This is a genomic window from Duganella sp. GW822-FHT06D06, from assembly GCF_058799615.1.
Genome location: NZ_JBXALQ010000008.1, coordinates 56,354 through 112,733 on the forward strand (window position 1 = coordinate 56,354; position 56,380 = coordinate 112,733).

The window sequence follows — 56,380 nt, forward strand, 5'->3', positions numbered from 1 at the left end:
CAGGCGGGCGCCGGAATACAGGCCGTCGTCGAAACCGTACCAGCGGTCCTTGAAGAAAATGTGGCCGCTCATTTCGCCGCCCAGCGGGGCGCCGGTTTCGCGCAGCTTGGCCTTGACCAGCGAGTGGCCGGTCTTGTACATCAGCGGCACGCCGCCGTGCTTGCTGATCCACGGCGCCAGGTGGCGGGTGCACTTGACGTCGTACAGAATCTGCTCGCCCGGATGGCGGCTCAGCACGTCGGCCGCGAACAACATCATCTGGCGGTCCGGGTAGATGATCTGGCCATCCTTGGTGACCACGCCCAGGCGGTCGCCGTCGCCGTCGAAGGCGATGCCCAGCTCGGCGTCGGTCTGCTGCAGGCAGCGGATCAGGTCTTGCAGGTTTTCCGGATGCGCAGGATCGGGATGGTGGTTGGGGAAATTGCCGTCCACTTCGCAGAACAGTTCGACCACTTCGCAGCCCATGCCGCGGAACAGGTCGCCCGCGAACGCGCCGGCCACGCCGTTGCCGCAGTCCACCGCGATCTTGATCGGACGCGCCAGCTTGACGTCGCCGATGATGCGCTCCAGGTACTGGGCGCGGATGTCGTGGGTGCTGTAGCCGCCCTGCGCGGCCGCCGACGAACCGTCGTGGTCGACGATGCGCTGGTACAGCGCGGTGATGGCGTCGCCGTGGATCGCTTCGCCGGCCAGCACCATCTTGAAGCCGTTGTAGTCCGGCGGATTGTGGCTGCCGGTGACCATGATGCCGGACGCGGCGCCCAGCACGTTGGTGCCGAAGTACACCATCGGCGTGGCCACCACGCCCAGGTCGATCACATCCACACCGGCCGCTTGCAGGCCTTCGGCCAGCGCCGCCGTCAACACCGGACCGGACAGGCGACCGTCACGGCCGATCACGACTTTCTTTTCACCCTTGGCCAGCGCAGCCTGGCCGAAGGCCTGGCCGATCTGGCGCGCGACGCCCGCATCCAGCGTTTTATCGATAATGCCGCGGATGTCGTAAGCCTTGAAGATCGTTTTAGATAAAGAAACCATAGTGTGGGATGTATTCGAAAAAAGTGAAAGCGGCTGGCTTCGCCAGCCGCAGGTTATCGGAGTGCCAGCAGTTTAAACCTTTAAGCCGGCGATGTCTTTACCGGCGTCCAGCCAATCCTTGACCCATTTCGGCTGGCGGCCGCGGCCGGTCCAGAGTTGCGAGGCGTCGGCCGGATTGCGGTAGCGTGGCGCCACGCTGCCGGTCTTGGCGCGCACGGCGCCGCCGACCAGGTCTTTCACCGGCAGGCCCACGCTGTGGGCGATGGCCAGTATCTGTTCGCGCGCCTTGGCCAGGTCCTGGCTTTCGCGCTGTTTTAATTCGCGCTTAACCTGCTCTTGCAGATTACGCAATTCGGCGGAGGACATATTCGACAGATCCATGGGGTATTCCTTTTAAGTGAGGTGATATAAAGCCCGGCGGGAATATATTACATCAACATAAAAAAGTCAGGTTTTCTTATGACGTATCATCCAGCGCGGGGCTTTAAAGCGGACGATGCGGACATATATCCAGATGTAACTGATGATAAACAAAATACAGAAAACCATTAATGCCCAGGTATGGCGCCACAATACCGTGGCCGGTATCACCGCCATCAGCGAAAACAGCCATAAATACGGCGACGTCATCGAATTGCGGCGTATCAGCGCGCGCGCCTCTTTGCGGCCGACCGCCCATTGCACCACGCGGCGGAAGATCAGGCTATGCAAATGTATGCCGTCCGGCATGGCCGGAGATTTTCCACGGACAAACATGCGGCGATAAACGGAGAATAAGGTTTCAAAGGTCGGATAGATGAGCAGCAGCGCCGCGTACCAGGTAGAAACCTGCGGGTTGCGCATCACCAGCAGCAAGGCCAGCTCGCCCAGCATGAAGCCGATAAAATACGCGCCGCCGTCGCCCAGGAAGATCATGCCGACCGGGTAGTTCCAGATCAGGAAGCCGGCCGTGGCGCCCGCCACCATCAGCGCCGCGATCAGGACGAACATATCGTTGACCTGCAAGGCCACATAACCGAGCGACAGCAACATGCAAATGCACACCACGCTGGCCAGGCCGTTGAAACCGTCGATGATATTAACCGCGTTGGCGATGCCGGCCACGGCCAGCACCGTCAGCGGCAGGGTCAGCCACATATATTGCAGCGGCCAGGCGGAAAACGCCCAGTCGATGCGGTCGACGCGGGCGTCGAGCAGGAAATAGCCGAGCGCGGCGGCGGCCATGGTCAGCACCAGGCGGCGGGTGGCGCTGACGCGGCCGGTGTAATCCTCGACGATGCCGCCGACAAAGGCCACCGAGGAACAGGCCAATAGCGACATCAGCCAATGCGTCATGGCCGGCACCCGCCAAATGGAAATAAAAGAACTCAGCGCCACCGATAAGAATATCGATAAGCCGCCAATCCGGGCGACATGGTGGGCATGCACTTTTTGCACGCCCATGAAATCGGAATCGAGCGCAGGACCGTGCAATCTCGCTTCTTTAATCACCAGCAGGGTTAGCAGCGCGGAAGCGACAAAGCTCAGTAAAAAGGAAAACATATTTTTCTATACAAAATTACCGGATGCGCTAACCGATAAGGATGGACTACACGCTAAGCCGCGATTGTACCGGATTAAGCGGGCAGGTCCTGAATTGACGGCCGGTAATAGCCGTCCGGCGTCAAACATTGGACAGTTTTGCAACGTCAGGCGCAAGAAAACATGCCGGCGCGCGGTCTGGGCGCGTCGGCATGATAGCAGCAGCGTCGGGTGGAGGCGAAAAAGCTTACCAAACGATACAACTCGCGATACCACTCAACGCATGCACAAATACAAGGCTTCTTTCCAATCCGGCAAGTGGCAGAAGCGCGCCATCAGGCGTTCGGACGACAGCACCGAATACTGCGGGCGCTTGGCCGGCACCGGATATTCGGCGCTGGTGATCGGCAACACACGACATTCCAGCCCCGCCGCCTCGACGATGGCCCGGGTGAAGTCGAACCAGGTGGTCTGGCCCTGGGCGCTCAGGTGATACACGCCGCTGTTCTGCACCCACCACTCGCGCCCGCCCGCGTGGGCTTGCGACAGCACCAGCGCGGTGCTGTCGGCGATGGTGCGGCTCCAGGTCGGCGCGCCGTGCTGGTCGGCCACCACGCGCAGTTCGTCGCGCTCGCTGGCCAGGCGCAGCATGGTCAGCAGGAAGTTCTTGCCGCGCATGCCGTACACCCAGCTGGTGCGGAAGATCAGGTGCGGAATGCCGGCCGCGGCGATGGCCTGCTCGCCGGCCAGCTTGCTGGCGCCGTAGACGTTGAGCGGGCCGGTGGCGTCGTCCTCCACCCGCGCCGCCGGCTCGCTGCCGTCGAACACGTAGTCGGTCGAGTAGTGCACCATGGCCGCGCCCAGCAGCCCGGCTTCCCGCGCCATCAGGCCCGGCGCTTCGGCGTTGATGCGGTGCGCCAGTTCCGGCTCGCTCTCGGCCTTGTCGACCGCCGTGTAGGCGGCCGGATTGACGATCAGGCCCGGCTTTTCGCGGCGGATCACGTCGCGCACCTGGTCCAGGTCGGACAGGTCCATCACCTTGCGGTCGACCGCCACCACCTCGCCTATGCCTTGCAGGCTGCGCGCCAGTTCATAGCCCACCTGGCCGCTGCTGCCGGTCAGCAGGATTTTCATGCGAACACCTCGGCGTCGGCCAGCAGCACGGCGGCCTGGTCTTTACCGGACAGCAGCGGCGCCGCGTCCAGCGCCGGCCACTCGATGCCGATGGCCGGATCGTTCCACAGCACCGAGCGCTCGTGCTCGGGCGCCCAGTAGTCGGTGGTCTTGTAGAGGAATTCGGCGGCGTCGCTGGTGACCACGAAGCCGTGCGCGAAACCGGGCGGTATCCACATCTGCTTCTTGTTCTCGGCCGACAGTTCGATGCCGTACCACTGGCCGAAGGTGGCCGAGCTCTTGCGCATGTCGACGGCGACGTCGAACACGCTGCCGGCGGTGGCGCGCACCAGCTTGCCCTGCGCCTGCTGGATCTGGTAGTGCAGGCCGCGCAGCACGCCCTTGGCCGAGCGCGAATGGTTGTCCTGCACGAAAGGCAGGCTGACGCCGGTCAGTTCGGCGAAACGGCGGGCGTTGAAACTCTCGAAGAAAAAGCCGCGGTCGTCGCCGAACACGCGCGGCTCCAGCACCAGCAAGCCCTCCAGCGGTGTAGCGATCACATTCATCGTGGCACGACCTTGTCTTCAAGAATCTGCAGCAGATATTGGCCGTAGTTGTTTTTCTTCAGCGGCTCGGCCAGCTTGCGCAGCTGGGCGGCGTCGATGTAGCCCTTGCGGTAAGCGATCTCTTCCGGGCAAGCCACTTTCAAGCCCTGGCGCTTTTCGATGGTGGCGATGAACTGCGAGGCATCGAGCAGCGACTCGTGGGTGCCGGTGTCGAGCCAGGCCATGCCGCGCCCCATCACCTCGACGTTGAGCTGCTGCTTTTCCAGGTAGATGCGGTTGACGTCGGTAATTTCCAGCTCGCCGCGCGCGGACGGCTTGATGCTGGCGGCGATGTCGCACACCTGCTTGTCGTAGAAATACAGGCCGGTGACGGCGTAGTTCGATTTCGGCTTGAGCGGTTTTTCCTCGATCGACACCGCCGTGCGGTCGGCGTCGAACTCGACCACGCCGTAGCGTTCCGGGTCCTGCACGTGGTAGGCGAACACGGTGGCGCCGTCGGTCTGCTCGGTGGCGTGGCGCAGCAAGGCGTCGAGGTCGTTGCCGTAGTAGATGTTATCGCCCAGGATCAGCGCCGACGGCGAATCGCCGACGAAGTCCTTGCCGATGATGAAGGCTTGCGCCAGGCCATCCGGCGAAGGCTGGACCGCGTAGCTGATGTGGATGCCCCACTGGCTGCCGTCGCCCAGCAGGTCCTGGAAGCGCGGCGTGTCCTGCGGCGTCGAGATCAGCAGGATCTCGGTCATGCCGGCCAACATCAGCACCGTCAGCGGATGGTAGATCATCGGCTTGTCGTAGATCGGCAGCAGCTGCTTGGAGACGCTCATCGTCACCGGATACAGGCGGGTGCCGGAGCCGCCTGCCAGGATGATGCCTTTGCGGCTATTGGTAGGAGTGCTCATGGCTGGCCTTCGCGATTAAAGTAATTGGTTTCCACCCACTTGGCATAGCTGCCCGACTGCACGTCGGCGACCCAGTCCTGGTGGTCCAGGTACCACTGCACGGTCTTGGCGATGCCGGTCTCGAAGGTCTCGGCCGGTTTCCAGCCCAGTTCGCGCTCCAGCTTGCGGGCGTCGATGGCGTAGCGGCGGTCGTGGCCGGGGCGGTCCTTGACGTAGGTGATTTGCGCGCGGTAGCTGGCGCCGTCCGCTTTCGGCTTGAGCCGGTCCAGCATGTCGCACAGCGTGTGCACCACGTCCAGGTTGGCCATCTCGTTCCAGCCGCCGACGTTGTAGGTCTCGCCCAGGCGGCCCGCCGCCAGCACGCGGCGGATCGCCGCGCAGTGGTCGCTGACGTACAGCCAGTCGCGCACCTGCTGGCCGTCGCCGTAGATCGGCAGCGGCTTGCCGGCCTGGGCGTTGGCGATGATCAGCGGGATCAGCTTCTCGGGGAAGTGATACGGGCCGTAGTTGTTGGAGCAGTTGGTGGTCACCGTCGGCAGGCCGTAGGTGTGGTGGTAGGAACGCACCAGGTGGTCGGAGGCGGCCTTGGACGCCGAGTACGGGCTGTTGGGCGCGAACGCGGTGGTCTCGCTGAACGGCGCATCGTCCGGGCCCAGCGTGCCGTAGACCTCGTCGGTGGACACGTGCAGGAAGCGGAACGCCGCCTTCTCCTCGTCCGGCAGCGCCGACCAGTAGGCGCGCGCCGCTTCGAGCAGGCTGAAGGTGCCGTTGATGTTGGTGTTGATGAACTCGCCCGGTCCGAGGATGGAGCGGTCCACATGGCTTTCGGCGGCGAAGTGCACCACCGCGCGCGGCCGGTGCCGCTGGAACAGGGCCAGCACTTGCGCCTGGTCGCAGATGTCGCCGCGCACAAAGGTGTGGCGCGCGTCCTGCTTCAGCGACGCCAGGTTGTTCAGATTGCCTGCGTAGGTCAGCTTATCGTAGTTGATAACAGACTCGTCCGACTGAGCCAACCAGTCGAGTACAAAATTCGAGCCGATGAAACCCGCACCACCCGTCACAAAAATCATTTAGTATCCCGCTGCAAGAGTCAAAGTAGTCGCAAGCATGATTTTATGTGAAACTGCCCTGCTACCGGGCAAAAATCGACACCCCGCGCTCTGAATTCAGGGTATTTCAGATTCCAAAGCAACGAACCACAGAGCATCCACATGAAAACCTATGTAATCGGGGATTTGCAGGGCTGCCACGAGCAGACCTTGTTGCTGCTGGAGCGCATCCGCGAACATGCCGGTGAAGAAGAGCCCGTCATACTGTTTGCTGGCGACCTGATCAATCGCGGCCCGGATTCGCTGGCCACGCTGCGCCATGTGCGGGCGCTGGCGATGGGCAGCGGCGGCCGCATCGACAGCGTGCTCGGCAATCACGACCTGCACTTGCTGGCGGTGGCCTACGGCATCCGGCCCGAGCACAAGTCCGACACGCTGGCCGAGATCCTGCACGCGCCCGACAGGGACGAGCTGATCGATTGGCTGCGGCGCCGTCCGCTGGCCATCCACACCCAGGGCCATCTGCTGGTGCACGCCGGCCTGCTGCCGCAATGGACGGCGGCGCAGGCGATGGCCTTGGCCGGCGAAGTGCAGCAGATGTTGCGCGGCGCCGGCATCGAAGAGTTCCTGGCCGGGATGTACGGCAACCTGCCGGACCGCTGGAGCGACGCGCTGCACGGCGCGGACCGGCTGCGCTGCATCATCAACGCGATGACGCGGCTGCGCTTTTGCGACGCCGACGGCGTGATGGATTTCAAGATGAAGGAAAGCGGCACGGCGGAACAAGGCTCGGGCCTGATGCCGTGGTTCGAGGTGCCGGGCCGGCGCAGCCGCAAGGAGACGGTGGTGTTCGGCCACTGGTCGGCGCTGGGGCTGGTGCTGAAGCCGCACTTGATCGGACTCGACAGTGGCTGCGTGTGGGGCGGCCAGTTGAGCGCCGTGTGCCTGGAAGACCGCAGCCTGCTGCAGGTGCAGTGCCCGGAGTTCCAGCAACACGGCGGCAAGAAGAACTAGTGAGCAGCGGCCGCCACGCCCAGCGCGGCGGCGACGGCCTGGTGCGTGGCCTCGGCCAGCTCGCGGCGGTGGGCGCCGATGCTGTCGATGGCCGGCAAGATCGTCAACCTGGCCTTGACCGGCGGCCCATCGAGGATCAGCATGATGCTCTCGGCGAAGCTGGTGTCGCCGATGAAATCCACCGACGGATGCGAAACGCCCGACGGATCGCGGTACGACAGCGCGATCGCCTGCACCGGCACCTTGGCGTCGATCGCCGCCTCGAACAGATTGGCGTGGAACGGCAGCAAGCCGCCCTGCGCCGCCGTGGTCCCCTCCGGGAAGAAGGCCACCCGCTCGCCGCGCTCCAGGCTGTGCACCAGGCCCTTGAAGATGTGCCGCAGGTCGCGCCGGTTGCCGCGCGCGATGAAGATCGTGCCGGCCTTCTCCGCCAGCCAGCCGGCCAGCGGCCACGCGCGGATCTCGGACTTGGCCACGAAGTGGCTGGGATGCATGCTGTGGATGACGAAGATGTCCAGCCACGAGACGTGATTGGCCACCACCATCGCCCGCTCCAGCAAGGGCACGCCGGCGTCCTGCTCCACCGTCACATTGCACATCGCCAGCAGCCGGGTCGACCAGCGGCGGATGTGGCCGTTACGCTTTTGCTGCCCGATCCAGGGGAACACCGTCGCACAGATCGCCATGCCCACCAGCACGTGCACAAACACCCGCGCCAGGCGGAAGATCATCATAAGCTTCATGCAAACCGATCAGCTGCGTTGGTAGGCGACGTGACCTGCCACGATGGTGGTGCGGACCTGCCCGGCCAGGTTGTAGCCGATGAAGGGCGTGTGCTTGCCCTGGCTGGCCAGCGCCGACGCTTCCACGGTCCAGCGCGCTTCGGGATCGAACAGGCAGACGTCGGCCGAGGCGCCGACCGACAAGGTGCCGGCGTCCAGCCCGGCCACGCGGGCGGCGTCGGAGGTGATGCGCGCCAGCGCGCGCGCCAGCGGACGCACCGCGCCCGTGTCCTGGGTGGCGGCGTAGTCGTCGGCCCATTTCAGCGCCAGCGACAGCAGCAGCTCCAGCCCGGTCGCGCCGGGCGAGGCTTCGCCGAACGGCAGCAGTTTCTCGTCGTCGTCGACCGGCGTGTGGTCCGAGCACAGCGCGTCGACCGTGCCGTCCAGCAGGCCGAGGCGGATGGCGTCGCGGTCGCGCTGGCTGCGGAACGGCGGCGTCACGCGCGCGTTCGAATCGAAGAAGCCGATGTCGGCGTCGGTCATGTGGATGTGGTGGGCGCCGACGTCGCAGGTGACCGGCAAGCCTTCCTTCTTGGCGCCGCGCACCAGCTCCAGGCCGGCCGCCGACGACATGCGGCACAGGTGCACGCGGGCGCCGGTCGAACGCATCAGCTCGAAGATCGTGTGCAGCGCGATGGTCTCCGACATCACCGGCACGCCGGACAGGCCCAGGCGCGAAGCCAGCGGGCCGCTGGCGGCGATGCCGCCGCGGCCGATGTGCGCGTCCTGCGGACGCAGCCACACGGTGTAGTTGAAGGTCTTGGCGTACTGCATGGCGCGCAGCAGCACGTTGGTGTCTTCGATCGGCTCTTCCGCCTGGGCGAAGCCGATGCAGCCCGCTTCGGTCAGCTCGGCCATCTCGGTCAGCGCCTTGCCCTTGAGGCCGACGGTCAGCGCGCCCAGCGGGTGCACATGGGCCTGGTTCAAGGTCTTGGCGCGGTGCTTGAGCATCTCGACCAGGCCCGGCTCGTCGAGCACCGGATCGGTGTCCGGCGGGCAGACCAGGCTGGTCACGCCGCCTTGCATGGCGGCCTGCATTTCCGATTCCAAGGTGGCCTTGTATTCGTAGCCCGGCTCGCGCAGCCGCGCCGACAGGTCGACGAAACCGGGCGAGACGATCAGGCCGGTGGCGTCGATGGTCTGGTCGGCGGTGAAGCCGACGGGCGCGCTGCCGACCGCCAGCACTTTGCCGTCGGCGATGTAGAGGTCGTTCTTGCCGTCGATGCCGTTGGCCGGATCGATCAGGTGACCGTTTTTAATGTGTAGTTTCATGCCTGCGTTCATCCCTGCGTCCCCGCCACTATGCTCATTACCGCCATCCGTACTGCGATCCCGAAAGTCACCTGCGGCAGTATCACCGCCTGCGGACCGTCCGCCACCGCCGAGTCGATCTCGACGCCGCGGTTCATCGGCCCCGGGTGCATGACGATCGCGTCCGGCTTGGCCAGCGCCAGGCGTTCCGGCGTCAGGCCGTAGCTCTTGAAGTATTCCTGCGCCGACGGCAGCAGCGCGCCGCTCATGCGCTCGTTCTGCAGGCGCAGCATGATGATCACGTCGACGCCCTTCAAGCCCGCTTCCATATTGGTGAAGGTGCGCACGCCCATCTGCTCGAGGCCGCCCGGCAGCAGGGTGTGCGGGCCGATCGCGCGCACTTCCGGCACGCCCAGGGTGGTCAGCGCGTGGATGTCGGAACGGGCCACGCGGCTGTGCAGGATGTCGCCGACGATCGCCACCGTCAGGTTGGTGAAGTCCTTCTTGTAGTGGCGGATGGTGTACATGTCCAGCAGGCCCTGGGTCGGGTGCGCGTGGCGGCCGTCGCCGGCGTTGACCACGTGGACGTGCGACTGTTTGGTGTCGTGCAGGTGCTTGGCGATCAGGTAGGGCGCGCCCGACTGCGCGTGGCGCACCACGAACATGTCGGCGTGCATGGCCGACAGATTGTCGATGGTGTCGAGCAGCGACTCGCCCTTGCTGGCGGACGAGGCCTGGATGTTCAGGTTGATCACGTCGGCCGACAAGCGCTTCGAGGCGATCTCGAAGGTGGTGCGGGTGCGGGTGGAGTTCTCGAAGAACAGGTTGAACACCGACTTGCCGCGCATCAGCGGGACCTTCTTGACGTCGCGGTCGGAGATGCCGACGAACGACGAGGCGGTGTCGAGGATGTGGTTGACGATGGACTTCGGCAGTCCCTCGATCGACAGCAAGTGCTGGAGCTCGCCGTGTTTATTCAGTTGCGGATTAAGCATGGTTTTATTCTATGGTTAGCGTAAATTTTCCATCGTCGGCGCGCTTGAGCACCAGCGCCTGTCCTTGCGGCACCTGCACGTGGGCGGCGACGAAATCGGCCGCCACCGGCAACTGGCGTTCGCCGCGGTCGACCAGCGCGGCCAGCATGATGCGCGCCGGGCGGCCGTAGTCGAACAGCTCGTTGATCGCGGCGCGGGTGGTGCGGCCGGTGTACAGCACGTCGTCCACCAGCAGCAGGTTGGCGGCCGCCACTTCGAAGCCGATGTGGGTCGGCTTGACGTCGGCCGGCAAGCCCTTCCTGGCGTAATCGTCGCGGTAGAAGGACACGTCCAGCACGCCGCAGCGGGCGGACAGGCCGAGGTCGGCCGCCAGGCGTTCGGCGATCCAGGCGCCGCCGGAGTGGATGCCGACGATGGCGACGTCGGCCACGCCGGCCAGGCCGGCTTTGACGTCGGCCAGCAGGGTCGCGTACAGCGCTTCGGCGTCGAGTTGGTTGGGGTTCAGTGTGGACATGGGATTTAGTGGGTGTCGAAATATTGTTGCAGGATGATGGCGGCGGCGCGGTCGTCGATGACTTCGCCGCGCTTGGCGGCAATCACGGCCGACGAATAGCGCTCGTCGACCAGCTCCACCGGCAGGCTGAAGCGGCCGTGCAACTGGTTGGCGAACTTGCGCGCGCGCGCGGTCATGTCGTGCTCGGCGCCGTCGGGGTGCATGGGCAGGCCGACCACCAGCCGCGCCGGCTTCCACTCGGCCAGCAGCGCGGCGATGTCGGCAAAGCGGGTGGCGTTGTCGATGGCGGCGATGACTTTGACGGGCTCGGCCTGGCGGATCATGGTATTGCCCATGGCCACGCCGATGCGTTTGACGCCGAAATCGAATGCGAAGATGGTCTCGATGTTCACGGCATGCACATCTTATGCATGGCCGGCCTCCGAGGTCAGCATCAGCGGATCGATGCCCAGCAGGCGCATCGCGGCCGTGTAGCGCTCTTCAATTGGCAGGTTGAACAGGATCTCCGGATCGGCGCCCACGGTCAGCCAGCCGTTGCGGCTGATCTCGTCTTCCAGCTGCCCCGGGCTCCAGCCCGAATAGCCGATCGACACCAGCATGCGCGGCGGACCGTCGCCGGCGGCCACCGCCTCCAGCACGTCGATCGAGGTGGTGAAGGCGACGTCCGCGGTCACCGTCAGCGACGACGAATAGCGGGTGCCCGGCGTGTGCAGCACGAAGCCGCGGTCGTCCTGCACCGGGCCGCCGAACATGATGGGGGCGTCGACGTCGACGCCGGACTCCAGCTTGAGGTCGATGCGCTCGAACAGCACCTCCATCGTCATGTCGGTGGGTTTGTTGATGACCACGCCCAGCACGCCGTTTTCATTGTGCTCGCACACGTACACGACGGTGCCGCCAAAGACCGGATCTTGCATGGAAGGCATTGCAATCAGGAAATGATTTGCCAGGTTCAGCGTCGCCGCCGCACCCTCTCCAGCGGATTCCAGGGGATCGCCGGCTTCCTGCAGCAGGCCGGGTACAGGGAGAGTTTTGCCGATTTTGCTTTTCTTCATATGCGTGTTCTTTCTGTGCTGCTGACAATTACTGTAGTATTCGCGCGGCTAGCAACTCTGTCTAAACGATAGTTTACACTGAATTGCGGATGCGGCCATGTTTGAGTTCCCCCACCCGATTGACACAGACTCAATGAAACTGAATTCTTCCCTGGTCTGGCTGCGCCGCGATCTGCGGGTTTTCGACCATGTCGCCCTGCACCAGGCCCTGCAAGACAGCGCCCGCGTGTATTGTGTTTTTGTCTACGACACCACCATCCTGGACGGGCTGCCGCGCCGCGACCGGCGGGTCGACTTCATCCATGCCAGCATCGCCGAAGTGGCGGCCGAGCTGCAACAGCTGGGCGGCCAGCTGATCGTGCGCCACGCCGATCCGGCCGCCGCGATCCCGGCCCTGGCCGCCGAACTGGGCGTGGATGCCGTGTATTGCAACCACGACTACGAGCCGCAAGCCATCGCCCGCGACGCCGCTGTGGCGCAGGCGCTGCGCGCCGACGGCCGCCGGTTCTGCAGCTACAAAGACCAGGTGGTGTTTGAAAAAAGCGAAGTGCTGTCGCAGACCGGCGGCGTGTTCTCGGTGTTTACGCCCTACAAGAACGCCTGGCTGAAAAAGCTGGAGGCGGACCCGTCGGTGCTGGCGCCCTACCACATCGAAGCGCACGTCGCGCGGCTGGCGCCGCCGCCCGACCCGGCGCCGGCGTTGCCGACGCTGGCCGAGCTCGGCTTCGAGCCCAGCAACCTGGCCGACATGAAGATCCCGACCGGCATGTCGGGCGCGGCGCAGCTGTGGCAAGACTTCCTGCCCCGCATCGCCAACTACAAGGACGCGCGCGACTACCCGGCCGTGAAGGGACCGTCGTACCTGTCCATCCACTTCCGCTTCGGCACGCTGTCGGTGCGGCACCTGGTGCGCACCGTGGCCGACCTGATGGCGCGCGGCGGCGGCGGCGAAGGCGCGCCGGTGTGGCTGGCGGAATTGATCTGGCGCGAGTTCTACGCCATGATCCTGTTCCACAACCCGCACGTGGTGGGCGGCGCCTACAAGCCGGCCTACGACGCCATCGAGTGGGAAACCGGCCCGCAGGCCGACCAGCTGTTCGCCGCCTGGTGCCAAGGCCGCACCGGCTACCCGCTGGTGGACGCGGCGATGGCCCAGCTGAACCAGACCGGCTACATGCACAACCGCCTGCGCATGGTGACGGCCTGCTTCCTGATCAAGGACCTGGGCATAGACTGGCGCCGCGGCGAGGCCTATTTCGCGCAGCACCTGAACGACTACGACCTGGCCTCCAACAACGGCGGCTGGCAATGGGCATCCTCGTCCGGCTGCGACGCCCAGCCCTACTTCCGCATCTTCAACCCGATCACGCAATCGGAAAAGTTCGACGGCACGGGCAAGTTCATCCGCCGCTACCTGCCGCAGCTCAAGGATCTGAGCGACAAGGAAATCCACGCGCCATGGCTGACGCCGCGCATGCTGCCGCTGGACTACCCCGCTCCCATCGTCATGCACGAGCAAGCGCGCAGGCGCACGCTGGAGCGCTACGCGGTGGTGAAGAAAGCCGACTGACGCATATGTGAGCGATTTGTGGGGTGCTCCGCACGACACTGGGAACACCAGGACTGCCGTCAACAGGCCTGATGTCATCATTCCCACTGTCCACAGGAGTTCCCATGTTGCAAGCACCAACCGCCCCAACCCCGCTGCTTGGTTCCGTCGTCTGCACGCCCGCCGTCGCCGCCATCGGCGACAGCGTCTGCGTCGAAGTCAAGGCGCCGAACGGCCAGTCCTACGATAACAACGAAAACGGCAACATCTGCATCAACGGCGTGCCCGGTTCCAAGCAGTACCTGGTGTGGAACCGCGCCGGCAAGAAGACCATCAACGTCACCGCCGGCAAGCGCGGCGCCATCGAGAAGTTGAAGGCCGAAGTCCAGATCAACGCCCCCGCCGACGGCAGGCAGCCGCCGATGCTGACGGTGCGCAGCGCGCCGCACAACCCGACCGCGATGATACTGACGGTGCAGAACGCGCCCGAGCGCCGCACCCAGGGCACGCCGCGTCCGCGCATCGAGATCAAGCCGCGCCACCCGGCCACGCCCGCCGTTCCAAGCGGCCCCATCGTGCCGCGCAAAACGGCGATGAGCGCGCGCACCATCCCAGCCCGCGACGCCGCCAGCCATCCGATCCTGTTGCCGACTACGCAACCGCGCCTGGCCATCAACGCCGGCGGCGGCGCCACCGCCGCCGTCTACAACTGGCAGCTGGGCGCGACCGCCCTGGGCAGCACCCATCCGACGGTGCAGCACGATTTCTCCGCCCAGCTCAATCCCAACCGGCCGCACACGGTGTTCCATGTGCAGGTGACGGTGCAGCAGGCGGGCGCCGCGCCGCGCGTGATCCGGCGCAGCGTCAGCGTGGCCAATCCCTACTTCCTGGCGCGCCAGCGCGGCGTGCTGCAACCGCCGGTGGACAGCAGCGACTTCAGCGCCCAATTCGTCGACGGCAGCTTCCGCGCCAGCTTCGTGGTGCGCAATCCCGAAGCCGGCAACCTGACGCTGAGCAGCATGCAGCTGGAACTGGCCTATGAAGACGGCCCGCGCGAGTTCGAACTGCGGCCGCCGGTCGCCAGCGCCATCGTGCTCAAAGCCCATGCCAGCACCCGCATCAACGTCGCGATTCCGAAGGCGCAGCTGCCGCAGCAGGCCATCGCCTTCAGCGTGCATTACAAGGGTACGGCGCCGAACGGCCTGCCGGTGCGCGTCAGCGCCCACTTCGACGTGCCCCAGCACATGAGCAAGAAGCTGCTGGTCAACGCCAACGCGCAGGCACTGCTGAACGACCTGGCCAGCCGCCAGCTGGTCGCCGATCCGGGCACCATCACGCTGGAGGAAGTGGCGCGCCTGGGCCACTACGGCATGCTGTCGGCCGCCACCTCGTCGGCGCTGCAACCGGTGCGCACGCTGGCGGCGATGGAGATGCACATGGCGCCGCCGTTCCCGGTCGAGGGCCAGGAATGCGATCCATGGAATATGCCGGACCACATCCCCGACGGCATGTTCTGCATGCCGACCCAGGAAAAACGCTGGATGCAGATGCCGCCGCGCTTCATGAACGCCAAGAAGGGCGACTTGATCCTCAACCCCAGCAACGGCAGCCTGATCTCCGCCGTGCTGCAGACGGTGTCGCCGCCGCAGCGCTATTCGCACTCCGGCATCATGACCCGCAACCGCGACGAGATCACCCACTCCACCGCCTCGGAAGACCGGCTGATCGAATTCATCGACGGCGACGGCGCCCGTCCCGACGTGCTCAAATACCTGTGGCCGGGCGTGGTCACGCAGACCGTCGAACACGCGGTCGACGGCGAGGACATGGTCGATCCCGAGACCGGCAAGAAGTATCCGATCGCCGGCTTCGCCACCATCGAATCGAAGATGGACCTGGGCGGCGTGGCGCCGGAGATCGTGCCGGCCATGGTGGTCAAGCCCGATCCGCTGAAGGAAACGCTGGAGATCCGCCAGACGCTGCACGGCATCGCCGATTTCGCCGCCCAGCAGGCCGGCAAGAGCCACTACCGCTTCTACTGCTACACCAAGCCCGCCATCGGCCTGACCGACAAGGCGCCGGCCAGCGCCAAGTGGGCCGCCAACACCTTCCCGACCGTGTGCTCGTCGCTGCTGTGGATGTCGATCAAGCAGTCCGGCGTGCCGATGGAAGGCGGCACGCTGGAACAGAGCGATCTGACCGGCGGCGCGCAAATCGTGCAGTCGACGCCGGACGGCCTGTACGTCTACCAGTCCGACGAGCGCATCGCCGCCGGCGAGGTCCTGTACACGAAGATCCACGAGATGGTGCTGGAGAGCGCCGGCTGGCTGGGCAACGCGCTGACCGACGCCGCCGACGACACCGCCAACCAGATGCTCAACGCCTTCGCCTCCGACTGGTGCGAGACCGACGCCAAGGACTCCGACGCCTGGCGCCAGACCGGCGACGCCAACGCCGTCAGCCCCGCCAACCTGTGCTTCTTCGACGCGCCGCTGTACGGCTATGCCGAGCCGCTGATCTACCGGCCGGCGCGCTGGGAGGAAGTGACCGTCTACAAATGGAAGAAGGTGGCGCAGACCGGCACCTTGCACGGCGTGGTGCACTACGGCGACAAGGCGGCGGCCGGCGTCAGCGTGCAGCTGTCGCAGAACCAGTTCACCCACAGCGCCGCCGACGGCAGCTTCACGCTGACCGGGGTGCCGGTGGGCAGCGTGCAAGTCACCGCCGACAAGCAGGAGCTGCACGGCGCCGCAACGGTGACGGTGAAGGCCAACCAGACCGCCAACGTGACGGTGGACCTGAAGGATCCGCCGCACTGGTTCCGCCGCATGACCATCGACGGCTGGATGGCGACCACCGACTATGAATTCGCCGCCGCGGCCTATCCGCACAGCGTCGGCGATTTCTACAACATCGCCCAGCTGGGACCGTCGTCCGACACCCACATCGTGAAGGTGTTCGACCAGGTGGCCGACGACGCGATGGGCCGCCTGATCCTGACGCTGGACCTGCTGGCCAACGACGTCATCCAGGTCAAGGCCACGCTGCGCTGCTACGGCGAGGGCTATGCCGACGGCGACAACTACCAGGAGGGCCACCTGGCGCCGTTCACCGTCGGGCCGGGCAAGAGCGGCACCTGGTGGATGTTCGTCGACGGCGACAACTACGCCGAGGCGCACTTCACGCTGACCAACAAGGTCGATCCGGTGTAAGCCGCAAGGCCAGGGGGCGGCCCGGCCGCCCCTTGCAGCACGATAGTTGTCGAAATTAAAGATTTGTTCTTTTCATAATCAGAATTAAACTGGTGGTTCCCGCGCAGTCCGCTTCCAGGAACCGCCATCATGGCTTCACTTGCCAAGACCTCCCGTCCCGTCGCCCGTCTGATCGGCCGCCACAGCGCCGTGCAGGCCATGCTCGATTCGCCCGCCACGCTGACCTGGATCGCCGCGCCGGCCGGCTCCGGCAAGACCAGCCTGGGGCTGGAATTCTGCCAGGCCGCCGGCCCCACTGTTGCGTGGTTGCGACTGGACGAGGCGGACATCGACCCGGCCAGCTTCCTGCTCTACTTCGAACAGGCGATCGCCAACGGCGGCGTGGCGCCCGGCTGGCAACCGCCGCCGCTGTTGCGCGAACACCTGCCGGCGCTGCACGGCTACCTGCGGCTGTACGTGCGCGCATTGGGCGCGGCGCTGGCGCCGGCCAGCTGCATCGTGCTCGACGACGCCCACCGCTGCCAGGACGCGCCCTTCTTCCGCCAGTTCCTCGACACGCTGGCCGCCGAGCTGCCGCCGGCCAGCAAGGTCGTGGTGCTGAGCCGAGCGCTGCCGCCGGCCGCCTGCGCGCGCCTGCTGGCGCACGGCGACATGCATGAAGTGGACGGCGCGGCGCTGGCCTTCAGCCGCGACGAAACCGAAATCCTGCTCAACGTGCTGGGCATCGTCCATGCCGGCAGCGTGGCCGACAGCGTCTACAACTTCACGCGCGGCTGGGCCGCCGGCATCGCGCTGGTGGCCTCGTGGCTCAAGCGCCGCCCCGGCGCCGCGCTGGCCGCCGAGGATGTGCTGTCGGAAGCGATGGTGGGCTACCTGGCCGAGGAAGTGTTCAGCGCCTACAGCGACGAGGAACGCGCCACGCTGCTGGCCGTGTGCTGGCTGCCGCACTTCAGCGGCGCCTGGGCGGAGGCGCTGTCCGGCGCGCCGCACGCGGCCGACATCGTGGCCCGCCTGGCCGCGCAGGGGGCGCTGATCTACGAATACCCGGGCCGCCAATATGCGCTGCATCCGCTGTTCCAGGGCTTCCTGCGCAAGTGGGCCGCCACCCGCATCGACGACGCGCAGCGCCGCGCCTGGATCGCCGGCTGCATCGACACCCTGCTGGCCGACGGCAGCGGCGACACCGCCATCAAGCTGGCACTGGAACACGGCATGCCCGAACGCGCGGCCGGCCTGATCGAATCGCGCGCCGAAGCGATGCTGGCCAGCGCCCGCCACACCACGCTGGCGCGCTGGATCGACGCCCTGCCCGAAGCGCAGCGCAGCCCATGGCACTACTACTGGCTGGGCCTGGCCGTGTTCATGAGCGACACCGCGCGCGCCCGCGCCGCGCTGCTCAAGGCGCTGCAAGCGTTCACGGAACAGCACCGGCCGATGCACCGCTTCCTGGCGCTGAGCGCCATCATCAGCTCCTACTTCTTCGACGGCGCCGCCGAACAACCGCTGCGCGCCTTCCTGCAGCAGCACGTGGACCCGTCGGAGGACTACGACCAGCTGCCCGATCCCGACCTGAAAGCCCACCTGACCCACAGCATGTGGAGCGGCTTGTTCATGACCGATCCCGGCCACCAGGACATGGACCTGTGGGAGCAGCGCGCGCTGGACGTACTGCGCCAGCCGGCCGATCCGACGCTGAAGGTGCGGCTGGGCGCGATGCTGGGCCAGCACTACTACCAGTCCGGCCGCTACGCCGCCGTGCGCTCGGTGCGCGTGCTGCTGGACGCGCTGCCGGAGGCGGCCACGCTGCCGCCATACGCGCGCTACCTGTCGCACCTGGTGCGGCTGTACGACGCGCTGGCCGCCATGGACCACACGCGCTTCGACACCGCCTTCGCCGCCTGCCGCGCCAGCTCGGAGAGCAGCGGCATCCGCATCATGGACGCGCACTATGTGCTGCTGTACGCGGCCGCCTGCCTGCTGCGCGGAGAGCTCGACAAGGCCGCCGCCGCCATCGCCGACGTGGCGGCGCAAACGCCGCCGCAGCACCACAACCTGGTGGCCCATCTGCAGCTGACGCAAACCTGGCTGGCCAGCTGCCGCGGCGACGGCCAGGGCGCGCTGGCGTACGCCCGCCTGGCGCATGAAGCGGCGCTGCGCTTCGGCAGCGTGCCGTACGAAATCTACGCGCAGGCCGCCAGCTGCGTCGCTTACACGCTGCTGGACCGCGACCGTTGCGCCGCCGAAACCGTCGTGCTGCGCCAGCATGGCCGCGACTACAGCTCGCCGCTGGCGGCGACCCTGGCCGACCTGCTGGAGGCGTGGCTGTTCATCACCGGCGCCGACGGCAAGGCGCAGGCGCTGCCGCAACTGCAACGGGCGCACCCGGCGCAGCTGCTGCTGGCGCACGACAAGCTGCGCCGCGCGCTGAACCACATCGCCTCGCAGGGCGGCGGCTACCTGACCTTCGCCACGCCGCACATCCTGCAACCGCTGTGCGCGCACGCGCTGGCGGCCGGCATCATCCCCGGCGCGGCCAATATGCTGGTGCGCGCCTGGCGCCTGGCGCCGCCGGAAGACGCCGGCGACAACTGGCCCTGGCCGGTGCAGGTGCGAAGCTTCGGCGGCTTCGAGCTGCGCATCGCCGGCGAGCCCTTGCGCTCGCAAGGAAAATCCAAGCACCGCCAGCTCGACATCCTGAAACTGATCGCGGCCCACGCGCCGTCCAGCATCTCGCTGGAGCGCGCCGCAGAATTGCTATGGCCGGACGCCGACGGCGACACCGCGCGCCACGCGCTGGAAACCACGCTGTCCCGCTTGAGGGCGACGGTGGGCGCGGGCTGCATCCTGCTGGTACAGGGAACGCTGTCGCTGGCGCCGCGGCAGTGCTGGAGCGATACCGCGTCGCTGGAACGGCTGCTGCCACGCCTGCAAACGCTGACGCAGGAATGGGCCGCCGCCGGCGACGCCGCCCCGGCGACGCACGAAGCCGCGCTGCTGGCGACCGCCACGCAGGTGCTGTCGCTGTATCGGGGGGAATTGCTGCTCGGGGAAAGCGCGCCGTGGTTGTTGGCGCGGCGCGAACTATGGCGCGGCAAACTGGCGCGCGCACTGGGCGACGCCGGACGCCAGCTGGCCCATGCCGGCAATACGGCCGCCGCCACGCAGTTGCTGGAGCGCGCGCTGGAGGCCGACCAGTACTGCAAGGCGCTGAGCGCGGACCTGATGCGCATCCATCTGGACGACGCCGCGTTCGAAGCGGGATTGTCGGTCTACCGCCGCTATCAACGCATGGCATTGAGCGCGCTGGGCGCGCCGGTGGCGCCTGAGATCGAAGCGCTGGCGCAGCAGCTGCTGGCCGGCGCCGCGCAATCGGGCCCCGCCCACTTTGCGGGCAAGGCCGGACCGACGCGAACTACATGATGTGCTTCAGATGCTGGGCCGGGATGCCCATCGCCTTGGCCAGTTCGGGATTGTCGCGTATCTGCCGCTCCACGCCTTCCATCGCAGGCACCTCGTGTACATCCAGCCGCTCGGCGTGCGCTTCCGCCGCGCCGCCTTCGGTGCGGCGCGTAACCTTCTGCATGTCCGGCGACACCCGCAACACCACGCCGCCCCGATCACGGGTAGCGTTGAGCAGCGTGCCGTGATGGTCGGTATGCACGGTCAGGGCGGTGTAGCCCGCTTCGCGCAGCAGCGCGGAGATGTCATTGACCAGTTTTTGATCCTTATCCATTTTCATTTTCCTTTTTAAGCTGGGAGCAAGCCAAGCGACGTATCGACGCTGGCGTTTTGTACGACGGTGCCGGCGGCCTTGGTGCCATTGCCGGGCAAGTAGTAAGACTTGGAGAACTTGACGTTGGCGACGGCCGACATCAGTTGCGGCAGCAGGTTCTGCACCTGCTTGCGCACCGCCGGCATGGCGGCTTTCAACGCATCGGAAGCGGGGCCGGCGCAGAAAGGCCCGCCGCCCTCGAACGAAAACCAGGTGCCGTCGACCGTCACGTGCAGGTGCTTCTTGCTATCGAGGAAGACGAACAGGAACACCGAGATGGTGCCGTCGATATCGCTGCAAGCCCACGGGGTCTCGATATGAAAATCGAAATTGACCTTGGTCAGCATATCGAAAGGCTTGTGCGCGGCCGGCGACTGGATAAAGTAGGGAACGCTGATCCACGGCGTGCCCTGCACCCGCAGGCCGCTGGTGAGCGAGGCGCCGGCGGCGATCAGCTGATTGGCGACCATGCCGACGTTGGCGTTGGTGTTAATCAGCTTGCCGAGATCGACCACGATTTCGTTGCTGGGACGGTGGACGACGGACACGACGCTGCCCGGAGGCGATTCGGTGAACGGTTGATCCGCTCCGCTCACGGTGTTCTGGCAGATAAAGATACCGTTAAAGTACCCCTGTATGAATGTGTATGTGCTGGTGACTGACATGATGCATTCTTCCCGTAGATAAAGCGCCGCCGATGGAATATCGGTGACCGCTGGAAGAACGTTAATCTTGTCCGACCCACAAATGACTTGCAAATGCCCGCTAGCCCTACGGCAAGCTAGCGCCGCCCCGTAAGAAAGCGGAGGTAGACTATGTCGGCCAACCATTTTGAGGAGGAAGACGATGAACAAGAACACGCTTTGCCTTTGGTACGACCATGACGCCGAAGAAGCCGCCCACTTCTACGCCCGCACCTTCCCCGACAGCAAGGTCGGCGCGGTGCACCGCGCGCCGTCCGACTTCCCGGGTGGGAAGGCGGATAGCGTTTTGACAGTCGAGTTCACGGTCTGCGGCATCCCGTGCATCGGCCTGATTGGCGGGAAAGCCTTCACGCACAGCGAAGCGTTCTCGTTCCAGATCGCCACCGACGACCAGGCCGAAACCGACCGCTACTGGAACGCCATCGTCAACAACGGCGGCGCGGAGAGCGCCTGCGGCTGGTGCAAGGACAAATGGGGCCTGTCGTGGCAGATCACGCCGCGCGTGCTGACCGACGCCATGGCCAAGGGCGGCGATGTGGCCAAGCGCGCGTTCGCGGCGATGATGGAGATGCGCAAAATCGATGTGGCCAAGATCGAGGCTGCGGTGCGCGCAGCGTCCTGACCCCGGCAGGCCAGTTCAGGCCGCCGTTTCCCGCGCTGGATTGAGCAGGGAAGTCAGCACATGGTCAGCCCACTGGCCGTTGATTTTCAAATATTCCTTCGCCAATCCTTCGCGCTTGAATCCCAGTCGGGACAACAGTTTCTCGCTGCGCTGGTTGTTCGGCTGAAAATTGGCCATGATGCGATGCAGGCCGTGAGTCTCGAAGGCATGGGGAATAGCCGCTTCCAGGGCTTCACGCATGTAGCCGCGCCCCTGATGGCCGCTGCCGAGGGAAAATCCCAAATGGCACGCCTGAAAAGGGCCCTGGATAATATTCGTGAAACTGCATTCACCGATCACTTCAGCGCCGCCCGCCGCCAGTACCAGCCAGTAAAGCGCCGATCTTTCTGCGACCTCGTCTTCCATCGTGCGCAGCCGGCTTTCGACTGCCTGCAAGGTATAGAACTGCTCCGACCGCTCAGGCTCCCACGCATGCAGATGGACGCGGTTGGACACGCGATAAGCGAGAACGCCGGCGCTGTCTTCGATCGTGGGAACTCGGAGTACCAGGCGTTCCGTGACGAGGCGATCTAATTTGTGATTAATCATGAGCGGAGATCAAATCAGTGTTTTCTTGGGACTCTTCATGCAAATTCCCATGGGGGTCAAGTCTGACATTCGGACACAAGCTCTACTGTACGTCACTCAAAAGCTGACCTCGTGTCCGAATGTCAGACTTGACCCCGGTGTTACTGTTTCAATAGTCCCTCGATCGCGTCCAGCAGCACCGGCTCCTGGAACGGTTTGCCGAAGTAGGCGTTCACGCCCAGTTGCAGCGCGTAGTTGCGGTGCTTGTCGGCGCTGCGGGAGGTGATCATGATGATGGGGATGTCCCTGGTGCGCTCGTCGCCGCGTACGTTGCGGGTCAGGTCGAAGCCGTCCATGCGCGGCATTTCGATATCGACCAGCATCAGGTCCGGCGTGGCGCCTTGCAGTTGTTCCAGCGCGTCGACACCGTCCTTGGCCAGGACCACGCTGTAGCCTTCGCGCTCCAGCAGGCGCTGGGTTACGCGGCGCACCGTCATCGAATCGTCAACCACCATGATCGAGCGGCCCGCGGCGCGCGGCGCGGGGCTGTCGCCGGCCGCTTGCGCATAGTGCTGCCTCATCTCGGGATGATGCGCCAGGTGCTGCGCCAGCGCCACCGGGTTCAGGATCAGGACGATGTCGCCCGAACCCAGCACCGTGGCGCCGGCGATGCCGACCATGCGCGCCAGCTGCGGGCCGATGTTCTTGATGACGACCTCGCGGTTGCCCAGCACTTCATCGACGCGCACCGCCAGCCGCTCGTTGCCGTTCTTGAGCATCATCACCGGCGCGGAGCGCTGCACCGGCGGGTGCGCCGCCGCGTCGCCCAGCAAGGCGGGCAGGTAGTGCAGCACGGCGTGCTGGCCTTGAATCGGTACATATCCGTTGTGATGCGCTTCAACCAGCGCCGCGTCCTTCATCTGTAGCACCTGCTCGACCAGGATGGCGGGCAGCGCGTAGGTCTTGCCGCCGGCAGCCAGCAGCACGACCTGTGTGACGGCCAGCGTCAACGGCAGGTGGATGGTGAAGCGGGTGCCCTTGCCAGGCTCCGAGAACGTGTCGACACGGCCGCCCAGCGCCTGCGCTTCGGACTGCACGATGTCCATGCCGACGCCGCGCCCGGACAGCTCGGTCAGCGCTTCAGCGGTGGAGAAGCCGGGTTCGAAAATCAGGTCGGCGATCTGGGCGTCGCTGACTTCTTCGTCTGCTTGCAGCAGGCCGTTGCTGATCGCCTTGGCGCGGATGCGTTCCAGATCGAGGCCGGCGCCGTCGTCGGTGAACTCGATAACGACTTCATTGCCCTGCTGCGTGACCTGCACCAGCAGTTCGCCGGTTTCGCTCTTGCCCGCTTCGCTGCGGGCGGCGCGGCTTTCCACGCCGTGCGCGATGGCGTTGCGCAGCAGGTGTTCGAATGGCGCGGCCATGCGTTCCAGCACGCTGCGGTCCACTTCCACCGCGCTGCCGCGAATATCCAGGTTGACGCGCTTGTCGACTTCCTTGGCGCTTTGGCGGGCGACGCGGAACAGGCGCTCGGAGATGCTGGCGAATGGCACCATGCGAACCCGCATCAGGTCGCGTTGCAGGTCGCGCGTGAGGCGCGCTTGCAGCACCAGGTCGTCGCCGGCGTTGTCGACGCTGCGGGTCAGGCTTTCGTGGAAGGAGGCGACGTCGTTGACGCTCTCCGCCATCATGCGGGTCAGCTCCTGCAGGCGCGTGAAGCGGTCGAACTCGAGCGGGTCGAATTCGCGTTCGCTCGATATCGACATGCGGGAGGCGATCTGCGATTCGGCTTGCATTTCGACTTCGCGCAGCTGGCGGCGCAGGCGGGCCAGGTTTTCGGAGAAGTCGAACAGCGAGGCGCGCAACGTCTCTACTTCGTTTTCCAGCTTGGAGCGGGAGATCGATACTTCACCGGCCTGGTTCACCAGACGGTCAAGGATGTCGGCACGTACGCGAACCAGCGGCGATTTGACGCTGGATTGCAGGTCGTCGGCCGGTGCGTGTGGGGCCGGCGCGACGGCTGGCGCGGCGGGGCCGTCGATGGCGTCGGCGGTGATGTCGCTGGTGCCGGCGATGTCAGGCTCGCCGGCCTCCATGCTGGCGACATCGACGGCCAGGCCGGCGGCGGCCTGCTGCAATGCCTCCGGGTGCTGGAGCTGTTCGAACAGCAGCAGCGCGTGATCGTAGTGGGCCAGCAGTTCATCGAACGCCTGCGGCGTGGCGGAACCGGCGTGCACCATGTTTTCAATGTGCGTTTCGATTTCGTGGGCGTGCTGGCCCAGGCGCATTGCCCCGGCCATGCGGGCGCTGCCCTTCACGGTGTGCAGCAGGCGCAGCAGGCTTTGGGCGTGCGCGGTGTCGGCGGGACTGTGCTGCCAGGCGCGCAATGCTTCGCCTACTTGCGGCAGCAGGTCCGCGCCCTCTTCCAGGAAGACTGGCAGCAGGTCGGCATCCAGTTCGTCGTTGAAGATCGCTGGTGCGGCGGTCAGGATTTCTGGTTCGGCAGGCGGGAGTTCGAGGATCTCGGCTTCCAGCTCAGGCTCCGGCTGCGGCTCGATGACCTGGTCGGGCTCGGGTTCTGGCTCCGGCGCGGCAGCTACCGGCTCTGGCTCTGGCTCTGGCTCTGGCTCTGGCTCCGGCTCTGGGTCCGGCTCTGGCTCCGGCTCTGGCTCCGGTTCTGGCTCCGGCTCCGGGGCCAGCGGCTCGGCGATCTTGAGCGGCGGTTCGGCGAAGGAGTCGTCAAACGCGGCGTTGAACAGATCATCGATGCTGTCGTCAGTCCGCGCTTCTGTCTTTTTCGGTGCTTCCGCCACCACCGGGGCATCGGATTCCGGCACGCTTCCACTGAGCGCATCAAACGCCTCGCGGAACAACCTGTCCATCATCGACTCCATCGGCGCGGGCGGTGCGCTGGTGATGTCATGCATCGTCTCCGCGACCAGATCATCGAGTCGCGCTTCGATCGCATTGCTGGCGGCAGGTGGCGTCGCCTCCAGCTCCGCACGCAGATCGTGCAGCGCCGTGACCAGCTCCGGCTGTGCGGACGGCATGTCGCCCGCCGCAAAACTCTGCAGCATCTGGCGGATGCGCTCTATCGTAAAGTCCAGCAAATCATGCTGCACCTGGTCCAGATGCGGCGCAGGCGGCAGCAACGCCTGGAGCGTGGACTCCAGCGCCAGCGCCAGCTCACGCAAGGACTTGAAGCCCACCGTGCCCGACGTGCCAGCCAGCGTATGCGACGCCTGCAACGCCTCCCCATTGACCGGACGGCGCGGCTCATGCCGCCATTCGCCAAAGTCCTGCGTCAGCAAGCGAACCAGTTCGTCCGTCTCGTGCAGATAGATGTTGTACAGCGGCAGAGGGATTTCCAGCTCGCCGATATGCTTGACGTTGTCGTCGCGCGGCACCACCGGCGTGATGGTCGGGAATTCGATGACGTTGCCGGTAGCGGCAAACGCCGGCGGCGCTGCCGGTTCCACCGCCGGCGGCACATCGTCCTCCGGCGCTGCCTCGGTTGCGGCAAGCGCAGGGTCCTCCTCCGCCACAACTTCCGCCGGCGGCACTGGCGACAGCGGCGGCGAAATCGGCGCATCGATCGCAAAATCGCCGCCGTCCTGCACCCGCGCCGCGGCAGCGACCAGCGCATCCGCATTGCGCGCCGAAACGCCGGACGCCACCAACTCCGCCACCCAGGCGCCCATCTGCCGCGCTGCCTCGCCCAGCAGATCAAACAGCGCATCCGTCGCCGGCCGCGCTTCCGCCAGCCACACATTCATCACCCGCTCGATGCCATGCGCCGCATCGGCAAACTGGTTCAACCCCACCATCCGTCCGCTGCCCTTGAGCGTATGGAAGGAGCGCCGCAGCATGGTCAGATGTTCCTCGCTACCCGACTCCGCGCGCGGTTTGGCCAGCGTCGCGTCGACAAACTTCAGCACATCCTGCGCCTCGGAGATGAAGATATCGAGCAGCTCGGCCTCCACCGCCGCATCGCTGCTGGCGGGCGCCGGCGCTTGCACCGGCATGGCCACGGGCGCCGGCGCCGGCACCTGCTGGTCCAGCACCGGTATCGACTCCGAACCCGCCATCTTCTTGAACGGCACCGAACGGAAAGTGCCATGCTCCGCGTCGAACGCAAAGCGCTCGCGCGCGCCGGCCGCGTTCTGCGCCAGCATATCGACAAAGAAGCCCAGCGCGCCGACGTTCTGCGCGATATCGTCCAGCGCCTTCGGTTCCAATGACGGATCGCCCTCGCCGGCCGCCAGCGCATGCACGGCGGCCTTCACGTGCTGCGCCGCCTGCGTCGCGCCCTCCTGGTCGAGCATCGCCAGCGCGCCCTGCAACTGGTGCAGCACCCGCTCCAAGTCCACCAGCGACGGCCGCTTCGAAGGATCGATGTAATACTCGTCGAGCACCTTCTCCACCTGCCGCAGGCCGGTTTTCATTTCCATCGCCAGCGCGACGACGGTGTCGTCCTGCTGCATTTGCTGCGCCAGGCCGCGCTGCCACTGCGCAGGCTCCGGCGGCGTATCGCCGGACACCAGCGCCAGCAGACGCGCGCCTATCGTGTCGGCGTGGGCGGCGAAATCGTCGGGCAGATGGCGGATCTGCTCCAGTCCATGTTCCGCGAACAGCAGCGCGGTGGCCATCTCCAGCGCCAGCTCCTCGCTGCGGCCGGCGGAGATGGCGGTATGCGCCACCTCGGCCAGCTGCCGCAGCAGCACGCTCAGCGCCGGCATCTCCAGTTGATCGCACGCCCCGGCCACATCGCCCAACGCGCCGCCGAAAGCCGCGTCCAGCGCCGGATCGATTTCCGCCCCGGCCAGCCGGTCCCAGTTGGCTTTCGCCTTCGCCATGCCGGCCTTGGCGCGCTCCAGCGCCTCAAGGTCGATCTGGCCGTAGCGGCGGCGTTCGTAGTCGGCCGGCACCAGGCCGTCGAGCGCGAACACGCGGCGCAGGCGCTGCACCGTTTCCGAAGCCGAAGCAGGTCCGGCGGCGGCGATGAAGAACAGGGCGTCGCGCAGCATCGCGTCCGGCTGGGCGGCGGTGCCCTGGCTCAGGCGGCGTATCTGCAAATTGATCATGCCGAACAGCTGCTTGACGTACAACCCACCCGCCAGCTCGCCATTGGCCACCAGCTCGGCGAAGGCCTGCATCGCCAGCCAGAAGGTGCGCGCCTTGGCGTCCTGTTGCGCCGAGGCGACCAGTTTCACCGCCTCCAGCAGCGCGGCGGCATGCTCCTGCTGCTGCGCGGCGTCGGCGCTCTTCAGATATGGCAGCAGCGATTTCTCAAAGCGCTGACGATAGGCCGTGTAGTCGGCGGCGGGCACTTCGCCGGCGGCCGACAGATCGGCGCTGCGCGACAAATCGGGATAGAACAAGTCGGCCGGATGGACGCGCTCCGTACCCAGCATCTCCTGCACCGCGCGGTAGTAAGGGAACAGCTTGACCGGCTGCGACGGGCCGCCTTCCAGCAGCTCCTGCAAATACTCGACCAATGCCTGATACAGCTCCGCCAGCGTCTGCGCATGATCGGTGCTGCATTTGAGCGCACCGGCCTTGAAGCGGTCCAGCGCCTCCTCGGCCACCTGAGTCACCAGGCCGACGCCGTCCACGTCCACCATCATCAGCGCGCCATGCGCCTGGTGCAGATGGGATTTGGCGTGCTGCAGCTGGGTCGCCTGATCTTCCGGCGCCCGGCCGCCCGCTTCGAACAGGGCGGTCTTCGAGCGTGCCAGCGACTCGCGGATCTCCACCATCACCCACGACAAGGGGCCGGTATCAAATTGCGGTTGCGGCGGATTCGGAAAATCAGTTGTGGTCATGCTTGCCTCGGCCTTTCAATGATGGGCGGTTCAGGACGCGATACGGAAGCGCGCCACCGAGTTTTTCAATTCCTGCGCCAGCACTGACAGCTTATGAATCGATTGTGCGGTTTGTTGGGTGCCGTCCTGCGTCTGCTCGGTCACCGTCAAAATGTGTTGGATGTTCTGCGCCACGCCGGTCGCCGACGTGGCCTGCTGGCCGGTCGCCATCGAGATGCCGGAGATCAGCTCGGCCAGGCGGTTCGACACCTGCGAGATGTCGTTCAGCGCCGCGCCGGCCGCGTCGGACAGGCGCGCCCCTTCGACCACGCCCTGGGTCGACTTCTCCATTGCGGCCACGGCGTCGTGGGTATCGGTCTGGATGGTGCGCACCAGCGCGCCGATCTGCTTGGCCGCCTCGCCCGAGCGTTCCGCCAGGCGCTGCACCTCTTCCGCCACCACCGAGAAGCCGCGTCCCGCCTCGCCGGCCGACGCGGCCTGGATTGCGGCGTTCAGCGCCAGTACGTTGGTCTGTTCGGTAATGTCGGAAATCAGTTCGGTGATCTCGCCGATCTCCTGCGACGATTCGCCCAGGCGCTTGATGCGCTTGGAAGTATCCTGGATCTGCTCGCGGATCTCGTGCATGCCCTTGATCGCGTTTTCCACCGCCGTCGCGCCCTGCTGCGCCGCCGCCACCGACTGGCGCGCCACGTCGGCCGATTCGCTGGCGGAGCGCGAGACGTCGGTGATCTCGTTGGCCATCTTCACGACCGTGGCCGACGCATCCTGGATCTCGCGCGACTGCTGTTGCGACGCCAGCAGCAGGTCGCTGGAGATGCTCTGCGCGTGGGTGGACGCCTTGGTCACCTGCTCGGCGGTGGCGGTCACGCGGCCCACCAGGCCGCGCAGCTCTTCCACCGTGTAGTTGACCGAGTCGGCGATGGCGCCGGTGATGTCCTCGGACACCGTGGCCTGCACCGTCAAGTCGCCGTCCGCCACTTCCTGCAGTTCGTTCATCAGGCGCAGAATCGCCGCCTGGTTCTGGTCGTTCATGGCCTTGGCTTCTTCTTCCTTGCGCTGCGATTGCTGGCGCATGGTTTCCGCCTCCTGGCGGCGGCGGTCGGCGCCACGGGTGCGGTTGTACGAATCGACCAGCAGCACGCGGCCGATGGCCGCCGCCGACACCAGCGTCAGCATGCCGCCGGCCACCATCAGCCAGAAGGTCGTGCCGAGCGAATCCTGGTCCTGGCGGTAGGCCTGCTGCAAGACCGACAGGCGCTGGCGCAGCGCTTCGTTGTCGGTGAAGATCAGCTGCTCCGCGCCCTTGGCGGCGCTGAATTTATCCAGCTTGTCGAGGATGCCCGTGACCAGCTTCTGGTATTCCTCGAATTCGGTCTTGAGCGCCGTGAACTTCTCGCGCAGGTCCGGCTCGCGCACGGCGGCCAGTCCGAGCGGCGCGCTGCCGTTGAGGAAACCGTCGATGGTATTGCGGAACACGGTGGTGTCGCGCCCCAGCTGGAACGCGCTGTCCGACTTGATGCCGCCGCCGATCAGGAACTCGCCGGCGCTGCGGCTCATGCGCTGGGTCAGCATGGTCAGCTTGCCGAGCGCCGCGATCTCGCGCGCCGAACCGCCGCGCTGCACCTTGAGCGTGGAGATTTCCTCGGTGTGGGTCAACAGGCCGGGCGACATGGCGTTGAGCTTGTGCAGCGTCTTGTCAACGTCGCTCAGGTCGGCCTTCAGCAGCAGGATGGTGTTGGCCGCCTTGTCCGACTGGTTCCACTGCTTGCGCGCGGCGGCGACCACCGGCGCCAGCGACGAAATCGGCTCGCCGATCTCGCGGCCCTGATAGCGGCCGCCGCGCGTCATCAATTGGAAGTCGTTGTTCAGTTCATTGCGGCTTTCCTCCAGCTGGCGGAAGCCTTCGGCGCTGCCCTGCACCGCGTTCGGCGTGGCCTTGCCGATGCGCTGCGAGTGCATCAGCGCATCGCTGGCGACCTGGGTCTGGGTCGAGCGGTTGGCGCTGTGGATGGTGTTGAGGGCGACGAACAAGGCGCTCAGCAGCAAGCTGACCGCCAGCGCCGTCGACAGGATGCTCAGCTGGCGTTGCGCCGGCAGGTGGCCGATCAGCGGCAGCTTGAAGCCGGCGCCCGCTTCGGCCGCCGCGAGCGGTGCACCGCCACGCCGGCCCAGCGCATCGCGCAGGCGCAGCGGCGCGGCGCTGTCTTCGCTGTCGGCGTGACTGGTGCTGGCGGGCGCCTGCTCCGCCTGGACGGCGGCGTGCATGAACTGCGAATCGCCCGCTTCGCCGAATTCTGAATTCGCTGCCAGATCCTGGCCGGCACTCCGGTTGCCACGCGAGAAAAACCCCATCTTGAAAGCCATTCCACCCTCTCCGGATTAGTTGCGACCTACATCAGTATGCCGCCCTTACAAACCAACGTGCAGAAAACGCGCTTCGCGCACCAGTTGCGCCAGGTCGACGCGGGTCCATTGCTGGCCCTCGCTGTCGGTGAAATGCTGGCGGCGCCATTCGGGTCCGGCATCGTCCGGCGCCTCCGCCGCCTGCATGTCGGCCAGCTTGCGCAGGCCCAGCACGCGCTCGACCAGCAGTGCGCAGTTGAAGCCCAGTGCCGGCGCGAATGTGATCAAACGGCAGTCGGAGGCGGCGGCGTCGCCGGCGGCCTGGCCCTGGTAGCACGCCAGGTCGATCACGCCGGTCAGGTTGCCCCGTATATTGGCCAGGCCGTGGTACCACTGCTGCGCCAGCGGCACCGGCGTGACCGGCTGCAACGGCACGATCTCGCTAATCTGCGTCAGATCAAGCAGGCAAAGACGGCCGCCTATCAGCACGCCCAGTTCGCGGCCGCCGACGGCGACGCCGGTCTTGGCGGCCTGCATGCGCTCCAGCAGCTGCACCTGATACTGGCGCAGGCGGCTGCGGCGTTCCGGACCGGCCGGTGTGGCTGGGGTATCGGGCGTCTGGCTGCTCATCGTTTAGCCGAGGGCGGCGATTTTGGCCAGCAGCTCGGCCGCGTCGACCGGTTTCACCAGGTAGTCGCGGGCGCCCTGGCGCAGGCCCCAGATTCGGTCGGTCTCCTGGTTTTTACTGGAGCAGATAATCACCGGCACGTCCTGCAGATCGGGGTCGCGGGCGATCGCGCGGGTGACCTGGAAGCCGTTCGCGCCGGGCATGACCACGTCCATCAGGATCAGCTGGGGCTTGTCGGCCTTGATCTTGACCAGCGCTTCCTCGCCGTTTTCGGCGGTGGAGACGGAAAAGCCGTTTTTGACCAGGATGTCGGTCAGATAGTAGCGCTCCGTGGGCGAATCGTCGACGATCAGAATTCTTTGTATGGTCATGGTATTCCCCTGAAGCTTAGTTATTCTCTTCGTTATTCTTGTGGCGAGACGCCGCCGGTATGCTCGCGCACCGCGGCCAGCAGGCTGTCTTTGGTAAATGGTTTGGTGAGGTAGGCCGCCGAGCCGACCATGGCGCCGCGCGCGCGGTCGAACAGGCCGTCCTTGGACGACAGCATCAGCACCGGCGTGGCGTGGAATTTGGCGCTTTTTTTGATCAGCGCGCAGGTCTGGTAGCCGTCGAGGCGCGGCATCAGGATGTCGCAGAAGACCAGCGCAGGATGATGGTCGTTGATCTTGGCCAGCGCGTCGAATCCATCCTCGGCCAGTACCACCTGGTAACCGGCCTGGGTCAGGAAGATCTCGGCCGAACGACGTATCGTGCTGCTATCGTCGATCACCATGATTTTCAGGGCATTAGCGTGCGGCGTGGTCGTCGTCATAGTCGGTTCGCTGGAATGGTGGCTACACCATAGCATAGGCGGGAGGCGGCTGGCGCGATACTAACGCTGCGCCAGTCGGCCGGCGCGGGGTATCAGATGGCTACCATCTCGAAATCGTCCTTGCGGGCGCCGCATTCCGGGCAGCTCCAGTTCATCGGCACGTCGGCCCAGCGGGTGCCGGCGGCGATGCCTTCGTCCGGCAAGCCGGCTTGTTCGTCGTAGATCCAGCCACAGATCAGGCACATCCAGGTCTGGAACTCCTGCGTTGTTTCATTGCTACTCACGTTCTGTCACCCTTCAATCAAGTAAAATGCTGAATTAGGTATCTTAATCTACCCGCCGTGCAAAACCAAACATCTCCTCTCATATTAAGCTTCGGCGCCGCCGATCCGGCCGGCGCGATCGGCGTCCAGGCCGACCTGGCAGCATTTTCCGCCCTCTCCTGCACCGGCCTGGCGGTGACCACCGCGTTGCTGATCGGCGACAGTGCCCGCGTCGAAGACGCCCAGGACATCGATGCCGACTGGGTTTCCGACCAGGCCCGCGTGATCCTGGAGGACATGACGATGGCCGCCTTCAAGGTCGGCGCGTTGAACAATGTCGAGCAGGTGGCGGCCATCGCCGAGATCCTGTCCGACTATCCCGATGCGCCGCTGATCCTCGATCCGTTCAGTTCCCGCCTGCCCGATCCGGCCGATGTCGACGAAATCGAAGAGCTGCTGACCGCCTTGCGCCAGCTGCTGGTGCCGCAGGCCACGCTGCTGATGCTGTCGCAGGTGGAGCTGGGCCGGCTGGCCGAAACCTGGCGCGAAGGCGCCGAGGACACCATGGAATCGGACGTCGAGCATTTGCTGGCCCTGGGCTGCGAATTCGTGCTCGTCACCGGCACCCACGCCGGCTCGCCGCAGGGCGAAACGGCCGCGCCGAACACGCTGGCCAACACCCTGTTCGGCGCCGACGGCGTGATCAGCCACGACGCCTGGCAGCATATGCCCGGCCCATTCCTCGGCGCCGGCGGCACGCTGTCGGCGGCGATCACCGCCTTCATGGCGCGCGGCAGCGACGTGCCGGACGCGGTGAAGGCGGCCCAGGAATACACCGTCGGCGCACTGGCGCACGCCCAGCGCTACGGCATGGGCAAGTTCATACCTAACCGTTTCTTCCACATGCAGCAGGCTTTACCAACTTGATATTGAAGATGCCATCATGACCACGACTTCCAAAAACGACCAGCTGTTCGAACGCGCCCAGAAAACCACGCCCGGCGGCGTCAACTCGCCGGTGCGCGCCTTCCGCTCGGTGGGCGGCACGCCGCGCTTCATCACCCGCGCCGAAGGCCCGTACTTCTGGGACGCGGACGACAAGCGCTACATCGACTACATCGGCTCCTGGGGCCCGGCCATCGTCGGCCACGCGCATCCGGTGGTGGTGAAGGCGGTGCAGGAGGCGGCCGCGCGCGGCCTGTCGTTCGGCGCGCCGACCGAAGGCGAGGTCCTGATGGCCGAAGAAATCTGCCGCCTGGTGCCGTCGATCGAGCAGGTGCGCCTGGTCTCGTCGGGCACCGAGGCGACCATGAGCGCGCTGCGCCTGGCGCGCGGCGCCACGGGCCGCGACAAGATCATCAAGTTCGAAGGCTGCTACCACGGCCACGCCGATTCGCTGCTGGTCAAGGCGGGCAGCGGCCTGCTCACCTTCGGCAATCCGACATCGGCCGGCGTGCCGGAGGACTTCGTCAAGCACACGCTGGTGCTGGACTATAACAACGTGCAGCAGCTGGAAGAGGCGTTCGCCTCGTTCGGCGACGAAATCGCCTGCGTGATCGTCGAGCCGGTGGCCGGCAATATGAACCTGATCAAGGCCACCGAGGCGTTCTTGCAGGCCATGCGCGCGCTGTGCACCAAGCACGGTGCGGTGCTGATCTTCGACGAAGTGATGTGCGGCTTCCGCGTCGCGTTGGGCGGCGCGCAGCAGCTGTACGGCATCAAGCCGGACCTGACGGCGCTGGGCAAGGTAATCGGCGGCGGCCTGCCGGTGGCGGCCTTCGGCGGCAGCGCTGAGCTGATGAGCAAGATGGCGCCGCTGGGCGCCGTCTACCAGGCAGGCACCTTGTCGGGCAACCCGGTGGCGGTGGCGGCCGGCATGACGACCCTGAAGATCATCCAGGAGCCGGGCTTCTACGAGAAACTGAGCGCGACGGCTACGCGCCTGGCGGCCGGTCTGACCAAGGCGGCCAAGGAAGCGGGCATCGTCTTCTGCGCCGACGCCGTGGGCGGCATGTTCGGCCTGTACTTCAGCGAGACGCCGCCGAACAACTACGCCGAAATGATGGCCGGCGACCGCGCGCGCTTCAACGTGTTCTTCCACGCGATGCTGGACGAAGGCGTGTACTTCGCGCCGGCCGCGTTCGAGGCCGGCTTCGTCTCGGCGCAACACAGCGACGCGGTGATCGACGAGACCATCGCCGCCGCCGCCCGCGTGTTCAAAAAGTTGGCGTAAAGACCCGGGGTCAAGTCTGACATTCGGACACGGGCTCTGCCGTAGATAGCATTACGGCAGAGCCCGTGTCCGAATGTCAGACTTGACCCCCGGGTTAGATTTCGTCTTCCTCGTCCTCTTCGGACTGCTGGATCACGCCGGTGTTGAAGTTGTATTCGAACAGGTCGCCGTAGCGGCCCCACTCGATGGCGACGCGCAGTGCGCGTTCCGCCTCTTCTTCGCTGAGCGTGAAGCGCAGCAGCTTGAGGAACAGCTCCTCCGGCAGGTCGCCCGACTTGTCCTGCTGCAGGCCGTGGCAGATGTAGGCGATCAGCGGCACATGCTCCAGCAGCTGCTTGCCGAAGATGTCCTGCCGCTCCGTGTTGCTGGCCGCCGCGTACCTGCCGCCCAAATCGGTCAGCAGGATATCGCCGTTGGTCAGGTAGGCAAACCCCAGCAGTATCAAACCGTTCAACACTTCCAGCAGCTCGGCGTCGGTCAGCTCGGTTTCTTCGGCCAGCTGCGGCAGGTCGGCGCGGCCGGAGAACGGCTCTTCGGACAGCAGCTCCACGATACCTTCCATGTGCGCGATGTCGGCCTGCGGCAGGCGATCGCCCAGCTGCAGCTTGACCTCCTTCTCGCTGATCAAGCCGCGGCGGCCGGCGCCGGCGGTCATCAACTCATACACCTTGTCGATCAGCTGGCGCACTTCCGGCCCCTCGGCCTTGCGCGGCTGCGGCAGCGAGATCGGCAACTCGGCGCGCACGCGGCCAGGATCGCTGGCGAAGATCAGCACGCGGTCGGCCATCATCACCGCTTCCTCGATGTTGTGCGACACCACCAGGATCGCCTTGGTCGGGATCTGGCCGGACTGCCACAGCTCCAGTATCTCTTCGCGCAGGCGCTCGCCGGTCAGCACGTCCAGCGCGGAAAACGCCTCGTCCATCAACAGCACCTCCGGCTCCATCACCAGCGCGCGGGCGATGCCGACGCGCTGGCGCATGCCGCCCGACAGCTCGCGCGGCAGCGCGCCTTCGAAGCCGGACAGGCCGATCAGCTCAATCACCTTCTCGGCGCGGCGCGCGCGCTCCTCGGCCGGCATGCCCTGCGCCTCCAGCCCCAGCTCGACGTTCTTCTGCACCGTCAACCACGGGAACAGCGCGAACGACTGGAACACCATGCGGATACCGCGCGCCGTGCCGTACAGCGGCATGCCGCGATACAGCACCTGGCCGGCGTCGGCCTGGATCAGGCCCGCCATGATGCGCAGCATGGTCGATTTGCCGGAACCCGATTGGCCCAGCAACGCGACGATCTCGCCTTCGTGCAGCGTGAAGTCCACGCCTTCCAGCACCGAGCGCGCGGAGCCGTCGGCGCCACGGAAATGCTTGCCGACCGATTTCAATTCGACGATAGGAGTGCTCATAATTCGATCTCAATACTAGAAATGCAGCCGGCTCTCGGCCATGGTGTACAGGCGGCGCCACACGAAATGGTTGAAGCCCATGACGAAGATGCACATGACGCCGATGCCCAGCGCGATGCGCGGGAAGTCGCCGGCGGTGGTCATCTCCTGGATGTAGCTGCCGATGCCGTGCGCCTTCAGCGTGGTCGGGCCCCAGCTGACATATTCCGCCACGATGCTGGCGTTCCACGAGCCGCCGGTGGCGGTGATGGCGCCGGTGACGAAGCTGGGGAAGATCGCCGGCAGCAGGTAGCGCCGCCATTTGAGCCAGCCGGTCAGGCCGAAGTTCTTGGCGGCGTGACGCAGCTCGGTCGGAATGGTGGAGGCGCCGGCGATCACGTTGAACAGCAAATACCACTGGGTGCCGAGTATCATCAGCGGCGACAGCCAGATGTCCGGGTTCAAGTTATAACGCACGATCAGCACCACCGCCACCGGGAACACCAGGTTGGTCGGGAAGGCGGCGAGGAACTGCGCCACCGCCTGCGTGCGCGAAGCCCAGCGAGGGTTCATGCCGATCCAGACGCCGACCGGCACCCACACCAGGGCGGCCAGCGCCAGCAGCAGGATCACGCGCGCCAGCGTGTACAGGCCAAGCACGAACACATGCCCCACCTCGGCCCAGCCGACTTCGGTGCTGATGAAGTGGCCCAGGCTCCACAAGGCGTAGAACACCACGGCGGCGATCACCGCGTCCCACACGCGCTGCGGCACCAGCGACGGCTGGTCGCGGCGGGCGCGGATCGAGGTGCCGTCGTGGCTCAGGCGGAACAGGGCGATGGAGCGCGACAGCAGGTTGCCGAACCATGCCACCATCGCCTGGGTGCGCTCGGTGCGGCGCAGCCAGGTGAGCAGCCACGATTGCTGGGCGGTGTCGCTGCCGGTTTCCTCGAAGCGGAACTTGTCGGCCCAGGCCAGCAAGGGTCGGAAGAACAGCTGGTCGTACATCAGCACCCCGACCAGCATGGCGCCGATGGCCCAGCCGATGGCGCCCATGTCGCTCTGGGCGATGGCCATGGCGATATAGGAACCGATGCCGGGCAGCTTGATGTCCTGGCCGGAGACCGAAATCGCTTCCGACGCCACCACGAAGAACCAGCCGCCGGACATCGACATCATCATGTTCCACAGCAGGCCGGGCATGGCGAACGGCAGCTCCAGGCGCCAGAAGCGCTGCCAGCCCGAGAGCTGGAACACGCGCGCCGCTTCCGACAATTCGGCCGGCACGCTGCGGAAGCCCTGGTAGGCGGAGAACGCCATATTCCAGGCCTGCGAGGTGAAGATGGCGAAGATCGCCGCGCACTCCACGCCCAGCAGGCTGCCGGGGAAGAAGGCGATGAAGGCGGTGACGGTGATCGACAGGAAGCCCAGGATGGGGATCGATTGCAGGATGTCGAGCATCGGCACCAGCACTTTTTCGGCCAGCCGGTATTTGGTGGTGAGGGCGGCGAACACGCAGCTGAACACCACCGACGCGCCCAGCGCGATGAACATGCGCAGCGTGGTGCGCAGCAGGTAGTACGGCAGGTGGCTCGGGTCCAGCGACATGGGCAAGGTCTGGCCCAGCTCGTACGGGCGGACCATTTGCTGACTGCCGTAGGCCAGCAGGACGAACAGCGCCAGCACGATGGGCAGCAGGGCCCAGTCCCAGCGATTGCCGCCGGCCTCGACCACCTGACGGGGGAAAAATTGCCGTTTTTTGCTCATTCTTTGTGCTTTCTCCGGCCAGAACAACCGGTGCGGTTGACCGGAGCGTGACACAGGCCGCCATTCTAAGTGAAAACTTATGCGAAATTAATTACGGTCGTGAAAGTTGGTGACTATTTACGGCCCTTGTAAGGCGCATAATTGTGTGACTATCGGATTAATATTGCGCGTTATGAAATTGATTGCTGAAAAACGGTCCAAGACCGACAAATACGATGTGTTGCGCTTCGTGCGCAACAACGGCAGCTGCACCGACACCGTGATGCCGCGCCAGGGCATCTTGCCGCACGATCTGTTGCACTACGTGGTGGAGTCGGCCCTGCCGCTGCGGCACGGCTTCCTCAGCCTGCTGGCGCGCGGCGCGGATGCGCAGTTCGTCATGGAGGCGGTGCACGATGCCTCCAACAAGGATGTGGAGACCGAGGCGGTGCAGGCGGAAGCGATCGTCGAGGGGCTGCAGGCGCAGTTGTGGTCGGGCGCGTTCGACGAGCAAGCCTTCCTGGCCGGCGCCGCCTCGGCCTGCACCGCGCGCGACAAGCAGCCGTTCGACTTCAGCAAGATCGGCATCGACATCAAGGCGGCGCTGTACGACCGCGCGCTGTCGCTGAACGAAAAATGGATCACGGCGCCCTACTTCAGCACCCTGTCGCTGGAATTCAGCCCGCAGCCGGTGTAACGCTTACTTCAACCACCCACGGCGGCGGAAGTACCAGAACGGGGCGATGGCGCTGGTGATCATCAGCGCGACGGCGAACGGGTAGCCGAGCTGCCATTCCAGCTCCGGCAGCCACTTGAAGTTCATGCCGTAGATCGAGGCGATCAGGGTCGGCGGCAGGAAGGCCACGCTGGCCACCGAGAAGATCTTGATGATCTTGTTCTGGTTGATGTTGATGAAGCCGACCGTGGCGTCCATCAGGAAGTTGATCTTGTCGAACAGGAAGGACGTGTGGCCGTCCAGCGATTCGATGTCGCGCAGAATCTGACGCGCTTCCTCGAACTGTTCCGAATTCAACAAGCGTCCGCGCATCAGGAAGCTGACCGCGCGCCGCGTATCCATCATGTTGCGGCGGATGCGGCCGTTCAAGTCTTCCTCGTGGGCGATGGCGTTCAGCGCGGCGGCCGCGTCCTGGTCGGTGAACTCTTCCTGCAGCACGCGGCCGCTGACTTCTTCCAGGTTCTGGTAGATGCCTTCCAGCGCGTCGGCCGAGTATTCGGCGTCGGTCGCGTACAGGTCCAGCAGCACGTCCATGTAGTCGGCGATCGAGCCGGGCCGCGAGCGGGCGCGCATGCGCACCAGGCGGAACACCGGCAAATCGTCGGTGTGCACCGAGAACAGCATCTTGCGCGCCAGGATGAAGGCCACCGTGACGATGCGCGACGGGCCGTCCTCTTCTTCCAGCAAAAAGTCGGTGCGCAGGTGCAGGTCGCCGTTTTCCGCTTCGTAATAGCGGGCCGACGCTTCGATGTCCTTGACTTCGTCCTCGCCCGGCAAGGTCACGCCGTAGATGGTCTTGACCCACGCGCGTTCGTCGTCCGTCGGGTCGGTCAGGTCGACCCAGACCGGCTCGACCTGTTCCAGGTCTTCGCGACTGTCGATGGGCACCTGGTTGAGCCGGCCATTCTGGAGAACGAAAACATTAATCATGGGTACGCGAGCCTTCTGGAAACAGCGCAAGTGTACCCGCAAAGCCCCTGCCGAGGCCAGCCTGCCATGCGGTTTTTCGGCCTAGCGGGTCGCTTTTTCTATCATTTTATCGGTCGCCGACTGCGGGGCTGCGTCGGCCGGGTCCGGCTTGGGTACTTTGGGCGCTTCGATGCCGCGCGTGGCTATGGCCTTGACCACCTTGCCGTCCTTGCAGTCGACGTCGGACAGCACGGTTTTGCCGTCGATAACGCACTTGCGCAGCACCCCCGCCGGGGCCGCCGGAGCGGCCACCGCGGCCGCCGAGGCCGAGGCCGACGCGGCCGCCGGCGCCTGGCCGCTCAGCTTGGCCAGCCCTTCGGTGAAAAAATTGCGCTCATGCCGGGCCGACATCAAAAACGCCATCGCAATCGCCGCCAGCGAGGCCATGATGATGGCCACCTGGATCAATCCGAGTCCACGCTGCTTGCTTAACATCGCTGCCTCCTAGGGTAGTTCCGCCGATCCCATGCGGCGCAGGATCACGCCGGTGCGCCGCGCCAGGTAGCCCGAATCGCGGTGTCTGTCGAAGAAGCGCGGATTGGGCAACATCACCGCCAGCTTGGCCGCCTGGGCCGCGCCCAGGTTGGCCGCGCTGACGCCATAGTAATGCCGCGCCGCCGCCTCGGCGCCGAATGTGCCGGTGCCGAACTCCACCACGTTCAGGTAGATCTCGAAGATGCGTTCCTTGTCCATCAAGGTTTCCAGCATATAGGTGATGACCAGCTCCTGGCCCTTGCGCAGATAGCTGCGCGAGCCGGACAGGAACAAATTCTTGGCCAGTTGCTGGGTGATGGTCGAGCCGCCCGACACCACCTTGTGCTTCTTGTTGTTCTTCTCGTAGGCCTTTTGCAGCGCCTCCCAGTCGACGCCCTCGTGCTCGGAGAAATTGGCGTCCTCGGAGGCGATGATGGCGCGCTTGAGGTTGTTCGAGATACGGTTGTACGGCACCCACACTTGCTGGATGTTGGCGTCCGGCTTCTTCTCGCGCAGCACCGCGCGCTGCTCGCGCATGAAGCTGGTCGTCGACGGATTATGGTCGACCCACCACCAGATCTGCAAGAAGAAGTACAGCTGCACGACCAGCACCAGCAACACCGGCAGGATGAAGATCCACTTCACCCAGCGCCATTTGCCCGCCTTGGCCGCGCTCACAGTTTTGCCCGCAGCGATTGCAGCACCTCGGCGGTGGCCGGCTGCACGCCGCGCCACAGGCTGAACGCCTCGGCGGCCTGCTCGACCAGCATGCCCAGGCCGTCGCGCAGGCGTGCGCCGTGCTGGCCCGCGAACTGCAAGAATACCGTGGGGGAGGCTGAGTACATCATGTCGAACGCAAGCGAACCGGGCGCGAAGACCGACGGCGACACCGGCGGCAGTTCGGCGCTCAGGCTGGCCGAGGTGGCGTTGATGACGATGTCGAACGCGCCGTCGATGTCGCCGTAGCCGCAGGCTGATACCACACCTTCGCCGCCCAGCGCGGCAAACTGTTCCACCAGCGCCTCGGCCGTGGCCACGGTGCGGTTGGCGATGACCAGCTGCGCCGGGCGATGTTCCAGGATCGGCAGCACCACGCCGCGCGCGGCGCCGCCTGCGCCCAGCAACAGCACCCGCTTGCCGATGATCGGCACGCCGGCGTTGTTGACGATGTCCGCCACCAGTCCCGCGCCGTCGGTGTTGTCGCCGACGATGCCGTCCTCGGTGAAGTGCAGCGTGTTGACGGCGCCGGCCGCGCGGGCGCGGATGGTCAGCGCCTGCGCCAGCTTCACCGCGTCCAGCTTGAACGGCACGGTGACGTTGGCCCCACGGCCGCCCTCGGCGATGAAGGCTTGGACGGCGGCGGCAAAGCCGTCCACCGGCGCCAGCCGTTTTTCATACGTCAGATCCTGCCCGGTCTGGGCCGCGAACGCGGCGTGGATCTCGGGTGATTTGCTATGGGCAATCGGATTGCCGAATACGCAGTAGCGGTCCATCAACGTCCTCCGCCGCTTAAGTCGGCCTGTAGTTTGTCTTCGCGGGTGAATTTGAACGTCGTGACGATCACCCACAAATCGTCTTTTTCGTTCGACAGCATGTTCGGCGGGAACTTGCCGAACGGCGCGGCGCGGCGCACGATGTTCATCGCCGCCTCATCCAGCGCGGTATTGCCGGAGCTGCGGTCGACCTTGATGCCGCCGTCCCGCTCGTAGATCGTGCCGTCCTGGAACACCGGAATCGACAGCACCAGCTGGCCGTACAGTTTGCGGCCGTTCTGCTGCGGGAAGTTCAGCGTGCCGATGTCTTCGATCCGTTTCTGGATCGCTTTGTAGTACATCGCGTAGCCCACCCCGCGCGTGCTCGGCGTGATGAAGGTCTTCTTCGGACGCTTGTTCTGGTCCTCGATGGTTTCGCTGATCTCGGCGGCGCGGCGGGCGATGGCCTTGCTGGCGTCCAGCAGGTCGGCGCCGGTCGGCAGCGGATCGGGCTTGCTCTTTTCCGTCACCGGCGGCGCGCTGAACGGGGTCTGTTTGGCCGCTTGCGTCAGCAGGTTCTGTTGCTGCTGTTCCAGTTCGGCGATGCGGCGCTTGGCGGCCTTGATGCTGTCGCCCGTTTCCATCTTGCGCAGGTCGGGCAGCGGCGATTTGGAACGGCCCTTGTCGACGGTGCCGCCGCCGTCCAGGTTGGCCTGGGCCAGCGCGTCGGCCTTCAGCGGCGCCTTGCTGTGCTTGGCGTTGACCAGGATCACTTCCAGCCCCGGATCGGTGGCTTGCACCGGCGTCGGCCTGGGCGCGACAAAGTGCACCGCGAGCAAGGCGCCATGCGCCATCAGCGACAGGCCGATGGCGAGGTACAGCAAGCGATTTTCTTTGAAAGACTTCACGCGCGGCCGGGGTCGAAAAGATAGGGCTGATTTTACGTCAAAGCAAGCGCCGGGCTGCGGGATTTATTCCGCCGCCGGCTCCTCTGCAGCGGCCTCGACCGCTACTTCCGGCGCATCCACCGCTTCTTCCGGCGCGGCGCCCGCTTCCTCGTCCTCGTAGTCCAGTTCGGCATCGGCGGCCACCGCTTCGGTGGTCGGGATTTCCAGGATGCGGGCTTCGATGGTCAGGTCCACCTCGTCCCAACGCAGGATGTCCAGCTTGACCTGCGCGCCGCGCGCCACTTGCGGCATGCCCGGCAGGCGGATGATCAGCGGAATATCGACCAGCCGCAGCACCTCGTCCTTGAGCACCACGGCCTCGACCTGGCGCGCCTCCTGCTGGCCCAGCCAGCGCAGGCACCAGTAGCGTTCCATGTTAGCCTGGTGATCGCCGTAGGCCGCGTAGGCCGCGTCGAACTGCGACACGATCGCGAACAGGTTGGCGTCCTTGTGCTTGAAGTGCGCGACCAGCGGCGCGGTCACGCCGTGCTCGGCGCAGGCCAGGATCTGCCACTGGTTGACCAGGTCGGTGTAGCGGCGCAGCGGCGAGGTGCTCCATGCGTACTGGTCCACGCCCAGGCCCTGGTGCGGCGCCGCATGGGTCAGCATGCGCACCTGCATCTTGGCGGCCCAGCCGCCCACGCCCTGGCCCTGGCTGCGGTAAATGCCCGGCACGCCGTGGTCGTTCATCAGCTTGCCCCAGGTGCTGTTGGCGAAGATCATCAGCTCGGCGACGATCTTGTCCAGCGGCGCGCCGCGCTTGCGGCGGCTGACCGTGACCACGTCGTCTTCCACGTAGAAGTTGAAGTCCACCCGGTTGTTCTGTTCCGGCTTCAGGCCGAAGCCTTCGCGCTTGACCATGCGCGCCGCTTCCAGCACTTGCGCCCATTGCCAGATCAGGCCCAGCGATTCCTTGTGCGGATACTCGCCCTCGCCGCTGGCCAGGGTTTCCTCGTTGACCAGGTCGTCCAGGTCGTTGTGGCGCAGGTTGTTCGCGATCGGCACCATCTCGGCGCGGGTCTCGGTGGCCAGCACCGACCAGTCGGCCGGGTTCAGGGTGGCGTACAGCGACAGCGCCGGGCAGGTCTTGCCTTCGGCCAGCGTGAACGCCTCGACGATGGAATCCGGCAGCATGGTGATCTTATCGCCAGGCATGTAGACGGTGGACATGCGCGCGCGCGCCATCTTGTCGACCGCGTCGTCCGGCTGTATGCCCAGGCCCGGCGCGGCGATGTGGATGCCGATCTTGATGTTGCCGTCGTCCAGCCTGGTGACCGAGAAGGCGTCGTCGATCTCGGTGGTGGTGACGTCGTCGATCGAGAACGCTTGCACGTTGGCCAGCGGCAGCTTGGTCGGCGCCACCGGCACCGGCACGTCCGGGAAGCCGGCGCCGCGCGGGAAGTTCTCGAACAGGAACTTGGCCATGTGCAGCGCCTTCGGCGACGCCACGCCGCCGGCCGCCAGCATCAGCCGCTGCGGATTGGTGTGCAGTTCGTTGCAGGCGGCTTCCAGCGCCTTGTATTCGATCGAATTCTTGTCCGGCTTGAACAGCAATTGCATGACGAGGTTCTGCATCGAGGCCGGCAGCTGGTTGGCCTTCAACTCTTCGACGTACCCGGCCTGCACCAGCGCCTGCTGTTTCTTTTTCTCGATGCCGGCCTGGGCGGCGCGCAGCGATTGCTCGGGCGCGGCCTTGTAGCGGCCGCGGCCTTTTTTGTAGAAGTAGATCGGCGCCGAGTGCAGGCTCAGGATCAGGCCGGCGGCTTCGGCCGGCAGCGGCGCGTGGCCGAAGTACTCGGCGCCCAGTTCGGCGAAACCGAATTCCTCTTCGCCCGCCACTTCCCACAGGAAGTCGAGGTCGATGTCGGCCGCGACCGCCTTGGCCTGTTCCATCAAATCCGTCGGCGACGGCTTCTCGTACTGCAGCAGCACGTCCTTGATCTTGACCTTGGTGCGCTTGCCGCTGGCCATCTCAACCTGGTAGGCCTCGCCGGCTTGCGACATCATGGAGCCGACCTTGAAATCGCCGGATTCTTCGAAAAATAGATTCATTGCTAGCTTCTGTTCGTTGTTATTAGTTTCAATTCCAGTACGGAAGGCAGAAACACTTCCGTCACCAGCAGAGTACCCTGACGGCGCCGATATAGACAGCGCCGTGCATATAATATGAGTTCTTGCGGACCGTCCAACCCCAAGGCCTTGCGCGCGCGCTGCGCCAGGGGATGTCCTTCCCGCAATCTTGCAAATTCCAAAACACCACGCCGCACTTGCGGGTCGCCAAACAGGGTCGATCCCAGCGAGCGCTCGCCCAGCGCGCTGAACAAGGGCCAGTCCGTGGCCGTGGCCGACATCGGCACCACCGTGTGTGCGAACACCACCGGCGTATTATCACACCGCAGCAGCACTTCCCTCTCCCAGACGCGGCCGGGCCGGTGCATGCCGATCGCCACCGCCTCGTCCGTCAGGCAGCGCGCCGTGGCCTGATGCAGGCACTGCACGCGGAACGCCCGGCTATGATCCTTCAGCTTGGCGGTCAGCGAACCGTCGGCCGTCAGCCACTGGCGGTAGGCATGCGGCGCATTCAGCGCCAGCACATGCGGCTGCCATTGCGTCTGCCGCAGCGAAGCACCGCGTGTGGCGGCGGTCACTGCCCTGCCTCGATACCGCAAAACTCCAGCACGGACTCCACATAGTCGGGGAACTCGGAAATGGCGTGGTCGCTGCCTTCGATGACCAGCTGGCGCGCGCCCGCATAGTGCGCCACCATGTCGCGATAGTCCAGCACTTCGTCGCCGGTGGCGGCGATCAGGAAGTAGCGCTGCTGGCGCGTGACCGGATTGACGGCCAATGCGCGCAGCTCTTCGATGTATTCCCGCTTGAACTCGAACGGCTCGTCGGAATGGTATTGCGTGCTCACGCCGACATGCTGGTCCAGGTCCTTGAGCGGCACGATGGCCGGATTCAACAGCACGGCGCGGCAGCCGATGCGCTCGGCCAGCCAGGTGGCGTAGTAGCCGCCCAGCGAGGACCCGACGATGGTCAGCTCGCCGGCGGGGATGCCCTCTATTAAAGAGAGCGCCAATTCCATCGCCAGCTTCGGCGAGGCCGGCAGCTGCGGGCAGATGAACTGCGCCGACAAACCCAGCGCCGCCATGCGTTCGCCCATCACCCGCGCCTTCATCGATTTCGGCGACGAGCGGAATCCGTGCAAATAGAGAATCATCGCGCCAGCGCTTCCAGGATCTTGTTGTGCACGCCGCCGAAGCCGCCGTTGCTCATCACGAGGATCTGGTCGCCCGGCTGCGCGGCCTTGACGATGGCGGCGACCAGCACGTCGATGTCTTCATAGGTGCTGGCGACCTGGCCCAGCGGCGCCAAGGCGTCGCCCAGGCTCCAGCCCAGCGATTGCCGGCTGCCGAAGCCGAACACCAGGTCGGCGTCGGACAGGCTGCCCGGCAGCGCATCCTTCATCGCGCCCAGCTTCATGGTGTTGGAACGCGGCTCCAGCACGGCCAGGATGCGGGCCGCCTTGCCGATCTTCTGGCGCAGGCCGCCGACGGTGGTGGCGATGGCGGTCGGATGGTGGGCGAAATCGTCATAAACAGTAATACCGTTTACCACGCCGCGCACTTCCATGCGGCGCTTGACGTTCTCGAAGGTGGCCAGCGACTTGGCCGCCTGCGCCACCGGCACGCCGACGTGGCGGGCGGCGGCGATCGCGGCCAGCGCGTTGGCGCGGTTATGCTTGCCGGTCAGGCTCCACGCCACGTGGCCGGCCACTTCGCCGCCGAAGATCACGTCGAAGCTGCCGTCATCATATTCCTTCATCGCCCAATCGGCGCCCTCGGCGCCGCCGAAGCCTTCTTTCTCACTCCAGCAGCCGCGCTTGAGCACGCGTTGCAGCGCGGCTTCGTCGGCGTTGAACACGACCCGGCCGATACCCGGCACGGTGCGCACCAGGTGATGGAATTGGGTTTCGATTGCGCCCAGATCGGGGAAGATGTCGGCGTGATCGTATTCCAGGTTGTTCAGGATCGCGGTCTTGGCGTGGTAGTGCACGAACTTGCTGCGCTTGTCGAAGAAGGCGGTGTCGTACTCGTCGGCCTCGATGACGAAGAAGATCGAATCTTTGTCGCCCTGCATGCGGGCCGAGACCCCGAAGTTCATCGGCACGCCGCCGATCAGGAAGCCGGGCGCGTAGCCGGCGTCTTCCAGGATCCAGGTCAGCATGGCCGAGGTGGTGGTCTTGCCGTGCGTGCCGGCCACGGCCAACACCCATTTGTCTTTTAATATGTGGTCGCCGATCCACTGCGGGCCGGAGATGAACGGCAGGCCGCGGTTCATGATCTCTTCGATCAGCGGATTGCCGCGCGAAACCACGTTGCCGATCACGTACAGGTCGGGGTTGAGCTGCACCTGCTCCGGGCCGTAGCCCTGTATCAGTTCTATGCCCTGGGCTTCCAGCTGGGTGCTCATGGGCGGATAGACGTTGGCATCGCAGCCCGTCACGCGGTGGCCCGCTTCTTTTGCCAGGACGGCCAGGCCGCCCATGAAGGTGCCGCAAATACCGAGGATATGAATGTGCATAGTGATCAAGACGACGAATGAATACGGGATTTTACCCGACCCGACGCCCTTTTCCCGGTTAAGAGTATTATCTCGTCCATGACGCCGAATGTTATCGAAGAAGTCCTGCTGCTGCGTGCGGAGATCGCCGCGGCCGCCGCACGCCTGATCGCCCAGGACGGCCTGGACTACAACGCCGCCAAGCGCAAGGCCGCCAGGCAGATCCTCGGCGACACCCAGCCGCCGCCCAACCTGCTGCCGGACAACGCCCAGATCGAGGCGGAAGTGCGGATCTACCAGGCGTTGTTCCATGCCGACACCCAGCCCGCGCGCCTGTTCCGGCTGCGCACCTTGGCGGTCGACATCATGGACGGCCTGGCCGCCTTCCATCCCTACCTGACCGGCGCCGTATTAAATGGCACGGCCGGCCCGCACGACGACATCCACTTGCAGCTGTTCGCCGACAGCGCCAAGGAAGTGGAGATCTTCCTGCTGAACCGCAATTTACAAATCGACATCTCCGAGACGCCGCACTTCAAGGGCCCGCGCCACGGCTCGGTGGAAACCGTCAGCTTCATGTGGCACAAGGAAGGCGTACACGCCGCTTTATATGAGCTGGACGATTTGCGCGGCGCCGTCAAAACCCGCGGCGACGGCAAATTGATGCGCGCCGATATCGCCGCCGTCCGCGCCCTACTAGTTAACAGTGTTCACCCAAGTACTCCCGAAACTCCGAACGAACCTCAACCATGAACCAAAAACATCTCGCAGCCTACGTTGTTGTCGCTTTGCTATTCGCCGCCTCCGGCGCTTATGTCGGCTTAAATAAAAACCCGCCGGCGCCACCGATCACCACCACCCAGCCGGCCGGCGTCACCGGTCCGGTGGATGCCTTATATAAGCAGTCGCTGCCGGACGCAAAAGGCGTGTCGCAGTCGCTGGCCCAATATAAAGGCAAGGCCATGCTGGTCAATTTCTGGGCCCCATGGTGCGGTCCCTGCGTGCAGGAGATGCCGGAGCTGTCGGCGCTGGCCGCCGGAGAAGAGGGTAAGAAGCTGCAAGTTATCGGAATTGGTATCGATTCGCCAACAAATATCGCCGAATTTAGCGACAAGTTCAAAATCAGCTACCCGGTCTTCGTGGCCGGCATGGCCGGCACCGACCTCTCGCGCTCGTTCGGCAACGGCGGCGGCGGCCTTCCCTACACGGTGCTGATCGGCGCCGACGGCCAGGTCAAGAAGACCTATCTGGGCCGTCTGAAGTTTGACGAGCTGCGCAAGGACCTGGCAACTCTGTAAATAGTTTTACAAGTTTTTTTCTCTTGCCAATGCCGGCGGTTGGCGGCAAAATGCGGAACTTTCGCGGAAAACGGTCCTGAACCCATGGCAAAAAACCTCCTACTGCTCAACGGTCCCAACCTGAATTTACTGGGTAGCCGCGAGCCAGAGGTCTACGGCGCTAGCACTTTGGCCGACATCGAACACGCTGCCCAGGCACAAGCCCAGGCAGCGGGCGCGAGCTTGTCCTGCTTCCAGAGCAACCACGAAGGGGCGCTGATCGACCGCATCCATGCCGCCAGAGCGGAAGGCGTGGACGCCATCGTCATCAACCCGGGCGGCCTGACGCATACCAGCGTGGCCTTGCGCGACGCCCTGGCGGGCGTGGCGATACCGTTTGTTGAAGTGCATATTTCGAATATTTACCAGCGCGAGTCGTTTCGCCACCACTCTTTTCTTAGCGCGATCGCTATAGGTACTATTTGCGGACTGGGTATCGAAGGATATCGGTTTGCCATCGACTTCGTCCTTAAAAGGCGATAATCTACGCGATCTGCGCGCAATTTCGCGCGGTCCCGCCCAAAAGGCGCTACCGCTCCATACTTACATAACAAAGACATTCCTGGGGGTTACATGGATTTACGCAAGCTGAAGACCTTGATTGATCTGGTCGCGGAATCGGATATCGCCGAACTCGAAGTGACCGAAGGCGAGAGCAAAGTACGTATCGTCAAGTCGTCCGCCATGCCGCAAAACCAGATGGTGATGATGCAGCCGCAAGGCATGCCGCAATACCACGCCGCCCCGCCAGCCGCACCTGCCGCCGCCGCGCCGGTCGCAGCCGTCGCCGCCGAGCCGACCGGCCACGTGGTCAAGTCGCCGATGGTCGGTACCTTCTACCGTTCGTCCGCACCTGGCTCGCCGGCGTTTGTCGAAGTGGGCGCCGTCGTCAAGGAAGGCGACACCCTGTGCATCATCGAAGCGATGAAGCTGCTGAACGAAATCGACGCCGACAAGTCCGGCACGATCACCCAGATCCTGGTCGAGAACGGCCAACCGGTCGAATTCGGTCAACCGCTGTTTGTGATAGGCTAAGACCGGCCTGCGCCCTCCCCATCGGTGACGGGCGCGCCGGCTTGGTCCGCATTCCCTCCTCTACCTGACGTTACCGGCCTGCCGGTGCTCACAGACATACGCGAACCTATCATGTTTGAAAAAATCCTCATTGCCAACCGTGGCGAAATTGCCCTCCGTATCCAGCGCGCTTGCCGCGAACTGGGCATCAAAACGGTTGTGGTCCACTCGGAAGCAGACAAAGACGCCAAATACGTGAAGTTGGCGGATGAATCGGTGTGCATCGGCCCTGCGCCGTCGACGCTCAGCTACCTGAACATGCCAGCCATCATCAGCGCCGCCGAAGTGACGGACGCCGAAGCGATCCACCCGGGCTATGGCTTCCTGTCGGAAAACGCCGACTTCGCCGAACGCGTGGAAAAATCCGGCTTCGTCTTCATCGGCCCCCGCTCGGAATCGATCCGCCTGATGGGCGACAAGGTCTCCGCCAAGCAAACCATGATCAAGGCCGGCGTGCCGTGCGTGCCAGGTTCGGAAGGTGCGTTGCCGGATGATCCAAAGGCGATCGTGCAAATTGCGCGCAAGGTCGGCTACCCGGTCATCATCAAGGCGGCTGGCGGCGGTGGTGGCCGCGGCATGCGCGTGGTGCATACCGAAGCCGCGCTGATCAACGCCGTGGCGATGACCAAGACCGAGGCGGGCACCGCCTTCGGCAATCCGGAAGTCTACATGGAAAAGTATCTGGAAAATCCGCGTCACGTGGAAATCCAGATCCTGGCCGACGAACACAAAAACGCCGTCTGGCTGGGCGAACGCGACTGCTCGATGCAGCGCCGCCACCAGAAGGTCATCGAAGAGGCGCCGGCGCCGGGCATCCCGCGCAAGCTGATCGAGAAAGTCGGCGACCGCTGCGCCGAAGCCTGCCGCAAGATCGGCTACCGTGGCGCCGGCACCTTCGAGTTCCTGTATGAGAACGGCGAGTTCTACTTCATCGAGATGAACACCCGCGTCCAGGTCGAACACCCGGTCACCGAAATGATCACCGGCATCGACATCGTGCAGGAACAGATCCGCATCGCCGCCGGCGAGAAGCTGCGCTTCCGCCAGCGCGACGTGATGCTGTCCGGCCACGCCGTCGAGTGCCGCATCAACGCCGAAGACCCGTTCAAGTTCACGCCGTCGCCAGGCCGCATCACTTCCTGGCACGTGCCGGGCGGTCCGGGCGTGCGCGTCGACTCGCACGCTTATGCGGGGTATTATGTACCGCCGCACTACGATTCGATGATCGGCAAGGTGATCACTTACGGCGCCACCCGCGAGCAGGCGATCCGCCGCATGCAGATCGCGCTGTCGGAAATGGTGGTCGAGGGCATCCAGACCAACATCCCGCTGCACCGCGAACTGATGGTCGACGCCCGCTTCATCGAAGGCGGCACCAACATCCACTACCTGGAACAAAAGCTGGCAGACATGCCAGACCTGCATAAACTGAGTTTGAGTAACAAGGCGCCACAATAATGAGCTGGACTGAAATCGTCATCGAAATCGCCCGCGACCACGCGGAAGCACTGTCGGAAGCGCTGATGGACGTGGGCGCGCTGTCGGTGTCCGTGGAAGACGCGGACGAAGGCACCGACGCGGAACGACCGCTGTTCGGCGAGCCGGGCATGGAACCGACCGAAGCGGCGTGGGATCACAGCCGCGTGGTCGCCCTGACCAACGAAGACGACGACCAGGCCGTGATCGTGGCCGCCGCCGCCGGACAAATCGGCTTGACCACCTTGCCGAAGTTCACCACCCGCAAGGTGGAAGAGCAGGACTGGGTGCGTTTGACGCAGTCGCAGTTCGCGCCCATCCACATCGGCAAGAACATCTGGGTCGTGCCGAGCTGGCACGAAGCGCCGGACGCCAACGGCCTGATCCTGGAACTGGATCCCGGCCTGGCCTTCGGCACCGGCTCGCACCCGACCACCCGTCTGTGCATGGAGTGGCTGGAAGCGAATCCGGCGCCGGGCAAGACCGTGCTCGACTACGGTTGCGGTTCCGGCATCCTGGCGATGGTGGCCAAGAAGGTTGGCGCCGGCGAAGTGGTCGGCGTGGACATCGATCCGCAGGCGATCGAATCGGCGGCCGACAATGCCGCACGCAACAAGTGCGAGATCGAGTACTTCCTGCCGGACACCTTCGCGCAATCGAAGCATGCGACGCAGCGTTTCGACATCGTGGTCGCCAACATCCTGTCCAGCCCGCTGAAGCTGATGGCGCCCATGCTGTCGGGCCGCGTGGCCGACGGCGGCGCGCTGATCCTGTCCGGCGTGCTGGCGCGCCAGGCCGAGGAAGTGGCGGCAGCGTATGCCCCGTTCATCAAGCTGGGCGTGTGGGCTGAGCAAGACGGCTGGGTGGCGCTGCACGGCCGCCTCGGCAGCGATGTGGTTCCCGCGGCGCGCTAACCACAGCAATGGCGCTCGCCACCAAATGCCCCCACTGCAACACGATATTTCGGGTCGCCCATGACCAGTTGAAATTACGTGGGGGCATAGTGCGCTGTGGCTCCTGTAACGAAGTCTTTGACGGCAACGCGGCCCTGCTGGTGCCGCTCGCCGCGGCGCCCCCGGCGCCTGCCGCCTCCCCTGCTCCTCTGCCTGAAACCACGCCCTTCGACCAGAAGATGGCCGCGCTGGATACCCGCGCCGCCGAAGTGTTGGCCAGCGACACCGCCGAACCCATCTACACGCTTGAGCTCGATACCGCGATGGATGCGGCCGAAGCGGTCGAGCAGTCCCACGCTGCCGCCGCAATCGAGCCCGAACCACCGGCCGACGCCGGCCAGCCCTACGATGACGGGCGCTACGACGACGAACCGATCGCCGCCAGCCCCCTGACCTTGCCAGCCGAGCCGCCCAGCCTGCCGCCCGCCGTGGAAGAAGCGTTGGACCTCGACCTCGATCTGGACGTGGAGCCGGACGCCGAGCCGGAGCCTGAACCCGAGCCTGTCCTGGCGGCCGCCCAGGAACCGCAGTGGGATGCCGAAGCCGACGCCGAACCGCTCGAAAATGCGCTCAGCATCGAAGCCATGTCGGACGAAGAACTGGAAGCCGCGCTGGAAGCCGAACTGGCTGTCATCGAGCAGGACGGCGCCGAGGCCGAGGCCGACGTCGCGCCCGTCACCTTCACCTCCATGCTGGCCGACGAGCGCCGCGAACCGACGCTGGACGCAGCGCCGGCCGCCGCCCTCTCCGCCACCGCCATCAGCGAGGCCGAACGTTTCAACGAGCTCGAAGAAGTCGACGAGGAGGCGCTGGTGCAGCTGTCCTCCGCCGGCCTGGCCGAAGCCCAGGTCCAGGCCGTCCACGCGCCCGCGCTTCTGCCGGACGAGCCCGCCACCGAAGAACCCGCAGCAGCAGACGACGCCGAAGAACCCGGCTTCATCAAGCGCGACCGCCTGCGCCGCAAGTTCGGCAAGGCCGCGACCATCGCCATGAGCCTGGGCGCGCTGCTGCTGCTGGCGACCCTGGCGGCCCAGGGCCTGACCACCTTCCGCAACCAGATCGCCGCCGCGCTGCCGCCGCTCAAGCCGGCGCTGACGGCTGCCTGCAACGCGCTCGGCTGCAAGATCGAACTGCCGGCGCAGATCGACGACCTCAGCATTGAACAGGGCGAACTGCAAACCCTGAGCGAGACCACCTTCTCCTTCGCCACCCAGCTGCGCAACCAGAGCGCCACCGCGCAAGCCTGGCCGCACATCGAACTGGTGCTGGACGACGCCAGCGACAAGGCCGTGTTGCGCCGCGTGTTCACGCCGCGCGAATACCTGGGCGCCGACGTCGCGCTGGACAAAGGCTTCGCCCCGCACACCGAACAATCTGTCAAACTGTACTTCGAATTGAAACAGCTGAAAGCATCCGGCTATCACATCGCAGTCTTCTATCCTTAAAGACCTATCATGACCCAGACTTCTTTGATTTGCGGCTCGATCGCAATCGACACCATCCTGCAATTCCCAGGCCGCTTCGACAGCATCCTGCTGGCCGACCAGCTGCACAAGGTCAACGTCTCCTTCCTGGCGCCGACCATGCGCACCGAGTTCGGCGGCTGCGCGCCCAACATCGCCTACAACCTGCAGCTGCTGGGCGGCGAGCCGCGCATCGTCGGCGTCATGGGCCAGGACAACAGCGCCTACATGGAGCGCTTCCGCAAGCTGGGCCTGTCCACCGACAACATCCTGATCAAGCCGGAGTCCTACAACGCCCAGTGCTTCGTCACCGCCGATGAAGACAACAACCAGATCAACGCCTTCCATCCCGGCGCCATGTCGTACGCGCACGAGAACGACATCGCCAAGGCGGGTCCGGCGGCGCTCGCCATCATCTCGCCGGACGGCCACCTGGGCATGAAGAAGCACGCCGCCGACCTGGCCAAGCTGCAGATCCCCTTCATCTTCGATCCGGGCCAGCAGCTGCCGATGTTCAACTGCGCCGAGCTGATCGAGTTCATCGACAAGGCCACCTACGTCACCGCCAACGACTACGAGATCGAACTGCTGATGGACCGCACCGGCCTGACCGTGCCGGACATCGCCAGCCGCCTGGAAGCGCTGATCGTCACGCGCGGCGAAAAGGGTTCGGAGATTTACACCGGCGGCCAGCGCATCGAGATCCCGGCGGTGCCGGTGGACGCGGCGATCGACCCGACCGGCTGCGGCGACGCCTACCGCGCCGGCCTGCTGTTCGGCATCACCAAGGGCTGGAAGTGGGAAACCACCGGCCGCCTGGCCAGCCTGCTGGGCGCGATCAAGATCGCCAGCAAGGGCGCGCAGAACCACAAGCTGACGGCCGCCGAGATCGCCGACCGCTTCGAAGCCGCCTTCGGCTACCGCTACTAAGCCGCAGACGAAAAAAAGCCCCGCCGGCACTAATCACGCTCTTGAGCGCGTCCAGGCCGACGGGGCTTTTTTTGTCTGAAGCGCTGGTCAGCGTCCGCTGAACAGCATGCCCAGCACCAGCAGCGCGATCTGCAGCAGGATCAGCGCCACCAGCAGCGACAAGTCCAGGTTGCCGACCAGCGGCACCACGCGGCGGATCGGCCGCAGCAGCGGCTCATTGAGCGCGCGCACGAACGGCGCCAGCGGCGCATGCGGGTTCACCCAGCTGAAGATCGCCTCGATCACCAGCAAGGCCATAAAGCCGTACAGTATCCATTCCAGGAAACGCTGCAAGGCCATCAGCAGCACCAGCGGCGTGGTCCAGCCGGCCAGATACATCACCGAGGTGGCCAGCAGCACGATCAGGAAGGCGCCGATCAGGCTGGCCCAGTCATAGCCGCCCACGCCGGGCACGATGCGACGCAGCGGGCGCACCAGCCAGTCCGACAGCTGGAAGGTAAATTGGGCCACCGATGCCGGTGGACGGACACGGATCGCTTGCATCCAGAAACGTAACAATAAAGCCCCGCCCAACAGGGTGGCGATGGCGTCGACAATCAACTTAACGATACTGAGCACGAGTCCCCTCCAAAAAAAAGCCGCTGTGTGATTGTCTCACACAGCGGCCCATTGCCTCAGCAGGCATCGAAGCTATTTAATTAGCTAGGACGGGTGCTGGTTGGGAACGGCCATGCTGCGGCCGGTGCCAACACGGTTTTTGCTGCAGGAGCGGCGGCCGGAGCTGGAGCGGCTGGCTTGGCGACAGCTTCCTTCTTCGGTGCAGCAGCCTTTTTCGGCGTAGCTTTTTTCGCGGCTGGCTTGGCAGCGACAGGAGCGGCGGCTGCCACGACTGGAGCTGCGGCCGGAGCGGCTACCGGTTTAGCGGCGGCCTTCTTGGCGACTGGCTTTTTAGCAGCTGGCTTGGCGCTCGACTTCGCAGTCGAGCCTTTAACCGGCTTTTTTGCTGCTGGCTTAGCCGCGGCCTTTGCAGCCGGTTTGGCTGCCGCTTTTACCACTGGTTTTTTGGCTACAGCTTTTTTAGCTGCTGGCTTGGCTGCTGCTTTAACAGCTGGCTTGGCTGCCGGTTTGGCGGCGGCTTTTTTCGCTGCTGGTTTAGCGGCTACTTTTTTCGCTGCTGGCTTGGCTGCCGCTTTTTTTGCTGCTGGTTTAGCGGCTGGCTTGGCTGCTGCTTTTTTAGCTGCTGGCTTGGCGGCGGCTTTGGCGACGACTTTTTTCGCTGCTGGTTTAGCGGCTACTTTTTTCGCTGCTGGCTTGGCTGCTGCTTTTTTGGCTGCTGGCTTGGCTACTGCTTTAGCGACGACTTTTTTAGCTGCTGGTTTAGCGGCTACTTTTTTCGCTGCTGGCTTGGCTGCTGCTTTTTTCGCTGCTGGTTTAGCGGCTGGCTTGGCTGCTGCTTTTTTAGCGACTGGCTTGGCGACAGCTTTTTTCACTGCTGGTTTAGCTGCTGCTTTTGCTGCTGGCTTGGCTGCTGGTTTAGCGACAGCTTTTTTAGCGACTGGCTTGGCAGCGGCTTTTTTCACAGCTGGTTTAGCGGCTGGTTTGGCGGCAGCTTTTGCTGCTGGCTTGGCGGCGGCTTTCGCTACGACAGGCTTCTTCGCTGGGGCGGCGGCTTTAGCGGCCGGTTTCTTTGCTGCTGGTTTCTTTGCGGCTGTTGCCATTTTTAGTTCTCCTTCATCGGGGATGGGAAAAATTCATTACAAGATTTAAACCCGTCCGGCCCGGAATTAGGCCAGGCGAATTATTCATCGGCACAAACGAACAACGGTTTGCGCTAATGAATTCGGCACCAGCTGAACTGCTGCAACCCCTCACGAGTGCAGCACTTCAGCCATCAACCTGGTCGCCGTCCGTGGCCGGTCGGCGCTCAGGTACAAAATCTTGTTGCGACGTTTTGCGGGTGGTCGGGCGTGTACTCAGCTCCATGGACCTACGTCGCAGACCTACACGGTTTTCGTTTTCAAACAAAAAACCGCCCAGCCCGAACCTAATCAGGCAAGACGGCTAAATAAAAACGGTGTGGTCTTGTGCATATCTGTGTGAATCTGTATCCCGTATCGCGATCATCTCTGCGGCGTGTGTGACTGCAAAATTCTGCGCACTTCAAAACACGTCTTTTCAATCTCGTAAAGTACACGAAAACCTTGTCGGTGCGCAACCAGCACGATAGATATTCACGCGCTTTTTTTCGCGTTAAGCGCTTCAACTCACATGCGCATGCCGATTCTGCATGCCCGCTTGCGTCGTCGCGCGGCGATGTGCGCGCTCAATCGAGTTCGGAAAAACGTTCGCGGTGTCGCGCGAAAAAGGTGTGCTTCAAAGCGCGCCTTGTGCCGTCTGGGTTTCTGCGACGCCGTCGTCGCCGGCGAAAAATCTGCGCCACCCACTTCCGAATTCGAGAGCGCTTGCGCATCGCTTGCGCGCCGCCGCTACTCACTGTTTTAATTTCGTCGCGATTATGAGACAGAGT

The 56,380-nt window shown here is 64.9% G+C and carries 51 protein-coding genes (1 of these 51 only partly in view); 16 read left to right on the forward strand and 35 right to left on the reverse strand.

Annotated features, from left to right (window positions below):
* The 7 genes from AC1RMD_RS16315 to rfbB all read right to left on the reverse strand — a co-directional run.
* A protein-coding gene (locus AC1RMD_RS16315) for a phosphomannomutase/phosphoglucomutase (protein ID WP_492927725.1) crosses the window boundary here: on the reverse strand, window positions 1-1,038 show its 5' portion. It extends 345 nt beyond the left edge of the window; only the first 1,038 of its 1,383 coding nucleotides appear in the window; its start codon is at window positions 1,036-1,038; its stop codon lies off the left edge, out of view.
* Between the two features lie 72 nt (window positions 1,039-1,110).
* On the reverse strand, window positions 1,111-1,419 hold the full coding sequence (locus tag AC1RMD_RS16320; RefSeq protein ID WP_492927726.1) for an H-NS histone family protein: 309 nt from the start codon (window positions 1,417-1,419) through the stop codon (window positions 1,111-1,113).
* A 66-nt stretch (window positions 1,420-1,485) separates the two neighbouring features.
* Window positions 1,486-2,580, reverse strand: coding sequence for an MraY family glycosyltransferase (locus tag AC1RMD_RS16325; protein WP_492927727.1), 1,095 nt, complete (start codon window positions 2,578-2,580; stop codon window positions 1,486-1,488).
* Window positions 2,581-2,835: 255 nt separating this feature from the next.
* Window positions 2,836-3,693, reverse strand: coding sequence for a dTDP-4-dehydrorhamnose reductase (rfbD, locus tag AC1RMD_RS16330; RefSeq protein WP_492927728.1), 858 nt, complete (start codon window positions 3,691-3,693; stop codon window positions 2,836-2,838).
* Window positions 3,690-4,238, reverse strand: coding sequence for a dTDP-4-dehydrorhamnose 3,5-epimerase (rfbC, locus tag AC1RMD_RS16335; RefSeq protein ID WP_492927729.1), 549 nt, complete (start codon window positions 4,236-4,238; stop codon window positions 3,690-3,692). The genes rfbD and rfbC overlap by 4 nt, the downstream gene beginning before the upstream one ends.
* A complete protein-coding gene (gene rfbA, locus AC1RMD_RS16340; protein WP_492927730.1) occupies window positions 4,235-5,137 on the reverse strand; it encodes a glucose-1-phosphate thymidylyltransferase RfbA in 903 nt (300 codons plus the stop codon). The genes rfbC and rfbA overlap by 4 nt, the downstream gene beginning before the upstream one ends.
* Entirely contained in the window at window positions 5,134-6,207 is a 1,074-nt protein-coding gene (rfbB, locus tag AC1RMD_RS16345; RefSeq protein ID WP_492927731.1) for a dTDP-glucose 4,6-dehydratase, read from the reverse strand. The genes rfbA and rfbB overlap by 4 nt, the downstream gene beginning before the upstream one ends.
* A gap of 141 nt (window positions 6,208-6,348) precedes the next feature.
* On the opposite strand from rfbB, the gene AC1RMD_RS16350 reads away from it, so the two are divergent.
* A complete protein-coding gene (locus AC1RMD_RS16350) occupies window positions 6,349-7,200 on the forward strand; it encodes a symmetrical bis(5'-nucleosyl)-tetraphosphatase (protein WP_492927732.1) in 852 nt (283 codons plus the stop codon).
* Here the strand turns inward: AC1RMD_RS16350 and AC1RMD_RS16355 are convergent.
* The 6 genes from AC1RMD_RS16355 to AC1RMD_RS16380 are packed head-to-tail and all read right to left on the reverse strand — an operon-like array spanning window position 7,197 to window position 11,797.
* Entirely contained in the window at window positions 7,197-7,943 is a 747-nt protein-coding gene (locus AC1RMD_RS16355; RefSeq protein ID WP_492927733.1) for a lysophospholipid acyltransferase family protein, read from the reverse strand. The two genes, AC1RMD_RS16350 and AC1RMD_RS16355, sit on opposite strands and share 4 nt — an antisense overlap.
* 9 nt (window positions 7,944-7,952) lie before the next feature.
* The gene (locus AC1RMD_RS16360; protein WP_492927734.1) at window positions 7,953-9,254 is read right to left on the reverse strand and encodes a dihydroorotase; all 1,302 of its coding nucleotides are present in this window, start codon (window positions 9,252-9,254) and stop codon (window positions 7,953-7,955) included.
* An 8-nt stretch (window positions 9,255-9,262) separates the two neighbouring features.
* Window positions 9,263-10,228 (reverse strand): aspartate carbamoyltransferase catalytic subunit, encoded by a 966-nt coding sequence (locus tag AC1RMD_RS16365; RefSeq protein ID WP_492927735.1) that lies wholly within the window; start codon window positions 10,226-10,228, stop codon window positions 9,263-9,265.
* Window positions 10,229-10,232: 4 nt separating this feature from the next.
* Window positions 10,233-10,742 (reverse strand): bifunctional pyr operon transcriptional regulator/uracil phosphoribosyltransferase PyrR, encoded by a 510-nt coding sequence (pyrR, locus tag AC1RMD_RS16370; protein WP_492927736.1) that lies wholly within the window; start codon window positions 10,740-10,742, stop codon window positions 10,233-10,235.
* 5 nt (window positions 10,743-10,747) lie between these two features.
* The gene (gene ruvX, locus AC1RMD_RS16375; RefSeq protein ID WP_492927737.1) at window positions 10,748-11,134 is read right to left on the reverse strand and encodes a Holliday junction resolvase RuvX; all 387 of its coding nucleotides are present in this window, start codon (window positions 11,132-11,134) and stop codon (window positions 10,748-10,750) included.
* Window positions 11,135-11,146: 12 nt separating this feature from the next.
* Window positions 11,147-11,797 (reverse strand): YqgE/AlgH family protein, encoded by a 651-nt coding sequence (locus tag AC1RMD_RS16380; RefSeq protein ID WP_492927738.1) that lies wholly within the window; start codon window positions 11,795-11,797, stop codon window positions 11,147-11,149.
* A 133-nt stretch (window positions 11,798-11,930) separates the two neighbouring features.
* Here AC1RMD_RS16380 and AC1RMD_RS16385 point away from each other — a divergent pair, with 133 nt between their 5' ends.
* From AC1RMD_RS16385 to AC1RMD_RS16395, 3 genes are all read left to right on the forward strand, one after another.
* Window positions 11,931-13,367 (forward strand): cryptochrome/photolyase family protein, encoded by a 1,437-nt coding sequence (locus AC1RMD_RS16385; RefSeq protein ID WP_492927739.1) that lies wholly within the window; start codon window positions 11,931-11,933, stop codon window positions 13,365-13,367.
* Window positions 13,368-13,471: 104 nt separating this feature from the next.
* On the forward strand, window positions 13,472-16,558 hold the full coding sequence (locus tag AC1RMD_RS16390; protein ID WP_492927740.1) for a carboxypeptidase-like regulatory domain-containing protein: 3,087 nt from the start codon (window positions 13,472-13,474) through the stop codon (window positions 16,556-16,558).
* 129 nt (window positions 16,559-16,687) lie between these two features.
* Entirely contained in the window at window positions 16,688-19,978 is a 3,291-nt protein-coding gene (locus AC1RMD_RS16395) for an AfsR/SARP family transcriptional regulator (protein WP_492927741.1), read from the forward strand.
* Here the strand turns inward: AC1RMD_RS16395 and AC1RMD_RS16400 are convergent.
* Window positions 19,971-20,291 (reverse strand): hypothetical protein, encoded by a 321-nt coding sequence (locus tag AC1RMD_RS16400; RefSeq protein ID WP_492927743.1) that lies wholly within the window; start codon window positions 20,289-20,291, stop codon window positions 19,971-19,973. The two genes, AC1RMD_RS16395 and AC1RMD_RS16400, sit on opposite strands and share 8 nt — an antisense overlap.
* A 14-nt stretch (window positions 20,292-20,305) precedes the next feature.
* On the reverse strand, window positions 20,306-20,926 hold the full coding sequence (locus AC1RMD_RS16405) for a hypothetical protein (RefSeq protein WP_492927744.1): 621 nt from the start codon (window positions 20,924-20,926) through the stop codon (window positions 20,306-20,308).
* A gap of 250 nt (window positions 20,927-21,176) precedes the next feature.
* On the opposite strand from AC1RMD_RS16405, the gene AC1RMD_RS16410 reads away from it, so the two are divergent.
* Window positions 21,177-21,656 carry a VOC family protein gene (locus AC1RMD_RS16410; protein WP_492927745.1) on the forward strand — a complete coding sequence of 160 codons (480 nt, stop codon included), beginning with the start codon at window positions 21,177-21,179 and terminating at the stop codon, window positions 21,654-21,656.
* A 15-nt stretch (window positions 21,657-21,671) separates the two neighbouring features.
* On the opposite strand, the gene AC1RMD_RS16415 is transcribed toward AC1RMD_RS16410, so the two are convergent.
* From AC1RMD_RS16415 to AC1RMD_RS16445, 7 genes are all read right to left on the reverse strand, one after another.
* Complete coding sequence (locus tag AC1RMD_RS16415) at window positions 21,672-22,244, reverse strand: GNAT family N-acetyltransferase (RefSeq protein ID WP_492927746.1); 573 nt, start codon at window positions 22,242-22,244, stop codon at window positions 21,672-21,674.
* 140 nt (window positions 22,245-22,384) lie between these two features.
* Window positions 22,385-28,048: a hybrid sensor histidine kinase/response regulator gene (locus AC1RMD_RS16420; RefSeq protein ID WP_492927747.1), complete on the reverse strand. Its 5,664-nt coding sequence runs from the start codon at window positions 28,046-28,048 to the stop codon at window positions 22,385-22,387.
* A 30-nt stretch (window positions 28,049-28,078) separates the two neighbouring features.
* Complete coding sequence (locus AC1RMD_RS16425) at window positions 28,079-30,412, reverse strand: methyl-accepting chemotaxis protein (protein WP_492927748.1); 2,334 nt, start codon at window positions 30,410-30,412, stop codon at window positions 28,079-28,081.
* 45 nt (window positions 30,413-30,457) lie between these two features.
* The gene (locus tag AC1RMD_RS16430; protein WP_492927749.1) at window positions 30,458-31,021 is read right to left on the reverse strand and encodes a chemotaxis protein CheW; all 564 of its coding nucleotides are present in this window, start codon (window positions 31,019-31,021) and stop codon (window positions 30,458-30,460) included.
* 3 nt (window positions 31,022-31,024) lie between these two features.
* A complete protein-coding gene (locus tag AC1RMD_RS16435) occupies window positions 31,025-31,390 on the reverse strand; it encodes a response regulator transcription factor (RefSeq protein WP_492927750.1) in 366 nt (121 codons plus the stop codon).
* 32 nt (window positions 31,391-31,422) lie between these two features.
* Window positions 31,423-31,830 carry a response regulator gene (locus AC1RMD_RS16440; protein ID WP_492927751.1) on the reverse strand — a complete coding sequence of 136 codons (408 nt, stop codon included), beginning with the start codon at window positions 31,828-31,830 and terminating at the stop codon, window positions 31,423-31,425.
* A 92-nt stretch (window positions 31,831-31,922) separates the two neighbouring features.
* Window positions 31,923-32,114 (reverse strand): rubredoxin, encoded by a 192-nt coding sequence (locus tag AC1RMD_RS16445; RefSeq protein ID WP_301546346.1) that lies wholly within the window; start codon window positions 32,112-32,114, stop codon window positions 31,923-31,925.
* Between the two features lie 57 nt (window positions 32,115-32,171).
* Here AC1RMD_RS16445 and thiD point away from each other — a divergent pair, with 57 nt between their 5' ends.
* Both thiD and hemL read left to right on the forward strand, forming a co-directional pair.
* Window positions 32,172-33,020: a bifunctional hydroxymethylpyrimidine kinase/phosphomethylpyrimidine kinase gene (thiD, locus tag AC1RMD_RS16450; RefSeq protein WP_492927752.1), complete on the forward strand. Its 849-nt coding sequence runs from the start codon at window positions 32,172-32,174 to the stop codon at window positions 33,018-33,020.
* Between the two features lie 16 nt (window positions 33,021-33,036).
* A complete protein-coding gene (gene hemL, locus AC1RMD_RS16455) occupies window positions 33,037-34,326 on the forward strand; it encodes a glutamate-1-semialdehyde 2,1-aminomutase (RefSeq protein ID WP_492927753.1) in 1,290 nt (429 codons plus the stop codon).
* Between the two features lie 94 nt (window positions 34,327-34,420).
* Here hemL and AC1RMD_RS16460 read toward each other — a convergent pair whose 3' ends face one another.
* On the reverse strand, window positions 34,421-35,731 hold the full coding sequence (locus AC1RMD_RS16460; protein WP_492927754.1) for an ABC transporter ATP-binding protein: 1,311 nt from the start codon (window positions 35,729-35,731) through the stop codon (window positions 34,421-34,423).
* Window positions 35,732-35,746: 15 nt separating this feature from the next.
* The gene (locus AC1RMD_RS16465; RefSeq protein WP_492927755.1) at window positions 35,747-37,477 is read right to left on the reverse strand and encodes an ABC transporter permease; all 1,731 of its coding nucleotides are present in this window, start codon (window positions 37,475-37,477) and stop codon (window positions 35,747-35,749) included.
* A 172-nt stretch (window positions 37,478-37,649) separates the two neighbouring features.
* Here AC1RMD_RS16465 and AC1RMD_RS16470 point away from each other — a divergent pair, with 172 nt between their 5' ends.
* Complete coding sequence (locus AC1RMD_RS16470; protein WP_492927757.1) at window positions 37,650-38,153, forward strand: hypothetical protein; 504 nt, start codon at window positions 37,650-37,652, stop codon at window positions 38,151-38,153.
* 3 nt (window positions 38,154-38,156) lie between these two features.
* Here AC1RMD_RS16470 and corA read toward each other — a convergent pair whose 3' ends face one another.
* The 9 genes from corA to mpl form a co-directional block, all read right to left on the reverse strand.
* Window positions 38,157-39,122, reverse strand: coding sequence for a magnesium/cobalt transporter CorA (gene corA, locus AC1RMD_RS16475; protein ID WP_492927758.1), 966 nt, complete (start codon window positions 39,120-39,122; stop codon window positions 38,157-38,159).
* Window positions 39,123-39,203: 81 nt separating this feature from the next.
* Complete coding sequence (locus AC1RMD_RS16480; protein ID WP_492927759.1) at window positions 39,204-39,596, reverse strand: DUF4124 domain-containing protein; 393 nt, start codon at window positions 39,594-39,596, stop codon at window positions 39,204-39,206.
* A 9-nt stretch (window positions 39,597-39,605) separates the two neighbouring features.
* On the reverse strand, window positions 39,606-40,313 hold the full coding sequence (gene mtgA / locus AC1RMD_RS16485; RefSeq protein ID WP_492927760.1) for a monofunctional biosynthetic peptidoglycan transglycosylase: 708 nt from the start codon (window positions 40,311-40,313) through the stop codon (window positions 39,606-39,608).
* Window positions 40,310-41,128: a shikimate dehydrogenase gene (gene aroE / locus AC1RMD_RS16490; RefSeq protein ID WP_492927761.1), complete on the reverse strand. Its 819-nt coding sequence runs from the start codon at window positions 41,126-41,128 to the stop codon at window positions 40,310-40,312. Before aroE ends, mtgA begins: the two co-directional genes overlap by 4 nt.
* Entirely contained in the window at window positions 41,128-41,961 is an 834-nt protein-coding gene (locus tag AC1RMD_RS16495) for a TonB family protein (RefSeq protein ID WP_492927942.1), read from the reverse strand. Before AC1RMD_RS16495 ends, aroE begins: the two co-directional genes overlap by 1 nt.
* Window positions 41,962-42,078: 117 nt before the next feature.
* Entirely contained in the window at window positions 42,079-44,106 is a 2,028-nt protein-coding gene (locus AC1RMD_RS16500; RefSeq protein ID WP_492927762.1) for a ribonuclease catalytic domain-containing protein, read from the reverse strand.
* Window positions 44,107-44,108: 2 nt separating this feature from the next.
* Window positions 44,109-44,702 (reverse strand): chorismate--pyruvate lyase family protein, encoded by a 594-nt coding sequence (locus AC1RMD_RS16505; protein ID WP_492927763.1) that lies wholly within the window; start codon window positions 44,700-44,702, stop codon window positions 44,109-44,111.
* Entirely contained in the window at window positions 44,699-45,277 is a 579-nt protein-coding gene (locus AC1RMD_RS16510; protein WP_492927764.1) for a YqiA/YcfP family alpha/beta fold hydrolase, read from the reverse strand. Before AC1RMD_RS16510 ends, AC1RMD_RS16505 begins: the two co-directional genes overlap by 4 nt.
* A complete protein-coding gene (gene mpl / locus AC1RMD_RS16515) occupies window positions 45,274-46,641 on the reverse strand; it encodes a UDP-N-acetylmuramate:L-alanyl-gamma-D-glutamyl-meso-diaminopimelate ligase (protein ID WP_492927765.1) in 1,368 nt (455 codons plus the stop codon). The genes AC1RMD_RS16510 and mpl overlap by 4 nt, the downstream gene beginning before the upstream one ends.
* A 78-nt stretch (window positions 46,642-46,719) precedes the next feature.
* Here mpl and AC1RMD_RS16520 point away from each other — a divergent pair, with 78 nt between their 5' ends.
* From AC1RMD_RS16520 to AC1RMD_RS16555, 8 genes are all read left to right on the forward strand, one after another.
* The gene (locus AC1RMD_RS16520; RefSeq protein ID WP_492927766.1) at window positions 46,720-47,373 is read left to right on the forward strand and encodes a hypothetical protein; all 654 of its coding nucleotides are present in this window, start codon (window positions 46,720-46,722) and stop codon (window positions 47,371-47,373) included.
* Window positions 47,370-47,918 (forward strand): TlpA family protein disulfide reductase, encoded by a 549-nt coding sequence (locus AC1RMD_RS16525; RefSeq protein WP_492927767.1) that lies wholly within the window; start codon window positions 47,370-47,372, stop codon window positions 47,916-47,918. Before AC1RMD_RS16520 ends, AC1RMD_RS16525 begins: the two co-directional genes overlap by 4 nt.
* 84 nt (window positions 47,919-48,002) lie before the next feature.
* On the forward strand, window positions 48,003-48,440 hold the full coding sequence (gene aroQ / locus AC1RMD_RS16530; protein WP_492927768.1) for a type II 3-dehydroquinate dehydratase: 438 nt from the start codon (window positions 48,003-48,005) through the stop codon (window positions 48,438-48,440).
* Window positions 48,441-48,530: 90 nt separating this feature from the next.
* Complete coding sequence (accB, locus tag AC1RMD_RS16535) at window positions 48,531-48,992, forward strand: acetyl-CoA carboxylase biotin carboxyl carrier protein (protein WP_492927770.1); 462 nt, start codon at window positions 48,531-48,533, stop codon at window positions 48,990-48,992.
* Between the two features lie 111 nt (window positions 48,993-49,103).
* On the forward strand, window positions 49,104-50,489 hold the full coding sequence (accC, locus tag AC1RMD_RS16540; RefSeq protein WP_492927771.1) for an acetyl-CoA carboxylase biotin carboxylase subunit: 1,386 nt from the start codon (window positions 49,104-49,106) through the stop codon (window positions 50,487-50,489).
* Window positions 50,489-51,421, forward strand: coding sequence for a 50S ribosomal protein L11 methyltransferase (gene prmA, locus AC1RMD_RS16545; RefSeq protein WP_492927772.1), 933 nt, complete (start codon window positions 50,489-50,491; stop codon window positions 51,419-51,421). The genes accC and prmA overlap by 1 nt, the downstream gene beginning before the upstream one ends.
* Before the next feature lie 8 nt (window positions 51,422-51,429).
* Window positions 51,430-52,905, forward strand: a complete 1,476-nt coding sequence (locus tag AC1RMD_RS16550; protein ID WP_492927773.1) for a DUF3426 domain-containing protein — start codon at window positions 51,430-51,432, stop codon at window positions 52,903-52,905.
* Window positions 52,906-52,914: 9 nt separating this feature from the next.
* On the forward strand, window positions 52,915-53,853 hold the full coding sequence (locus AC1RMD_RS16555; protein WP_492927774.1) for a carbohydrate kinase family protein: 939 nt from the start codon (window positions 52,915-52,917) through the stop codon (window positions 53,851-53,853).
* A gap of 87 nt (window positions 53,854-53,940) precedes the next feature.
* On the opposite strand, the gene AC1RMD_RS16560 is transcribed toward AC1RMD_RS16555, so the two are convergent.
* Window positions 53,941-54,471 carry a YggT family protein gene (locus AC1RMD_RS16560; protein WP_492927775.1) on the reverse strand — a complete coding sequence of 177 codons (531 nt, stop codon included), beginning with the start codon at window positions 54,469-54,471 and terminating at the stop codon, window positions 53,941-53,943.
* 80 nt (window positions 54,472-54,551) lie between these two features.
* Window positions 54,552-55,571, reverse strand: a complete 1,020-nt coding sequence (locus AC1RMD_RS16565) for a transcriptional regulator (RefSeq protein WP_492927776.1) — start codon at window positions 55,569-55,571, stop codon at window positions 54,552-54,554.
* Window positions 55,572-56,380 lie beyond the last annotated feature (809 nt).

Bases quoted from the DNA above. Each gene is read 5' to 3' on its own strand.
- AC1RMD_RS16400 (WP_492927743.1), bottom strand. From the start codon at position 20,291: ATGGATAAGGATCAAAAACTGGTCAATGACATCTCCGCGCTGCTGCGC.
- AC1RMD_RS16415 (WP_492927746.1), bottom strand. From the start codon at position 22,244: ATGATTAATCACAAATTAGATCGCCTCGTCACGGAACGCCTGGTACTC.
- AC1RMD_RS16320 (WP_492927726.1), bottom strand. From the start codon at position 1,419: ATGGATCTGTCGAATATGTCCTCCGCCGAATTGCGTAATCTGCAAGAG.
- AC1RMD_RS16525 (WP_492927767.1), top strand. From the start codon at position 47,370: ATGAACCAAAAACATCTCGCAGCCTACGTTGTTGTCGCTTTGCTATTC.
- AC1RMD_RS16350 (WP_492927732.1), top strand. From the start codon at position 6,349: ATGAAAACCTATGTAATCGGGGATTTGCAGGGCTGCCACGAGCAGACC.
- AC1RMD_RS16390 (WP_492927740.1), top strand. From the start codon at position 13,472: ATGTTGCAAGCACCAACCGCCCCAACCCCGCTGCTTGGTTCCGTCGTC.
- AC1RMD_RS16555 (WP_492927774.1), top strand. From the start codon at position 52,915: ATGACCCAGACTTCTTTGATTTGCGGCTCGATCGCAATCGACACCATC.
- AC1RMD_RS16395 (WP_492927741.1), top strand. From the start codon at position 16,688: ATGGCTTCACTTGCCAAGACCTCCCGTCCCGTCGCCCGTCTGATCGGC.
- aroQ (WP_492927768.1), top strand. From the start codon at position 48,003: ATGGCAAAAAACCTCCTACTGCTCAACGGTCCCAACCTGAATTTACTG.
- AC1RMD_RS16550 (WP_492927773.1), top strand. From the start codon at position 51,430: ATGGCGCTCGCCACCAAATGCCCCCACTGCAACACGATATTTCGGGTC.
- AC1RMD_RS16460 (WP_492927754.1), bottom strand. From the start codon at position 35,731: ATGAGCACTCCTATCGTCGAATTGAAATCGGTCGGCAAGCATTTCCGT.
- AC1RMD_RS16425 (WP_492927748.1), bottom strand. From the start codon at position 30,412: ATGGCTTTCAAGATGGGGTTTTTCTCGCGTGGCAACCGGAGTGCCGGC.
- AC1RMD_RS16465 (WP_492927755.1), bottom strand. From the start codon at position 37,477: ATGAGCAAAAAACGGCAATTTTTCCCCCGTCAGGTGGTCGAGGCCGGC.
- AC1RMD_RS16420 (WP_492927747.1), bottom strand. From the start codon at position 28,048: ATGACCACAACTGATTTTCCGAATCCGCCGCAACCGCAATTTGATACC.
- mpl (WP_492927765.1), bottom strand. From the start codon at position 46,641: ATGCACATTCATATCCTCGGTATTTGCGGCACCTTCATGGGCGGCCTG.
- AC1RMD_RS16385 (WP_492927739.1), top strand. From the start codon at position 11,931: ATGAAACTGAATTCTTCCCTGGTCTGGCTGCGCCGCGATCTGCGGGTT.
- AC1RMD_RS16495 (WP_492927942.1), bottom strand. From the start codon at position 41,961: ATGGCGCATGGCGCCTTGCTCGCGGTGCACTTTGTCGCGCCCAGGCCG.
- rfbB (WP_492927731.1), bottom strand. From the start codon at position 6,207: ATGATTTTTGTGACGGGTGGTGCGGGTTTCATCGGCTCGAATTTTGTA.
- AC1RMD_RS16520 (WP_492927766.1), top strand. From the start codon at position 46,720: ATGACGCCGAATGTTATCGAAGAAGTCCTGCTGCTGCGTGCGGAGATC.
- AC1RMD_RS16435 (WP_492927750.1), bottom strand. From the start codon at position 31,390: ATGACCATACAAAGAATTCTGATCGTCGACGATTCGCCCACGGAGCGC.
- AC1RMD_RS16430 (WP_492927749.1), bottom strand. From the start codon at position 31,021: ATGAGCAGCCAGACGCCCGATACCCCAGCCACACCGGCCGGTCCGGAA.
- AC1RMD_RS16360 (WP_492927734.1), bottom strand. From the start codon at position 9,254: ATGAAACTACACATTAAAAACGGTCACCTGATCGATCCGGCCAACGGC.
- AC1RMD_RS16355 (WP_492927733.1), bottom strand. From the start codon at position 7,943: ATGAAGCTTATGATGATCTTCCGCCTGGCGCGGGTGTTTGTGCACGTG.
- AC1RMD_RS16410 (WP_492927745.1), top strand. From the start codon at position 21,177: ATGAACAAGAACACGCTTTGCCTTTGGTACGACCATGACGCCGAAGAA.
- aroE (WP_492927761.1), bottom strand. From the start codon at position 41,128: ATGGACCGCTACTGCGTATTCGGCAATCCGATTGCCCATAGCAAATCA.
- AC1RMD_RS16500 (WP_492927762.1), bottom strand. From the start codon at position 44,106: ATGAATCTATTTTTCGAAGAATCCGGCGATTTCAAGGTCGGCTCCATG.
- accB (WP_492927770.1), top strand. From the start codon at position 48,531: ATGGATTTACGCAAGCTGAAGACCTTGATTGATCTGGTCGCGGAATCG.
- AC1RMD_RS16325 (WP_492927727.1), bottom strand. From the start codon at position 2,580: ATGTTTTCCTTTTTACTGAGCTTTGTCGCTTCCGCGCTGCTAACCCTG.
- rfbD (WP_492927728.1), bottom strand. From the start codon at position 3,693: ATGAAAATCCTGCTGACCGGCAGCAGCGGCCAGGTGGGCTATGAACTG.
- hemL (WP_492927753.1), top strand. From the start codon at position 33,037: ATGACCACGACTTCCAAAAACGACCAGCTGTTCGAACGCGCCCAGAAA.
- AC1RMD_RS16470 (WP_492927757.1), top strand. From the start codon at position 37,650: ATGAAATTGATTGCTGAAAAACGGTCCAAGACCGACAAATACGATGTG.
- AC1RMD_RS16380 (WP_492927738.1), bottom strand. From the start codon at position 11,797: ATGAAGAAAAGCAAAATCGGCAAAACTCTCCCTGTACCCGGCCTGCTG.
- rfbC (WP_492927729.1), bottom strand. From the start codon at position 4,238: ATGAATGTGATCGCTACACCGCTGGAGGGCTTGCTGGTGCTGGAGCCG.
- AC1RMD_RS16365 (WP_492927735.1), bottom strand. From the start codon at position 10,228: ATGCTTAATCCGCAACTGAATAAACACGGCGAGCTCCAGCACTTGCTG.
- accC (WP_492927771.1), top strand. From the start codon at position 49,104: ATGTTTGAAAAAATCCTCATTGCCAACCGTGGCGAAATTGCCCTCCGT.
- pyrR (WP_492927736.1), bottom strand. From the start codon at position 10,742: ATGTCCACACTGAACCCCAACCAACTCGACGCCGAAGCGCTGTACGCG.
- AC1RMD_RS16510 (WP_492927764.1), bottom strand. From the start codon at position 45,277: ATGATTCTCTATTTGCACGGATTCCGCTCGTCGCCGAAATCGATGAAG.
- AC1RMD_RS16440 (WP_492927751.1), bottom strand. From the start codon at position 31,830: ATGACGACGACCACGCCGCACGCTAATGCCCTGAAAATCATGGTGATC.
- AC1RMD_RS16480 (WP_492927759.1), bottom strand. From the start codon at position 39,596: ATGTTAAGCAAGCAGCGTGGACTCGGATTGATCCAGGTGGCCATCATC.
- corA (WP_492927758.1), bottom strand. From the start codon at position 39,122: ATGATTAATGTTTTCGTTCTCCAGAATGGCCGGCTCAACCAGGTGCCC.
- prmA (WP_492927772.1), top strand. From the start codon at position 50,489: ATGAGCTGGACTGAAATCGTCATCGAAATCGCCCGCGACCACGCGGAA.
- AC1RMD_RS16565 (WP_492927776.1), bottom strand. From the start codon at position 55,571: ATGGCAACAGCCGCAAAGAAACCAGCAGCAAAGAAACCGGCCGCTAAA.
- rfbA (WP_492927730.1), bottom strand. From the start codon at position 5,137: ATGAGCACTCCTACCAATAGCCGCAAAGGCATCATCCTGGCAGGCGGC.